A 57,671-nucleotide genomic window follows, 5' to 3' on the forward strand; every position below is an offset into this window, starting at 1 on the left:
CAGTTGCGCTAAGTTGATCAAATGCATAACGAGGCAATAAATATCATCTCTCGCTAATTTACCTAACCCGTGTTTTACTTGTAGAGCACGGATGCAAACCACCTAAATCACAACGGTATGCAACCATAGGTTTGCAGTTAGATAGAAAAGGTACGTGGCATTGCGCTACGTACTTTTTGTTTTTTGGTCCCAAAGTTTACCGAGGTATTCATGTAGAATTACTACAGAAAACAACATGAAAAAGTTGTAAAAAATATCTTCAATGGGAATTGATAGAACACGAAGTCCAATGATTTCTTTTTCGTTGTACCAAACAACAGGTGCGTCAGTAGCAACACCTGTAAGCACCCCATTTACAATTAAAAAAGGAACTTGTGTAATTAAAAAAGCGACAATAAAAAATGGGTGCCACCGTGGTGTAAATCCAAAGTATACTATCCAATTAATTAGTCCCGCACCAATTAGGGCAACCGATGTGTACCAGTTATCATAAAATATTATTCCAAGCACGAGACAAGTAATTGTAAAAAGTAAAGAGAAGAAATAAGAGAATTGCACTGGTCGAAATTTAGGGAAATAGGCTTTTACGCATTCGTAAATAAAAACACAGGCGTAAGGAATGGTAAAAAAGAACATACATTCTTCGATCGGTAAATTAAAGAAATGGATACCACTTAGGTATTCTGGATTAAACCCCCACACTCCAATATCCGTAAAAAAAACATCCCAAGCGATAAAAAGGCTTCCTACCACTAAAATTGCAGGGAAAAGTGTTTTCCAGTGGGTGTAAAAATGAACCTTTTTATCAAAAGAGAGCAAAAAAGGTCCTGCAAGACTCAGTAGATTAATCCAAAGATATAAACTCATCTTTTTTTATTTTTTAGTTTATAGGCTTTACGTGACTCTTTGTAGTATTTTAATGGAACAATGAGCATTCCGAAACATTCTCCATGTTCTTTTCCACGGTGTTTATGGTGAACTTTATGCGCTTTTCGAATGGCCATAAAATAAGGTCCGTCTAGTTTATCCATAAACTTAAATCTTCGATGAATATAAACATCATGAAAAAGGAAGTAAGCTAAACCATAAGCGGCAATTCCAAAGCCAACCCATACAAAAAAGTAGCCTTGATACATGATACCAAGCATGATTAGTAACCATGAAGGAACTGCGTATAGCAAGAAAAAAATATCATTTTTTTCGAATGGTCCAGGTTCAGGTTGGTGATGGTCTTTATGGAATTTCCATAGGAAACCATGCATGATAAACTTATGATTAAACCAAGCGCTAAACTCGGTTACAACAAACGTTAGTATTAAGACCAAAGGACCCCACCAATACATTACAAAACAATATTTAAAATACTAAAAAACACAATTTGAATAAAGTATAAAACAGTAGCGACTTTGTTTTGTTCGCCTAATTTCATCGAAAAGTAAAGTATTTGAATTACAAAAGCAATTAAAGCCCATCCTAAGAAATTAGAAAGCGGGATTTCACCACTCCAAACCCAGTAATCACTTTGAACTGCAACTGGTTCAATAAGTACATCGAGAGCAAGCATTAAAAGTGTTCCCAGGAATGCTTTAAGTAGCCAATGCGTTTTAAGCCGTTCGGCAATAGAGCCTGAAATAATCACAAGCATAATCCAATTAACACCAATAATAATTGGAACACCGTACCAAAGTGGTCCCAAGTTATTTCCGTAAATGTAATTACCAAAGAGAAGACCTGTGTGTACGCCAAGCCATTCCGCAGCCATTCCGATAAAAAAACCAACAATTAAGAAAATGAAAAATGTAGTGCCCTTTTTTTGAGTGCAAATAATAAGACAACAAAAGAAATGAGTAAATTCATGAAAGAAAGTGGTAGAAAACTTTCACGATAGGCTGAGGTTAGTCCGATAATTCCGACTAAATAAAAAATCACTAGCACTGCTATGAGCACTAATGATTCGTATTTTTTCCATTTCTGGGAAATTTTATCTTTATCCATTATTGTTTAAAAGATGAACAACAAAAAGAAACGAATAAAGTTTATTTCCATTCTTTAATTCCTTTGTCTAATTCTAACACATAGTTAAAACCAAGTTCTTTCATTCTGTTCATGGCTACTTTACTTCTAACACCAACGGCACAATAAACAAGGTACTTTCTGTCTTTGGGCATGTTTTTTAAATCAGCATCCATATCACCATCGTTGTACAAAACTAATTTTGCACCTTCAATATGTCTTTCTTCGTATTCTTTAACGGTACGTGTGTCCAAAAGGATGTAATCACCAGTTTCTAAAGCTTCACGGAATTCGTCGTTACCTACGCTTTCAAATCTTTTCTCTCCTTCAAATTTTTCTTGTCCCCATAAAGCAGTTGTTGCAAATAAAAAAGACAAGGTCAATAATGTAATAATTTTCATAATTTTAATTTTAGTTCATTCAAAAATAAGTAAGTTCTATCATTTCACCTATTCATTTCTAATTTTTTATGAAGAAACGAAATACTAATTGTAAGTTTGCAAGGTTGCAAATTGAGTAATATATTTATTGTGAAAATGAATAAAGAAGTGGTTAAACGAGTTGTTTTAATAGCTGGAGGATCAGGGCTTATCGGTCGTGAGGTTCAACAAGAATTGAAAAAAGTTGGACATGAGGTGCGTATATTGACCCGAGAAGAGCAGCCTTCTGCACCTGCCTATCATTGGAATCCAAAAACAAAGACGATAGACAAGGACGCTTTAAAGGGGGTTCAAGTTATTATCAATCTTGCGGGAGCTGGAATTGCAGATAAGCGGTGGACAGAAAAACGTAAGGAGGTTATTTTTAATTCTCGGATTAAGACCACACAGTTTTTACATGAAATAAGTCAAAATACACCAGCATTAGTACAATATATTTCTGCATCAGGCATTACATGCTACGGGTATGAACATCCACAAAAAATATATAAAGAAAGTGATCCTTTTGGAACAGATTTCCTTTCAACGGTGGTCAAAAGATGGGAGGAAGTAGCTGATTTGTTTTCACCGCAACAAAAAGTAGTTAAAATAAGGACAGGTGTTGTTTTAACAGAAGAAGGTGGTGCGCTACCTAAAATTTCTGGAACGATAAAAAATTATGTTGGCGCTCCTTTGGGATCAGGAGAACAAATCATGCCATGGATTTCTTTGCAAGATATTGCGAGAATTTATGTTCATGCAGTAAACCATCAACTATCAGGAGCCTATAATGCTTCCGCCGCTAATATTACTAACAAAGAACTAACTAAAAAAGTAGCTAAAAAATTAAATAAACCGCTTTGGCTTCCTAATGTTCCTAGTTTTGCCATGAAATTGGTGCTTGGCGAAATGTCTTCCGTAGTTTTGGAAGGAACACGTGTTGATAACAGTAAAATATTAGATACAGGTTTCGAATTTAAACATAGAAATATAAACGAAGTCTTGGATTATATTTATGAGCAACAGGGTTAGTTGTTGGACTAATTTTAAGAGTTTTGAAAACCTAACCCCATTATTCATCGCTTTTCTTTCATTTAAAAGCCTAATGATTTGGTTTTTATGTGATTGCTCTATTTATAAGAAGAAGTAAAGCTACCCCAAATTTGGGTATCGACTATTTGTTGCTTGGATTCTTTTGATTTTATATTTCACTTGTAATTTCCTGATATAGAATGTTATTATCTGTGAATTACGAATCTCCTCTAAAATCAAAAGTAATCTCATGAACCGAGCTTGCGAGCTTAGCGAAGTCAATACGGGCTAAGTAGTAAAAAACCTGGAATACATAAATATTCATTCTGTACCTGGGCTTTGATTAATTGAGCGTTTATACAGGATATTTCTAATTTTTATTCTAGTAAAACCAAAGGATATTTAAAGACTTGTTTATAAAAGAAGTGATATGAATAAAAAAAGCCCAAACATTTCTGCTTGAGCTTTTAAATTCACTTATAATCTTTGATAAGAAAGCTTCGAAGACAAGGCTTGCTATGTTTATAAAATTCTCAGAAGTCCCGACAGCATCGGGATGACTGAAATTTTAACTTAGCGTAACGCAGTATTTGTAGTTTTCTTACAAAGAAAAGACTACAAATCAAACTTAATACCCTGTGCCAATGGCAACTCAGTTGTATAGTTGATTGTATTTGTTTGTCTTCTCATGTAAACTTTCCAAGCATCAGAACCAGACTCACGTCCACCTCCTGTTTCTTTTTCACCTCCGAAAGCTCCACCAATCTCAGCACCTGAAGTACCAATGTTTACGTTAGCAATTCCACAGTCAGAACCTTGTCCTGATAAGAATTGTTCTGCTTCACGTAAGTTGGTTGTCATGATTGCAGAAGATAAACCTTGAACCACACCGTTTTGTAATTCAATAGCGTTGGTTACATCTCCAGAATATTTCATAACATATAGGATGGGCGCAAAAGTTTCGTTTTGAACAATATCGTAGTGATTTTCAACTTCGATAATTGCTGGTTTAACATAGCATCCAGATTCATATCCTTCTCCTTCGAGAACACCTCCTTCAACTAATACTTTTCCTCCTTCTTCTTTCGCTTTTTCAATAGCGTTTAAGTAATTATTTACAGAATCTTTATCGATAACTGGTCCAACGTGATTGTTTTCATCCAATGGATTACCAATCTTAATTTGACCGTAAGCATCAACGATAATCTTCATTACTTTATCGTAAATGCTATCGTGAATAATCAAACGACGCGTTGAAGTACAACGTTGACCAGCTGTTCCAACAGCACCAAATACAGCACCTGGAACTACAATTTTCAAGTCAGCATCTGGAGTAATGATCATCGCATTGTTTCCACCTAACTCTAAAAGTGATTTCCCTAAACGTTTTGCAACTGCTTCTGCAACTGAACGTCCCATTGGAATAGAACCAGTCGCTGAAACTAAAGCAATTTTCTTATCGTTTGCCAATGCTTTTCCAATTTCAGCATCTCCAATTACCATTGAAGAAACTCCTTCTGGTACATCGTTAGCAGCAAAGACCTCTTGTGCAATGTTTTGACAAGCAATAGAAGTTAATGGTGTTTTTTCTGATGGCTTCCAGATACACGCGTCACCACAAACCCATGCCAAAGCTGTATTCCAACTCCAAACAGCAACTGGGAAGTTAAATGCAGAAATTACCCCTACAACTCCTAGTGGGTGATATTGCTCATACATTCTGTGTCCTGGACGCTCAGAAGCGATTGTTAATCCGTAAAGTTGACGAGAAAGACCAACTGCGAAATCACAAATGTCAATCATTTCTTGAACTTCTCCTAAACCTTCTTGGTAAGATTTCCCCATTTCGTAAGAAACCAATGCACCTAGTGGCTCTTTATATTCTCTTAAGGCATTTCCAAGCTGACGAACGACCTCACCACGTGCTGGTGCTGTCCATTGTCTCCACTCATGAAAACCTTTTGTTGCCGTTTCTACAACTTTGTTATAATCTTTTACTGATGCTAATTTTACTTGTCCGATTTTTGAACCATCTACAGGTGTAAATGAATCAATAACGTCGCCAGTTGCCATCCAGTTTTTACCGGTTGAAGCTCCTTGGTTGACTTCGTCTTTAACTCCTAATTGACTGAGTACTTTTTTGATATCAATTGCTGACATGAATACTTTGTTTTTTTTGTTTCATGCAAAAGTAAGGAGTTCTTTTGACAATAAAAAGAAATACACAAGCGGCTTTTTAGTTGTTATTTTTTTAAATAGTAGTGAAAAAAACACGGAAAGAAAACAAGAACAAAAGATCAGGATTCTAACTTTCGAATGACACACTTTTCTGAACTCACTCGATTATTTCACCTGACTTTTATACATTTACCTTAATAAAAGGCTATAAAATATGAAAAACGAAAAATCCCATTACATGTATCCGTTATTATTGCTTCTTTTCGGAATCTTATTCAGTGTACTATCTGCTTATTTCTCAATCAATTCAGATGGAGATTGGTTTGCTCGTTCTGGTGCGGTTTTAAGTTTTATTTCTGTGGTTGTTCAGTTTCTGTTGTCAAATAGAAAAAAAGATAAAATAGAACAACTTATTTATTCAAATATTGGATTAAAGAAAAGTTCAAGCAATTAAAAAGCAAAGATTCGAAACATGAAGGGCTGTCGATTGCTTCTGGAATCACTGGGTTAATTGGCATACTTATTTGGGGATATGGAGATTTACTTTATTAAAAACTTTACACATGACTAGGCGACATTAAACAAACTCCCAACATAAGCTGTTAAGCCCATAGCTACGGTTCCCCAAAACACAATTCTAAACACTGCTTTCCAAATACTAGAGCCACCCGCACGAGCTGAGGTCGCTCCAAGTATCATCAGAAAAATTATGGCTGAACCATAAAGTGTAAATTCCATATTAGCTAGAGGGAAAAAAAGCGCTACTAATAACGGAAGTCCGCCACCAACTGTAAATGCAGCTCCAGAAGCAAATGCAGCTTGCATTGGTTTAGGTTGATTGTCCTCATGAATACCCAATTCGTCTCTGACATGTGCGGCTAATGCATCTTTCTCCGTTAACTCTCTTGCTACTATTGCAGCTGTTTCTTTTTTTAATCCACGTTCTTGATAGATTTCTGTTAGATGTTGTAGTTCGTATTCTGGTGATTCTTTTAATTGCTGTCGTTCTCTTTCAATATCAGCTTTTTCTAGATCGGATTGTGAGCTTACAGAAACATATTCACCTGCAGCCATAGAAAGTGCACCGGCTACTAAACCTGCTAACGTTGCCATTACAAGGGTTTCTCGTGTTTGACTAGCTGCTGCCACACCAATCGCTAAGCTTGCAGTGGATAAAATCCCATCATTTGCACCCATTACCGCAGCTCTTAACCAATTGCTCCTGTGAATATAATGCTGATTAACATACTTATCGGTATCCATATCCTGTTGTTCCATAATTAAATCTTTACTGCATTGATACAAAGAAATTGATGTCTTAAAGATCTAATTATCATATCAATTTCTGCTGAATCGCTTGAACATTCAAATATAATCATTTAAAAATGCTTTAGCTTCAAACGATAAAATCCTGTAACGTATGTAACATTACAGGATTTTTTAAAGTTTATTTATCTGGGAATTACAAAAGAATAATCAATAGAATGATGATTAATAACAATCCTCCAACTGAAATATAAACGCCACCTCCAGCGCCAGTTGTTTTTTCAATCTCTTTAACTTCTTGTCGTAAGGCTCTTTTTTCTGGACCATCTAGTTCTGACATATCCATGTTTTTTATTTCTTGTAATCTCGCCTCAATTTCGTCAGTTCTTTCCGTTTTTTGCTTTACCACTCTGTTTTTTAGTCGTTCCATTAAAGGTTGATCTTTTTCTTGAGCATTAACTGAAATAGGCATTAAAAACCCTAAAAAAGCAATTGTAAAAGTAAATAGTAATCTCTTCGTTTTCATAAAAGTTAATTTTAAAAGTTAATAATTGAAAACCCGAAAATTGGGCGTGCATTTAATATATACAGGATTTTTAAAATAAATTTCAATCGCTTCAACTTAAACGTTAAATAATTGTAACGCTTAACGGTAGGATAAGTCCAATTAAAATAAAGATATGAATCGAAAAAAATAATTCATGAATTTAAAAATTGATAGTGTCTAATCGCTGGTTTGTGCCTTGTTGCTGATGAAGTTTGCCTGACTTATTTATCGATTCATCAGTAGGTTTTTGTGTTTTGTATGACCAGATAAAATATACAATATTGATAAAAACAACTAATGCAGAAACAACAAAAAGCGGAGAAGGGGTGAGGTGCTTATGTTGTTCGCTCTTTTCTTTATTAAAACTAGGATGCTTGTTCAGATGTTGAGTTTTGTTACCGTCTTCCAATTTAAAATCTAGCGCAAGTAAGCTATTTTTAATGACTTCAATTTGCTGATTTGATAATTGTAGATTTTCTACAAGTTGAAGTGCAGTAGTTCTAAATTTAATTTTGTCGGTATAATAATGAGCATCCAAAAGATTAAGAATATCTACAAATTCCGCATTAAAAACAGAACTAATTTTGAGCTGAAGATTATATGTTGATGAAAATTCCAAATGCCTAATTTCTTGATTGAGAAATAAACTTACCGATTGATGAAGGTGTTTTCTTTTTTCAATTGGAAGGAAATTAGCAAATTCTAAATGTAATTTAAGATGAACAAGGTGTTTTTTGTTGATTGAACAGTAAATCTGTCGTTTTAAAATAGGCAATAAATAGTCCATCAAATAAAACTGATGCTTTTCCGATATGAGATCTTCTTTTCCGGTATAAGAACCTTCTAATTGATCAATTTGTAAGCCTTGACTCACAAGATATTTAACTAATCGAGTGTTTTGCTCTACTTGTGAATAAAAATTCAGAATGTTTTTATTCTTTTTTAATTGCTGTAAAGGAAAAAGTAATTCATCTTTAAAGTAACTAAATCCAAAAACTTCAATTTTTTCAACTTTTTTAAAACTATGTTCTATTTGTTGAATTAACTGCTCAATATTGTTATCAGCTGTAAAATCGACGTTTTTTTGATAAAAAGCAGCTATTCTATTTGGACTAACAAATCTCATTTGAGTGATTTGTAACTGTGTATGTCTAATAGAAAATCGAGTTCTTCTTCAATTTTATTTCCGATTACGATAACATTTGTTCCTGCTTGTGATAGTTGATCAATTTGTTCAAGACTTCGGACGCCACCACCTACAATTACAACAGAGTTTAAAGCATTTTTTACGTTTGCTATCAATGTGCTATCAACTTCTTTTTTGGCTCCGCTACCTGCATCAAAATAAACGATTTTATTACCTTGAAGTGATCCAGCAATAGCTGTATTTAAAGCAATTGTAGTATTGTCCCTAGGAATAGGACGAGTTTGGCTCACATAAGCAACAGTAGACTGATTTCCACCATCAATCAAGATGTAAGCCGTTGGAATAACCTCAATGTTTAATTGCAAAACTTCTTGAGCGCTTTTCACGTGTTGTCCTATCAAATATTCTGGATTTCTTCCAGATAATAAACTTAAATAGAGTAATGCATCAGCTTCATCTGAGATTTGTTGATGATCTCCTGGAAATATGACTAATGGAATTGAAGTCAGAGTTTTAAGAATAGCAATTGTTTTCCTAAAATCTTTACGGGTTACGGTGCTGCCTCCCACAAAAAAATAGTCGATTTTTGCAAACTCAGATTTCTTTACCAAATTGCTGATTTCTGTTCTCGTATTTGTCTTCTCTGGGTCAATTAGTACTGCGATTTGACCAATTTTGGATTGAAAACGATTATATATATTGTTATTTAACTTCATATACTGGTGATGCATTAATTGAAATTACGAAATTGTCTTTAGTATCAATGGTCATTTCAACCTCTTTTGTTGTATTGGGAAAACAAATCCTTCCTTTCCACCGAAGCTTATCGATAGGTGAAAGTAGTAAGTTTTCTGCAAAAATGATTTTTTTTCGGCCTGCTAATTTATAAAGTGCTTCCTTTCCAGACCAAACTTTGATCATTTCCTCAACTGATTGCGTGTTTGTTAAGCGAGTTTCTTCGGCACTCAAAAACTTATGTTTAACACGCATGACTTTTTCGTGAATTGGCTCCAAATCTAAACCCACTTGAAAATCTTTGCAATAAGCCATACCAACAACGTGATTAGCGTGTGATATTGAAATAAAGCCCTCACCTTTCACATAAGGAGCCCCAATATCTGAATACAAAATAGGCTCATTGCCAAAATGCATGGTTCTCAATACACGAGTTGCTACATATTCTCGTTTTCTAGATGGATGAGAAAATTGTTCTAACCTTAATTGCTCCTTTGGTAAGAGGTTGTGCAAATGTTGTTCTGTAACAAAATCATCATAGTACAATAAAAATACCGATACAGGACCATATTTAATATTTTCAGTGTGAAACATAGGGATAAAAGTAACATTCATTGATGAAACAAGAGGAAAAACCTGAAATAAAGCACCTTTAAATATAGAATATTTATAAAGTTAACACTTGTTCATAACTTGATTTGTTTAAAAATAGCTAACTTTGACGATTCTTTTGTAAGAAGTAGTATAAGTTGTATTTATATTTTATAACTTTGCAAACCTAAAATTTTGAACAGATGAGTTCGAATAAAGATTTTATAATACAGTTTGAAGGTTTGAAAAATGGCAAACACCATTTTCAATATCAGATAACGAACAAGTTCTTTGAAGATTTAACATATTCTATTATTCAAGGAGGAAATGTAAACGTTGATTTCCAATTGAACAAAAAAGATACTATGCTCATAGGCGACATTGAAATGTCTGGATCAATTCAAAAGCCCTGTGACCGTTGTACAGATTTAATGGAAATTCCGATTCAGATTACGCATCAAATTATTTACAAGTTTGGCGCAGATGAGAGTGGGGATGAAAATTTAATTGTTCTACCAATTTCGGCGTTTACTATAGATATTTCTAAACCATTATATGAAATCTTAACGGTGTCTATACCAGGTCGTGCAGTTCACGATGAAGAAAACTGTAATGAAGAAATGCTTGATTTATTAGATAAATATGTTGACTCATCAGAAAATGAAGTGGCTGAAAACGATTCGGATATAGATCCGCGTTGGGCTGCGTTAAAAAAATTGAATTAAAAACTTAAATATAAAGTAAAATGGCACATCCAAAAAGAAGAACGTCGACAACAAGAAGAGACAAAAGACGTACACACAAAAAAGCAGTTGCTGCTAATATCGCAACTTGTCCAACAACTGGGCAGCCTCATTTATTCCACCGTGCTCACTGGCATGAAGGGAAACTTTACTACAAAGGTCAAGTTATTGCTGAGAAAGAAGTAGCAGTATAATTTGCCATCCAGCAAACTAAAGTGTTTTCACACTTATGAAACTTGGATTAGATATTAGTGGTGGCGATTTTGCGCCTAAAGCAAATGTGCTTGGTGCTATATTAGCATTAAACCATTTGCCCGACAATGTGGAAGTAGTTCTCATTGGTCGAGAGGAAGAAATACACCCTATTTTAAAAGAAAACGGAGGGGATTTTTCTCGTTTGTCTGTAGTTAATGCTCCAGATATAATTACGATGAAAGATCATCCAACCCGTGCAATTCCACAAAAACCTAATAGTTCAATATCTGTTGGGTTTGAGTTGTTGGCAAAAAAGGAAATAGATTCATTTGCCAGTACTGGAAACACTGGAGCAATGCTTGTTGGTTCAATCTATAAGGTCAACGCCATTCCTGGTGTTATACGGCCCTGCATAACCTCTGTCCTGCCAATAGTAGAAGGAGGAAATTCTATCATTCTTGATGTAGGTTCAAATGCAGATTGTAAACCAGATGTATTATATCAATTTGCAAGTTTAGGTTCACTCTATGCCAAAAGTGTAATGGACATAAAAGATCCAAAGATCGGATTGCTAAACATTGGCGAGGAAGAAGGTAAGGGAAACCTACTGACACAATCAGCTTATAAGTTAATGAAGGGTTCAGATGATTTTAATTTCATTGGCAACATCGAAGGTAGAGACTTGTTTAATGGAAAAGCTGATGTTGTAGTTTGTGATGGATTTACAGGAAACATTGTTCTAAAACAAGCAGAAGGTATTTACTCAATTGCTAAAGAAATAGGGATTGAAGGAACATATTTTGACCGATTTAACTATGAAAATTATGGAGGAACTCCTATTCTAGGTGTTAATTCTAATGTCATTATTGGTCATGGTATTTCAAATGATGTCGCTGTCAAAAACATGTTGTGTTTGTCTTATGATGTTGTGGAGTCAGAATTAACAAGAAAGATTAAAGAAGCATTCAAATAATGATTAAAATTACAGCAGCAATAACAGGGGTTCAAGGATATGTACCCGAAAAAGTTCTTAGCAATAAGGATTTAGAAAAAATGATTGATACTACAGACGAATGGATTACCACTCGAACGGGAATTAAAGAAAGAAGAATGCTCGGTGATGGGAATCCAACTTCAGATATTGGAGTAGAAGCTGTTAATAAATTATTAGCAAAAAAAGGGATTCAGCCTACGGAAATTGATTTGGTTATCTGTGCTACGGTAACACCAGATTATCCTTTTCCTGCAACTGCAAATGTTATTTGCGACCGAACAGGAATGAAGAATGCTTGGAGCTTTGATGTTAATGCGGCTTGTTCTGGATTCATTTATGCGCTAACTACTGGCTCTCAATTTATTGAAACGGGAAAATACAAAAAAGTAATTGTTATTGGAGCGGATAAAATGTCTTCAATTATCGACTACGAAGATCGTGCAACATGTGTGATTTTTGGTGATGGTGGTGGAGCCGTTCTTTTAGAACCCAATACGGAAGGAAATGGTATTATAGACAGTGTCTTGAAGAGTGATGGAGAGGGACGGAAATACCTCATTCAACCTGCAGGTGGCTCTAAACAACCGCCAACACATGAAACTGTTGATCAACGGTTACATTATGTTCACCAAGAAGGTAAAGCTGTTTTTAAATTTGCTGTAACCAATATGGCTGACGTTTCTGCTGAGATTATGGAGCGCAATAAACTTACTTCAGATTCTGTAGATTGGTTAGTTCCGCATCAAGCAAACTTAAGAATTATTGATGCTACGGCAAATAGAATGGGACTTTCTAAAGATAAGGTAATGATTAACATTGAGAAATATGGTAACACTACCGCAGGAACTTTGCCTTTATGTTTATGGGACTGGGAAGACCAATTAAAAAAGGGTGACAATATTGTTTTATCTGCATTCGGAGGTGGTTTTACATGGGGTTCGGTTTATCTTAAATGGGCATACAATTCAAAAGAAGAAAAATAATACTTACATTTATACTAATAAATATTCACAATGATGAATCAAAAAGAAATCCAAGAGTTAATTAAATTTGTTTCTAAATCTGGAGTTACAGAAGTAGAAATAGAAGAAAAAGACTTTAAAATTACTATAAAGTCTGAGCCAAAAAAGAGTAAAAAGAACGCTGAGGAAAAAACGGTTTACATTCAGCAACCAATGCAATCTATGCCTCAACAACAAATGGCACAGCCAATGCAACAAGCTGCTCCTTCACCTGCTCCAGCAAACACGCCAGAACCTGCTGCTCCAGCAAAAGCAGCTGATGCTGAGGAAAGCAAATACATTACAGTAAAATCACCGATGATTGGTACATTCTACCGTTCGCCTTCTCCAGACAAGCCTGTTTTTGTTGAGGTTGGTGATAGTATCAAAGATGGCGATACTGTTTGTATTATCGAAGCAATGAAGTTGTTCAATGAAATAGAAGCTGAAATAAAAGGAAAGATTGTAAAAGTCCTTGTAGACGATGCAACTCCTGTTGAATACGATCAGCCATTATTTTTAGTTGATCCATCATAATAATTTAAAGTCAAATTAAAACACCCATAAGGCATGTTCAAAAAAATATTGATTGCCAATAGGGGCGAAATAGCTTTACGTGTTATCAGAACATGTAAAGAAATGGGCATAAAAACAGTTGCTGTATATAGTACAGCCGACAAAGAAAGTTTGCATGTTCGGTTCGCCGATGAAGCTGTTTGTATAGGACCAGCAGCTAGTTCATCATCCTATTTACAAATACCAAATATTATCGCAGCTGCAGAAATTACCAATGCAGATGCTATACATCCAGGATATGGTTTCCTCTCTGAAAATGCTAAGTTTTCACGAGTTTGTCAGGAACATAATATCAAATTTATTGGTGCAACTCCAGAGCAAATTGATGGCATGGGAGATAAAGCGAATGCCAAAGCTACCATGATTAAAGCTGGTGTTCCTTGTATCCCAGGATCAAAAGGATTATTAAAAGATGTACCAGATGCGCTAAAAGTAGCAGAGAAAATTAAATATCCTGTTATCCTAAAAGCTACAGCTGGTGGTGGTGGAAAAGGAATGCGTATCGTATGGAAAAAAGAAGAGCTCGAAGACGCTTGGGATTCTGCTAGACAAGAATCCAAGGCTGCATTTTCTAACGACGGTTTGTACATGGAGAAATACATTGAAGAACCACGTCATATTGAAATTCAAATTGCTGGAGACCAATTCGGTAATGCATGTCACCTTTCAGAACGTGATTGCTCGATTCAAAGAAGACATCAAAAGTTAGTTGAAGAAACACCCTCTCCTTTCATGACAAAAAAGTTGCGTAAGGAAATGGGGGAAGCTGCTATAAAGGCTGCAAAAGCTGTGAAATACGAAGGTGTTGGAACGGTAGAATTCCTTGTAGATAAAAATAGAGATTTTTATTTCATGGAAATGAATACGCGAATTCAAGTTGAACACACCATTACTGAAGAGGTAATTAACTTTGATTTAATTAAAGAGCAAATAAAATTAGCTGCAGGAAATAAAATCAGTGGTAAAAACTACGAACCTATTATGCATGCTATTCAATGTAGAATTAATGCAGAGGATCCGTATAATAATTTCCGACCTTCTCCAGGTAAAATCACTGAATATCATGAGCCAGGAGGACACGGTTTAAGAATAGACACTCACGTATATGCAGGTTATACCATTCCGCCTCATTACGACTCTATGATTGCTAAATTAATCACTGTTGCACAAACACGTGAAGAAGCAATTTTAAAAATGAGAAGAGCATTAGATGAGTATATTATTGAAGGTATAGAAAGTACTATCCCTTTCCATAAAAAACTCATGTTGGATGAACAATTCAATGCAGGAAAGTTTACAACTAAGTTCATGGATGATTTTAAATTCTAACTCTTTAGCTTAGTTAATCAATTATAAAAAGCCATCTTCGGATGGCTTTTTTTGATTTTTAATAACTCGTAAAAAGCCGATAAGAGTTACAACTTAACCCTGTTAATAAACATATTGGTAAAAGACAATGCAATTACAGACAATATTTTTATTGATGCTGCAGTAAAATATCACCTTGTTTTTAATAAAGGAGATCAAGTTGGAAATGGATCAAATACCACTCTATTTGGTGCAAATATTGGACTTGTTTATATGTTAGACCTATAATAGTTCAAGACAATTTTTAAAAAGTGAATAAAACATGTTGTTTATTCTTTTAAGGTGTTATTTTTGTGTCGTAAATTAAATTCAAGGTATGAAGACAGGTAAAGCTAACAAGCAAATCGAGAAAGTTATTGCTATTGTAGAAAAAGAAGGAGTTAATGCATCAACTTTAATTTCAGAACTTAAAGAATTAAGGGAGTTTGCACTTAAAGAAGAAGATCCGCTTTTGGCAAAAGTAACGAGACTTACCTATGAATATTTAGAAGAAAATGAAGCATACGATGTGCAGGCTTTATGGGAAGAAGATGAAGAAGGAGGTGAGTTTCCTTTAGAAATCGAAGATCAAGAAAACTTGCTTAACTTGTTGAACCTCATGTTAAAATCAGACCATAAAATTAACAGAGAAGAGATTAAAGATTACCGTACGGCGCTTAAAGAAGAGTTGTATTAAAAATAAAGTCCTTAATATTATAGAATCACCTTACCAAGTAGGGTGATTTTTTGTTTATTAATATTCTAATAATCAATCGTTAACTTTTTTAACCCGGATTATTAACTCCTTTAGTCGTTGAGCTCGCAGGCTCGGTTCATGCATTTAATTTTAAATCTATTCTAGGCACAAGACCTAAAGTAATATATGCATATTTCTCAGGGCTTGTAACGACGAATAGATCAAAATTAAATCAAAATCTTACAAATACACAAATACCCAAAAATGGGTTTCTCAAATTTTACAGGAAATACAGTTAAAATACTGACTTACAGATGTTAATATTCTTAAACTTTAAGATTGGTGAATAATTCGGGTTAATTATCATTTACTTTTTTATTATCCTGCACCGATAAAGATCAATGCATTTTAATTGAGAAAAGACCGTGTAAAATAATTATATTGGTCGGTAAAAGATATTACGACTCTACATTCCGATGATTTCCATCACGGTGTGTTTTTATTCGTAAAAAACATCAACACTACAGCAGATGAAACATCTATTCTTATTTTTGTTATTATCACCGTTGTTGGCAACAGCTTCCATGAATATTGATAGTTTAAAAAACGTCTGGAACGATTCGAATCAAAGTGATACCAACAGATTAAAAGCCATAAAAAAAATATCTTGGGAAGGTTACTTATTCAAAAATCCAGATAGTTCATATTATTTTGCACAACAACAATTTGACTTTGCAGCAGAGATTGGCGACATTAAAGAAATGTCAATTGCATTAAATACACAAGGCGCATCTTTTTATTTAAGAGGAGAACATAAAGAAGCAATTCAACATTATACAAAAAGCCTTAAATTAAGAGAGCAAATGAATGACCAGAAAGGCGTTGCAGGTTCCTTAAATAACATAGGTCTCATATACAGGGAGCAAGGTAATAATGCAAAAGCTATAGAATGTTACACCAGAAGTTTATCAATTCAAGAAAAAATAGGGGACAAGAAAAACACTGCAATATCATTGAATAATATTGGAAGTATTTACTATCAACAAAAAGATTATGATGCGGCAATTGAGTATTTTTCAAATAGTTTAGATATTCAAAGAGAGATTAACGATGAAAAAGGAATCGCTAATTCATTAAGTAATATCGGGTTGATTTATCATGATAAAAATGAGCTCGATAAGGCCCTCGATTATTACATGAAGAGTCTTAAACTAAGGGAGGAGTTAGGAAACGAGAGTGATATTGCGAGTTCAATCACCAATATTGGTCTTATTTACAAAGGACAAAAAGAATATGAAAAGGCCATTAAATTTTTTAAAGAAGGTTTAGCAATTCGTGAAAGATTAGAGGATAAAAAGGGAATTGTCAGCTCATTAAATAACCTAGGAGATTATTATGTTGAACAAGGTGCTTATTTTAAAGCAATTAATTTTGGTACTAAAGGTTTGGCATTGGCAAAAGAAATGCAAACTGCTCGGCAAATACAAACCGCAGCCGAAACATTGTGGAAAAGTTATAAAAACACTGGGCAGCATGAAGAAGCACTTAGAATGCATGAGCTTTTTATTCAAACCCGCGACAGTATAAACTCTGAAAAAAATCAAAATGAAATTGTAAGGCAACACTATAAATACAATTATGAGAAACAATCCGTCGCTGATAGCATAAAAAATATTGAGAAAAACAAGGTTAAAGACGCCCAGTTAGCGGCAGAAATCGCCAAAAACAAGCAACAGAAACAACAAACGTATCTTCTATTTGGTGGATTAGGCATAACGCTGCTCTTTGGTGGTTTTATTTATAATCGATTTAGAATATCAAATAAACAAAAATCAATAATTCAAGCGCAGAAAGAGCAAGTAGACCTTGCTTATCATGAGTTGGCTATAAAAACACAAGAAACAATTGATTCTATTACTTATGCTAAACGTATTCAATCTGCAATTTTACCGCCGGATAAAAAACTTAAAACGCATTTAAACAATAGTTTTGTACTCTATAAGCCAAAAGATATTGTAGCAGGCGATTTTTATTGGTTGGAATTTAAGAATGATATTGTGTTTTTTGCTGTGGCAGATTGTACAGGTCACGGAGTGCCTGGAGCTATGGTTTCAGTAGTGTGTAATAATGCATTAAATCGGTCGGTTCGAGAATATAATATTTCAGAACCAGGAAAAATACTAGACGTCAGCCGTCAAATTGTTCTAGAAGAGTTTTCTAAAAGTAAAGATGAGGTAAATGATGGAATGGATATCGCTCTTTGTGCATTAAAAGGGAATGTCTTGCATTATGCAGGTGCTTACAATCCTTTGTGGATCATTCGAGCAGATACAGGAGAATTAGAGGAAATAAAAGCGGATAAACAGCCGATTAGTAAATTTGCTAAACCTATGCCTTTTACTACCCAAACATTAACTCTTAATGCGGGAGATATGATATATATTTTTACCGATGGATATGTTGATCAATTTGGTGGAGAAAAAGGAAAGAAATTCAAACCAAAAGCATTCCGAGAAACCTTGAAATCTATTCATCATTTGCCAGTGAAAGAACAAAAGGATATTTTAAATGAAGTTTTTGAGTCGTATAGAGGCAACTGTCAACAAGTAGATGACATTTGTTTGATGGGAATAAGATTTTAATAAACTTTCTATTAATAAAAAATGCCCTCGTGTTTACAAGGGCATTTTTTGTGATATAGTATTGTGTGTGTTACTGTTTCGTAATTCGCTTATTGACAACTTTATTATCTGTAGTTATTTGAATCATATAAACACCTGTTTCGAATGGCGATAAATCAAAAGAAAACTCCTTTTGATTAATTATTTTTTGACGATCAATTATCTGTCCTAATCCATTCAAAATTCTAAATTCATTTACACCTGACTTTCCATTCCATACAACATTTACTACTCCATTGGTAGGATTTGGATAAAGTTTCAAATCAAGATTAATGTCTTCCGTTGCCAAACCACTCGGTTTCGGGCTGAAAGTGCCTGTTGCTGAGTTAGAACAGCCATTATTGTCCGTAATAATTACCACGTAACTTCCGCTTTGTGTAATGGTTAGATCTGAACCAGTTCCCACTTGATTACCGTTAAATAACCATTGAGCAGACTGATTTGCCTGTAGCGGAACAGATAAAACATCACCTACTTGCGTTATATTTGGCACAGTTGGAAGCGGATTAACTGTTATTTGAATTGATGCATTAGCAATTCCACAATTATTAGAACCCATTAAACTATATGTTGTGTTTGCATTAGGCGTTGCTGTCACTGTAGCTCCTGAAGTGTTGTTTAAACTTGAGCCTGGTGACCATACATAACTATCTGCTCCAGTTGCGTTTAACAGTGTAGATTCACCAAGACAAATTTCTGATGTTGTTGAAGTAATTTGAAGTACAGGAATGTCTTTCACCTCAATGGTTACAGAAGCATTGTCTTCACATCCGTTATCATTTCCTGTAACAGTATATGTTGTTGTAGATGATGGTGTAACTGAATGTGAATTACCTGTTCCTAAACCATTATCCCAAGTATATGAAGTTGCTCCTGATGCAGACAATGTAACAGAACTTCCTACACAAATTTCAGTTTGAGAAGCACTGAGATTAATATTTAATGGAGGAATAACATCAATTTCAATAGTAGCTGTATTGCTACATCCATTAGAGGTTCCCGTTACTTCATAAATAGTTGTGGTGGACGGTGAAACAGTTTTTGAAGCACCATTTCCTAATCCATTATCCCAACTGTAGGAAGTTGCACCTGATGCAGAAAGATTCGAATTGTCGCCTTGACAAATAGTTTGATCAGTTGCAGCAATTGAAATTGTAGGTTCTGCATTTACGGTTACATGATTGGTATACGTTATTACGTCAGAACCAGATGCGTTGTCTACCTGTAGTGTAACATCATAGCTGCCGCTTGATGCATAGGTAACCACAGGGTTTTGAGATGTTGAAGACGAAGGTGAACCGCCTGGGAATGACCAATTCCAAGATGTAGGATTGTTTGTCGATTGATCTGTATAGTTTACCGTTTCGCCTTCACAAACTTGCTGATTATTTGAAGTTAAATCTGCAATTGGATTGTTATTAATTGCTGTTCCAGTAATATTAATATTATCAATATATAAGTTGTTTCCAATTGGACCTGCATTGTAAGATTCAAACTTAACAAAGATTTCATTTCCTACGTAGGCGTCTAAGTCTATATTGAAACAAGGTGCTCCTACCGAACCGGCAAAACACCAGTCAGTTGATGTAGCAGGCAAGAATTCAGCAGTATTCGTTGATTGCGTGGCAAAAGAACCAGAACCATCTTCTGCAGCACTTAAAACTCGACTCCATGTTACACCACAATCATCTGAAACATATATAATCAATGAATCAGCAGCATTTTGATTGTATCTTCGATATGCATGTTCAAAGGACATGTCAGCATCAGTAACGTTTGTTAAGTCAATTTTTGGAGAAATAAGTGCATCTCTTCTATCGGATTGCTGATAATTAAAGAAATCAATTTTAACTGCTTGATTTCCTGGTGTTGTTCCACCTACATTAACTATTTCCCACGTTAAGCTGTTATCTTGATTTTCAACACTCCACAAACCATTAGCAATAACATCTGTTTCAAAATTTTCAACAAATGGAAGGTTTAGCGCCGTTGTTTGAACATTAATAGCTTTTTGAAATTCATCATTATTTGTGTTTCCATCGGTATTTCCGTTTGGATTAGAAGTGCTTACCGTTAGAACTTGAGCTCCATTTGATGCAGATATTGCAGGTAATGTTACCGATTCATATTGATTGGTAGCCAAATTTCCTGTCCATGCATAAGTTTGGGGGCCTCCAGAAGTTTGATAGACAATAGTCACAGAGGTTAGATTATTGGTTCCAAAGTTTTGTAATCTTACAATAGGTTGAAAACTATTTGAGCAAATAACTCCTTCTGGACTAATGATAGCGGATATTGATGCATCATCCGATATTGAGTTAGAGACACAAAATGGTTCGTTTGCTGAGCTACCAAAATCGGCATTTGCTGGTAGTCGTTCAAATAAAACAAGACCATTTTCATCTAACATTTCATAAGAACCATTCACATTACATGATTGGTATTGGCCACCTAACATTCCATCACCGTAATCATCAAAAATATTAAAAGAATAACATCCATCTACTAAGCAAATTGTTTGAGAATAACTATTTCCATTCACCCCATCATCGTATGGACCTCCGTTTGCAACGACATTATTGCTTCCGTTAGTTATTGTCCATGTAGTTTCTGTCCCCCAACAATCTGTGTTTATGTTTAAGGTTACTTCTTGTCCATTTCCTATAATTGAAAAATACGTAGTTTGCGCATCGTTTGAAGGATTTTCATCCGTGTACCCATTAGGATTAGCTACCGAAACGTTGAATGTATATGACCCAGATGCTAAGGTAACCGAAGGAATGACAACCGTTTCACTTTGACCAGTTGCCAAACTTCCCGACCAATTATAAGTTTGAACCGCACCACCCCAATCATAAGAAATTACAGCCCCCGTTAAAGTAGCCGACCCAACATTTGTTAATTCAATTGTTGGGTTAAAAGAAGGGGAGCAAATAGCTCCAACGGGCGAGGATACAGATTGAATGGAAGCGTCGTATTGTGTGTTGAATGAAGACAAACAATTCAAAGCAGCAAATGCATTTATGCGTCCGTTACCTAGCTGCCCTGTATAAGAAGGGTTTTGCGGATAGATATCATCTGCACTAGTATATAAACAATTAATTAAATCTGTATTTGTAGCAGATGGGGCGTATGATTTCATGAGTCCAAGTAATCCAGCAACTAAAGGGGAGGCCATTGAAGTACCACTTAGTGAGGTATAACCTCCTTGTTCATCAGTACTGAATATATCAGAGCCAGGTGCAGCAATATCAATCCAATTTCCATAATTGGAAAACCATGATTTACTGTCTGTGTCATTAGTTGATGCTACGGTTACTACATTGTTATAAGCTGCTGGATAAAATTGAGTACTTACATCATCATTTCCAGCTGCTGCAACTAAAATAGAGCCAGCGTTCCAAGCATTGTTGATAACATTTTGACCATAATTGGAGCTGCCTGCACTTCCCCACGACATATTAATTACATCTGCGCCGTTGTTAGCTGCATATACAATACCATCATAGCCGCCTGTAAGTCTACCAGAACAATCACCAATTTTAATCGGCATCACACGAATACCAAAACCAATAGAAGCTAATCCTAAACCGTTGTCAGTTTCACATCCTACAGTACCAGAAACATGTGTTCCGTGTTGTCCTACATTTGAACCACATGGTCTCGGGTCATAATCTTGATCTACTGCGTCATAACCTCCAGTGATGATATTTGTTAAATCTGGGTGGTCTACATCAATGGCATTATCGGTAACCGCTACAACAACGTTTGAACTTCCTGTAGAAATATTCCAGGCCTGTTCTGCCTGAATTTTAAATAAACCATATTGGTTTGTACTTGAAAAGTAGGTGTCGTTTGGTGTTAATGTAGTATGATGTAATTCCTTCAATTCAGCATAGGCTATTGTTGGATAAGTTGATAATTTTTTAATAACTGCATCTACATCAGAAATCTGTGATAGTTTAATTTGATAAACACGATTGAGTAGTTCATCTTTTATTTCTGGGTGTAATTGTTTTACTTCTTCAATTGAAAAATCAGATAGAAAATCTGTAAAAATCGGATAGTTTTTATAGTCAACAATTTTATTTTTCGATAATATTCGTTTGGCGTCTAATTTTAATTGGAAAACAACTAGGCCGTCTTGATAGTGTTCATGATGATTTTGGGCATTCAAAAACTGAAGTCCAAAAAATAGTATAAATAAAATTGAATAAAGTTTTGCGCGCATAGCAGAGTAGTATTTGAAATTATTTTAGTATTTAGCTTTACAATAATAGGAATCTATATCCATTTTTGCAAAAAAATGAAGCGTAGAAATTAGATTATAAAAAGGCGCATTTCTTTATCTTTGTTCGAATTCATTACGTAAATTAAAATTTTGCATGGTTGAAAAAATTCAACGCTTGTCTTTTTTGTAACAATATGAATACAAAAATCACCTTTCAACATATTCTTTTAATTAAGAATCTTTATTATAACGTGATGATAAGAATGTTTTCAACTTTTCTATTTTGTATGGCACTCTTGATTTCTCATCTTTTTGGACAAGAAAGCTTAACCCAGTTTGCCTACGATAAACATAAAATTGACAGAGAAGAAATTAAAGATTACCGTACTGCTTTAAAAGAAGAGCTTTATTAGTCTCAAAATATTAAACAAAAAAAGTCTGTCTAAAATATTAGACAGACTTTTTTTATGCTCTATTTTTCGGTTTAAATAAATTGAACTTTTCCATCAGCTACATCATAATATGCACCGATGATCTCAATTTCACCATTCTTCTCCATTTCAGCTAAGATCTCACTATTGTTACGAATTTCAGCCATAGAATTGTGAATGTTTTCGATCACAACTTTTTGAATTGATTCGGTTGTTGTAACGTCCTCTACCTCTTTCTCAACTTTTTGAACAGAAGGTTTCATTTTGCTCAATAAAGTAGTGATGTTTCCTAATTCTACACCTTTACAAGCAGAAGTTACTGCACCACATGAAGTATGCCCCAACACAACAATCAATTTTGAACCGGCAACTTTACAGCCGTATTCCATAGATCCAAGAATGTCTTCATTGACAATATTCCCTGCAACACGTGCTTTAAAAATATCCCCAATTCCTAAATCAAATATTTGTTCAGCTGTTACTCTCGAATCAATACAACCCAACACTACAGTGTGAGGGAACTGACCTGTTGAGGTTTCATTTACTTGTTGAAGAAGGTTTCTTTCAGCAGACTCTCCGTTGACGAATCTTTTATTTCCATCAACTAGTATTTGTTTAACCTCCGAAATTGATAATTTACTTTGTAATTCTTTATTTAATGTTTTCATCATTATGTTCTTTTTAGAAATGAATTTTCACTTAGATTTTCTCTGTTGTTAAACCCAACGTATTTAACGTTAACATTTCGACTTTTAGAATTATGATAAAAGTCTTCTAGAAGTTCATAAATATCATAATCCATATGTTTATTTAACGAGCCATCAATAACTACATTACTATCATCTTTGATTTCATCAAAGGTTTTGTGTAAGTTTCCTTTATTAAAAAATGAAACTACCTCACCAAGTTGAATTGTTTGTACATCTTCTTTTTTCATATACTTAGAATGCATTCCATTCTCATAATTTCTTTTAATGATATAGAAAACAGCAATAGCAAAACCTATGATTATACCCCATAAAAGATTAACACCAACAATAATTACAATGGTTACAATGAACGGTAAAAACTGACTCATACCTTGCTTGTAAAGCTCCTTAAACAGGGAAATATTCGCCAATTTATAACCTACAACAAAAAGTACTGCAGCCAAAACAGCTAAAGGAATTTTATTAAGAATAGATGGTAAAGCTAAAACAAAAACCATCAGGAAAATACCATGAGAAATACCCGCCATTTTTGTTCTACCTCCAGAAGAAATATTTGTTGAACTACGCACAATTACCTGGGTAATCGGCAGTCCTCCGATAAGTGATGAAACAACGTTACCAGAACCTTGAGCAAGTAACTCTCTATTGGTTGGTGTTGTTCTTTTAAATGGATCTAACTTGTCTGTAGCCGCTACACTTAACAATGTTTCAAGACTGGCTACAATGGCTAAAGTTGCACCAATCAAATAAATTCTTGGGTTACTTAAAATAGTCCAATCAGGAAAAGTCAATAAACCGTAATAAGGCAAATTACTATCAGCGGCTTGTATGTCCACCAAATGAGAATTTGCAACTTGTTGCTCACCCATCATAATAAACTCATTTGTTAGCGCAAGATTTGGAGCTGCTACGACAAACAATTCATTTGTTAAAACTGCAACAACCACAGCTAGCAAAGGACCAGGAATTATTTTTAAAATCTTATGCTCTTTAAAAGCCGGTCTTTGAAATAAGATTAAAATAGTTAATGAAATAATTGTAATAATTATGGCTCCAAGAGAAAAATGACTGAATGAATAAAGGATATCAGAGAAGAATCCGCTGTTATCCATTTCGAAGTACTTCCAATTTCCTTCTGGATTTTTATCCATTCCAAATGCATGAGGAATTTGTTTTAATATCAAGGTAATACCAATACCTGCTAGCATACCTTTAATCACAGAAGAAGGAAAATAATAACCAATGATTCCGGCCCTTAATACAGCAAGAATAATTTGAAGAACTCCTGCGATTACACCAGCTACCAAAAATGCCTGAAAACCAACGGCCATATCAAACTCTCCAGCAGCATTGGTACCTAATTCTAATATACTATCTGCAACAATTACTGCTAAACCAGCAGCAGGACCTGATACTCCAAGTGACGAACCACTTATAGCACCAACAACAATACCACCAACAACACCAGCAATAATTCCTGAAAACATAGGTGCTCCTGATGCAAGTGCGATTCCTAAACATAATGGTAAGGCAACTAAGAAGACAACCAACCCTGACGGAATATCATATTTTAAATTTTTAAATAATTCTGAACTTTTCATGTATAATTTTTTTTTGGGCATAGAAAATGCCATATAACAACTTTATAAACAACCTGTTAAGGTTGTGTTAATATTAATTAAAGAAATTGCGGTAAAAAATTATACGCGTTCAGGGGGTGGAGTTGTATTCTCTTGCCAACTTGTTTTCATCTTAAATGAATACAATCTATTCTCTACACTTTTTTGAAAAGTAAGGCATTCTGAATGTACGATAGAAATTGAAGAATGAAGTGTTTCCTCTTCTAAAGGATTAGATGACCTGTTTGTATTCTCTCGTTCTCCAAAATCCACACAGGTATTTACTTCTTCAACATGATAATTAAGAAGAACATCTGCTATAAAAAATACAGACGACTGAAAAAACAATAGCAAACTTGCTAAGCAAATAAAAGCATAGACTTTTCGTTTTTCCATGCAACAAATTTATACATTCTAATATAAATATGTTACGCTGTAACCAAAAAGTTAGTTAAATTAACAAATTGATCATATTGAATCATCAAAGTATCATTATAAAACTCTCGTTTCTAGTACACACCCCACATGGTGCAAGATTGAAACTATTTTAAAATCATTCTAAATAAGAAATTGTGACAAAGCTATGACAATAAAAACAGGCATTATACCGATATTTGTATCGGAAAAAAGAGAGAAAACCGTGGAGGATATTCATATATTTGCATTTACACACCGCCAACTTGATGTTAATCAAATTGGATTGATGCATATTGCAATTGATGACCAAAAAGAAAAACTTTCTGCTTTCAAAGATCATTTCGAGATTCAAGAATTAATGTATGTTTCAACTTGCAACCGAGTTGAATTTATTTTAAAGAAGGAAGGAGAGATAAGTACTTCTGTTTTTCAGTCGTTTTTATCCTTTTTATTTTCAACTTTTAAGCAGAAAGAACTTGATTTATTCTCAAGTCAAGTTGAGCATTATCATGGTTATGAAGCGATTGAGCATTTGATTAAGGTTTCTTCCTCAATAGATTCTATGGTTGTTGGTGAGCGAGAAATTATCACACAAATTCGAAAGTCTTATGATATTTGCAAAGGTTTTAATTTAACCGGAGATTCAATCCGATTGATGATTCGACATACGATTGAAACGGCAAAAAAGATTTATACACAAACGAATATTGCGCAAAATCCTGTTTCAGTAGTTTCTTTGGCTTATCACACATTGAGAACTAAAGATATTCCACTCGATGCTCGAATTTTAATTATTGGGGCAGGTGTTACGAATACGAATATGAGTCGGTTTTTAAAAAAGCACGGCTATACCAATTTTGCTGTTTTTAATCGAACGGAAAGTAAAGCGGAAACACTGGCTAAACTACTTGGAGGATCATCTTATCCTTTGAGCCAATTGCCTTTATATCAAAAGGGTTTTGACATCGTTATCACTTGTACAGGTGCAGATACATCAATTATTGACGCACAGTTATATGAATCTTTGCTACAAGGCGATACAGATCCAAAAGTGGTGATAGATTTAGCTATACCTAGTGATTTAGACCCGAAAGTAGCTACGCATTATCCGATGGATTATATTTCAATAGAGTATTTGCAGAAAATTTCTTCAAAGAATTTAGAGAAAAGAGCAAGAGAAATAATCCACGTTGAAGAAATAGTAAAAGAAGCAGTTGTAGCATACAAGTCTATGGTGCGCGAAAGAAAAGTAGAAATTGCCATGCGTGTTGTTCCTGAAACAGTGAAAGAAATTAAAGCAACAGCTGTACAACACGTTTTTGCGAAGGAAATTGAAAACCTTGATACGGATGCGCAAGAAACAATGGAAAAAATAATTGCTTATTTCGAAAAGAAGTACATGAGTGTTCCCATGAAAATGGCAAAAGAAATATTACTTAAAAAATGAAGAAAATAATTATCGGATCACGTGGAAGTGATTTGGCTTTATGGCAAGCCAATTATGTTAAAGCTGAATTGCAAAAGTTAGGTCAGGAAGTTGAAATAAAAGTAATTTCTACACAAGGTGATCGAATTCAGCATTTAAGTTTTGACAAAATGGAAGGCAAAGGCTTTTTTACCAAGGAAATTGAAGCTGCATTGCTTGATAAAAGTATTGATTTGGCTGTTCATTCGCATAAAGATTTAGAAACAACCTCTCCAACAGGATTACAAATAGCGGCTGTTTCTTACCGTGAAGATCCTTCCGAATTATTATTGATTCGAAATGATTCAGTAGATGATAATGAAGTATTTGGAATAAAGAAAAATCCAATTATTGGAACATCATCTGCAAGAAGAAAATCTCAATTGATTACCTTTAGAGACGATTTTGAAATTAAAGACTTGCGTGGAAATGTTGGAACGCGTATCAATAAATTGCGAGAAGGACAGTATGATGCGATCGTATTGGCTATGGCTGGTGTTAAGCGTTTATCTTTAGATCTTTCCGATATTTCTATAAATACCTTGGATCCAACAATGTTTATTCCAGCGCCAGCACAAGGTGTTCTTGGACTCCAAATTCGTGAAGAAGATACTGCATTAGCGGAAATACTTAGTAAAATGAATGATACTGAGGTTCAACAAAGAATTGAAATTGAACGCGGCGTACTAAGAAATTTAGATGGTGGTTGTCAAATGCCACTTGGTGTATATTGCGATGAAGAACAAACAGTTCATGTTGCATTTGCTAAACGATGGGAAGACGGTGCAGAATACAGTACATACGCTGCTAAGAACAACGCAAATATTGTAGAAGAAATCCTCCAAAACATTACGCAATAGATGCTTTTTGTCTCTAAGAAGGTTACTCATGCTGATTTTTTGGCGTTTATAGCTGCTGTAGAGGTTAAGTTATTAGACATTCCTATGATTTCTTTTGTAGCGGTTCCATTTGAGTGTCCGTCAAAAGATTATCCAATTGTATTTTTTACGAGTCCAAGATCTGCAAAATTCTTCTTGGATCGTTGTCAACTAGATGAACAAGTAGAAATTGCTACCATAGGTAAATCTACCTCGGCATACGTTGAAAAACGTGGATATACTGTCAGTTTCACAGGGGTTAAGAGCGGAGTTCCAGCATTGGTAAGTGAGGAGTTTAAAGTATTTGTTGCTGGACGTGAGGTTTTATTTCCACAATCGAATTACTCCCACCGCTCTATGCAAGAAAGATTAGTAGAACATCAAATTACCGATTTAATTGTTTACAAAACTGCTTTAACACCAAGTAAAATTATTGATCAACCTAAGATATTGGTATTTACTAGTCCAACTAATTTTGAAGCTTTTATTCAGAAGAACACAATTAACAAAGACCAACATATAATTGCATGGGGCAAAACAACTGAAGCGTTTATTGCAAAACACAATTATCATGTAAATCACACCTTACAGTATTCTTCTTTCGAAGAGTTAAAGGTAGTTTTAGAACAAAATTATTACACAGAATCTTAAGAGTGTTCGCCAATAATTAATGTTGAATGATTCTGCTGGACAGATAATTTTGCAGAAACACCAAATGGCAACGCTCTATTGTCATTGGTATGACCAGCTGGAAATCCAAAAGCTAAAGGAATTGATCGGTAGGTAAAATGAGTTTCTATTATTTTTTCAAGACTTTTTCCGTATGGCGGTTCGGTATCTTGCATTCCACTAAAATCTCCAATAATCAACGCTCTTATTTGATCCAAAACACCTGCATGACTCAATTGATGAAAATATCTATCAATTTTATATAAATGTTCTCCTACATCTTCAATAAAAAGAATCTTGTTTTGAAAGTTAGGCATTTGTTTTGTTCCAATCATACTGGTAAGCACAGCTAAATTCCCACCAATTAAATCCCCGTATGCTTCGCCCGTTGTGTTATTATGAGTTGTCTTCCAGTTATATATAATTGGTTTACCTTCCAAAGCGAAGAAAAGACTTTCTAAAGACAGAATAGAATTATTTTTAAAATTTAATGGCATTGTAGCATGTATAGAAGCAACATCGATAGCCGCTAAATACTGATGAAAAACCGTAACATCCGAAAATCCAATAATCCATTTGGGGTGTTCCATGAAGCTCGCCCAATTAATTCGTTCAACTAATTGAATGCATCCATATCCACCTCTTGCGCAAAGAATAGCTTTTACGTTTTCGTGATTGATGGCCCATTGCAAATCTTGGGTGCGTTCATTAATTGTTCCTGAAAAATAATTGTGCTGCCCAAGACAGTTTGGAGCTACTAACACATGAAATCCATTATCTTCTAATGTTTTTTTTGCAAAATCTATGTGTGAAACTTCTATAGCCTTAGCAGGAGCGACAATAGCGATGGTATCACCTTTTTTTAAAAATGATGGTTTCATTCAATATGTTTTTGTCATATCAGCATCAACAACAATAATGAAATCGGCTTGACCTTTAAATTCATCATCTAATTGATCTATGTTTTCTTGTTCAACAGTTGATATTGTTTTTATGTCTACATCCTTGTCTAAATGTCTTAGATACCAATATATACCTTCAAAATCTTTGCTGTGATAATCTCCATTAAAGTGCACAAATTGGTTTTTATTCTTCTGGAACTCCTGATAAATGAAGTAAGCCATAGTTGCATCTTTAATAGCTTGGGCTTTTGGGAAATTCGGATTTGCATGATCACTCATCATACTAAGCATGGCTTTGTAATTTGGCAACTCTGGATCATAAGCGATAGGTAGGGGAGCAACTAATAACTTTTCCGCGTCCGATAATTCAGCTTCCAGGGCTTCAAAGCCATTTCGGTAAACAAAACTTGCATATTTACGTGGAATGTTGGTTGCAATAAATGGAATTTTATTAGTCTTGGCGTAATCTACCAAAGGTTTGTAATCGGTTTGATAGTTTGTCCACAAATGAATTGTTGTGTCTAACTGTTCTTGAGTTAATTCATTGTTTAGGTATGCATTAAGTTCTTTCTGCATGTGTGTTTCTAACATTTCTGCGCCCAAGGAGAGATCAGATTTTTCACCTAAATATTGAATGGTTTTTAACTGTAACCAATGTGCAATTGGATTGTCATGTAGTTCTCCAAAAAGAATAATTTCACTAGATTCTAATTGTTTCATCAAGCGTTTGACATTTATCTTTCTTCCTTTTTTATTGTATATCTGAAAAGGTTCAAGGTTTTGGGCGTATAAAACATTTGACAAAATGAAAAAGAAAATAAATACGAATTTCATGCTTTTAGTTTTTACAAATATCGAATTACTCACTCATATTTCGTTACTTTTAATAAAATATTTTACTATTAAAAAAAGGGGCTGCAATCTGCAGTCCCTTTTTAATGAGTTGTTAATGTTTTATTTATCGTATTTTTTCTTTAATTTCTCTACATCTTTCTGGATGTCTCTCAAGTCTTCATCTAACTCTTTGTGAGCTTCTGTAATTTTTTCCTGTTCTTTTCTAGCATCATCAGCATCAATTTTACCTTTCTTGATTTTTTTATCAAGTTTTTTCTGTGATTTTTCAAGTTTAGCTCTTTTTTTGTCAATCTTCTCTTGATTCTTCACCAATTTTGCTAATTTTTTACTGTATTTTTCCTCAGCTTTAGCTGCTTTTTCTGCTTCCTTGGCTGCCTTTTCTGCTTCTTTACGTGCTTTTTTTGCCTCTTTAGCAGCTTTTTTCTCTGCCTTTGCTTTTTCTTTTTCTTCTTTGGCTATTCTTTTAGCTTCTTTAGCAGCTTCTTTCTCTGCTTCAGCTTTAGCTTTTGCTTCAGCTTGCTGTTCTTTTGCTTTTGCCTTCGCTTCTTTTTCCGCTTTCTTTGCATCTTTTTCCGCTGCTTTCTTTGCCACCGCCGCTGCATTGGCAGCTTCTTCTTGAGCTTTTTGTTTCTCTAATTCCTCGATTTGTTTTTGTCTAATCTTGGCTTGTTCTTCACGTTCTTTTGCAGATGTTTCAGCATTTGAAAGTTGTTTCTCTAAGTTTTCGGCTTCTTTTCTTTTTTCCTCAGCCGCTGCTGCTGCTGCCGCTGCTGCTGCTTCAGCTTCTTTTTTCTTTTCTACCTCTTCTTTTGAAGATTGAACATAATCTTCTGCTTCTTCTTGATACTTTTCAGCATCCTCTTTTGAAGACTCTGCTTGACTTTTTGCTTTCTCTTCTTGTTTTTCTATTTTTTCAAGTTCCTCAGTACTTTTTTCTTCTATTTTCTTAATTCCTGTTGAAACTTCAGTCGTAATTACTCCTGATCCTTTTGATAAAGCAAATTTATAATCACTCCCGTTTTTCAATAATAATCCTGATAAAATTTGGGTTTGATATCCTTCCTTTTTGATTTGTAAATCAACAGCCTCATTGGTGTAGTTACTTACATTTAAAACAGCTTTCCCTTTTGCGCCACTATTGGCTTCAGCCAATGACTGCCCTCCATTTATGATAGAAACGGTTGCTCCTTCTATAGGTTTTCCTAGATAGTTAACGATGACGGTAATACTAACAGATGTCCCGTGATCTGTTACAACATTTATGTTAGTTGTATTGCTAAATGTGTAAGTTGTTGGAGCTGAAAACATTCCGATGCTTAATAGCGCAATAACTAAAGTGTTTTTATTTTTCATAATAAAGTGATTAATGTATAACTTCTATTTTTCAATGTCAATATACGAATTATACACAGAGAAAATTATAAAATTGAGATAAAAATTATCGCAAACTTTTCACGAATGCAAGCTGTAAAAATTTAGCGCACAAATTTAGCGCATATTTATATGTTGAAAAATAAGGTAATTGACTATAAAACAAATTATTAATTATTGAATTTTAGAAATACGCTGAATAATACGGATGAAACCCACGATTAATATTTATCTTTAGCACATGCTTTTTAAAGATGTTATAGGACATATTGATCTCAAAAATAAGTTTATACAAGATGTAAATACCAATCAGGTTTCACATGCACATTTGCTTTTGGGTGATATGGGATATGGGGGACTGCCATTAGCTTTGGCTTTCATTCAATTTTTAATGTGTGAAAATAAAAGTAGTAATGACAGTTGTGGTCAATGTAGTGCCTGCATTAAGGTTCAAAAACTCGAGCATCCAGATGTTCATTTTACATTTCCTACTGTTCAGTCTAATGCCAAAACTTCCGATCCTCAGTTTTCTTTATGGAAAGATTTGGTGCTTAAAAATCCTTATCTTAATTTAAATCAATGGGCCACTCAATCTGACGATAAAGGACGAAAGCCAATAATTTCTGTTCATCAAAGTGAGCAAGTTATCAAAAAACTAACATTAAAATCTTTTGAGGGCGGCTATAAAGTAAGTGTAATTTGGATGGCTGAAGAAATGAATGCGGCTTGTGCCAATAAATTGCTAAAAATCATTGAAGAACCACCTAAGGATACTGTCTTTATATTGCTAGTTGAATCGGAAGAAAATATGTTGCCTACCATTTTAAGTAGAACACAAATTTCCAAAGTAAAACAATTACATGATGATGAATTAACAGCTTTTTTTAAAGAAAAATCTTCAGTTAGCCAGGATTTACTTAAAAGTGTTGTCGCTCGTTCGGAAGGTAGTTTGGGTACAGCAATTCACTTATTAAATTCAAGTGATACTGTAAACTCAAACTTTACACGTTTCGTTGAATTGATGCGAATATGCTATAAGAAAGAAGTTATACCTATGATGAATTGGGCAGAAAAAATGTCGAAACTTGGGCGTGAAGATCAAAAACAGTTTTTGAAATACACATTATATATCGTGCGACAAAGTTTAATGAAAAACTATACGGATGGTCAATTGATGAGGTCTTCTTCTCAAGAAAAGGAATTTTTAGAAAAGTTTGCACGTTTTATTACAGGAAATAACGTGAATGAATTTAATACTTTATTCAACGACGCGTATTATGGTGTTGAAAGAAATGCAAATGCCAAATTGTTATTTACAAATATAACATTTGAAGTAATGCGTTATATACATAGGGCTTAATCTTCACAAAAAGTAAGTAGCCAGTTTATTGCTTTTTCTTTTGATTTAAAATAAGCAACAGGAGCTTTTGTTTTTTTTACAACGAGTGCTGCCTTTAGTGCTAAACGATGAGAGAAACTTTTAATAACCCATGCATTTGCTTTTATATTGGAGTACCATTCTGCAGATTGAATATATTGAATCGTTTCTTTTGTTGGGGTTACATACTCATCCTCACTAGAATAAAGTACACAAACTTTCTTTTGCTTAATAAAGTCGTTTTTAACCTCATTAACCAAAATGATTTGCTCAAGTTGCAATGACACTTTACTTAAATAGTGGAAATGGAATACATCATTGTCATAGATGAATACATCTGCAAAACCAAAGTTAAAACGCTTAACTATCTTCATTACAAGCGAATATATATAAAAAAATATAAACAATGTATTTTTTCATTTTTATTACGAATTTATTTTTTGAAAATGTTATTCTATAAATACGTTGGAAAGATTTCTGTGAAGTAATTAATTTGACCGTTATCTCTTTTTGATAATTTTTTAATTTCTATATTTGCTATGAACTATAAATATAAAGTAGACATGACTGAGGCAAGTACATCTTTTTGGAATAAATTACTAGGCAACGATTTAGAAAACAGCCGATTTGGAATTGTTAGTGTTATTGCAATTTTTGTTGGTTGTTTAGGTGGTGTAGCAGTTGGAACAGGTGCTATTCATCACACTTGGCAATTATTCTTAATTGTTTTTTCTACAATGGCGACACTTTCTTTTTTAATTGCTGTTGCACCAATTAAGCAAATACTTAATTTAGCTTTGGTTGCGGTAATTATTGATGTTATTATTTTAATCATTAATGCCTTTTAAATCAGTTCTTAATTGTTTTAAATATAAAAGACTGATTGAATGAGAGTTGTTTTTCTTCTAATAATTATTTTTACATCAGGTATTTATCCTGTTTTTTCTCAACGAAAGACAAAGTTAAACACTAACGGTCAAGGCGCTCTGTTTGGTCAATTGGGAATTAATAGGAGTTTCTATTCGACTGCTAATGTTGAAATTAATAGCAATAATTATAATTTCACTTTAGAAAACACTTCTATTAAAGACAACATTCAAACAAAAGAAGAAAGTAGTCTTTTTTCTAGCGAAAGCCCGCAGATCAGTATAAAATTAGGTTACTTTATAAAACCAAAATGGGCACTGACCTTAAGCTTTGACCGATACAACACCTTTTTTGAAGATAATCAAAATGTAAGACTAAACGGAACCTTTGCACCTGGATCACATTCGATATATACTGGAAGTGTTGACGAAGAGATATTACTAACACAAGATCAATTCAACATTGCGCAATCTAAAGGAATCAACTATTTTGCTTTTGGATTTCAACGTAATGATATGCTCGTGAAAACCAGAAAAGCTAAGTTTGCTTTACATGCAATTTATGGTGCAAAACTAGGCGCTCTTTTCACAACAGTTGATTTTACTTATGATGATTTTACCACACAAAACCTTTCTTCTCTAAGTGGATTTGGTGCTTCGGCCGAAGTAGGTTTTCGATTTGAGTTTTTCCAACATGTTTACCTCCAAGTGGGATTAAACGGTGGAGTTTTAAATCAAAACAAAATATTGCTCTCTGATGACGAATCCAGAACAGCAAAACAAACAGTAGGCTTTATTTCTCCGCATTTTAGCTTAGGTTTTAATGTGTTTGCAAGTAGTAAGAATAATTGCGGAACTTGTCCGCAGTGGTAATTTAGAAGAATCGAAATTACCACTGGGGAGGAGAAGAGGGAGAGGGAGTTTGAGGCTTCAGATGTCACATGTAAATTATCTTCACTTCTAATTCCTTATTTTCATTCAACTGAAAAGATGCCCTTTCAAAATTAGGACGATTCGTCAATCCTATGCTTTTGAAATTTGAAAACCCTATTCCTTCAATTGGCAGGACCCAACCTTTGTCTATTTTGCCATTTATGTTTTCGTCGTGTAAAATATTGATGGCATAAGTTCCTGACTTCAATCCTTTAAAAGTATGTTCAGCTTTATTGTTTTTAATCGCTGATTTTCCAATCTTAAAGTATTTTTCAAAGTCTTCATCGGGTATGCTTCCTTTTTCATTATATAATGCAAATTGAACAACTCCCGTATTGTTCCTCAATTCTTTTACGACTACTTTTAATTCGTAATAGTTTTCACTCTGACCAATGACAGTGAAGACTAGAAATGAAAACAACAGAATAATTAATGTATTTCTCATCTCTTCTTTTTTTGAAGTTTAAGTTTTATTCCATCCACGATAGCGTAAACTACAGGAACTAAGTACACGGTTAAAACCAATGAAGACAACAATCCGCCAATAATTACCCAAGCCAAGCCGTTTTTCCATTCACTTCCTGAGCCTGTTGCCAGAGCGATTGGAAGCATTCCGATCACCATGGATAAAGTCGTCATTAAAATTGGACGCAATCTTCCTTTTCCAGATTCAATTAAAGCTGTTTTGTAATCTTTTCCAGTGGCTTTTATCTGGTTGGCAAAATCGACGATTAAAATTCCGTTTTTCGTCACGAGTCCCATCAACATAATTAGTCCTAGTAAGGCAAATAAACTCAGGTGACTCAGAGATATGTTCAGTGCCAAGAAAGCGCCGATTAATGCCACTGGAATGGAGAATAGTACCACAAATGGATAGACAAAACTGTCATATAAAGCCACTAGAATTAGGTAAATCAATACGAAAGAAATTAGCAAGACATTCCCCAAGGCTCCGAAGCTATCATTTTGTCTTTTCACATCACTTCCCCAAGTCATTTCGATTCCAGCAGGCAAAGGGTTTTCTTTTACATAGGCGACCACTTCATCAGCTACTGTTCCCGAAGGTTTCCCCAATGCATTTGCTGTAATTGTAACCGCTGGTTGTCTGTCTTTTCGTTCCAATAAAGAAGGTGAACTGTTCTTTTCTACTTTGGCAAATTGCTTTACCTCTATTGGCATTCCTTTCGGATTAATAATCGGTAAATTCGAAACATCTTTTGCATTTTCACGATTAAAACTGGCCAGTTGAACACGCACAGGATATTCATTTCCGTCTTCCGTAATTGAAGCGTCATCATTTCCATTAAAAGAAGTTCTCAAACTCATTCCTACGTAGGCAGTTGTGAGTCCAAAGCGTTGCATGAGGTTTTTGTCTGGAATTATACGGTATTCAGGACTTCCTTCTTCCACAGAAAGTAAAATATTATCGGTTCCTGGAATGTCTTGCAATACGTTTTGCAAATGATTCGCAGATTCCATTACTTGGTCAACATCTACTCCACTTAAGGTAATTTCAATAGGTGCTGTTCTGGGAACTAATCCCATAGCAATAATTGAATATTTTACTCCTGTAAATCGTGATTCTAACTCAGTTCTTAATTGTCGCATATAAGACTCTGTGGAAACATCTCCTTTCTCATCGTTGAGTTGAATGGTCATTTCTGTTCGGTAAGCGGATCCTACACCAAGGCTTCCGATTCCTGTGCTTGGACCTCCCACGTTACTGAATAAACTTTCAACGGCATCTTGTTGCAATATAAAATCTTCTATTTCCGCAGAAACGTTATTGTTGGCATGGATGGAGGTGTTTTTATCAAATTCTAAGCCCAGTAAAAACTTTCCTTGATCTCCTGTGGCAATTAACTCTTTTCCGATAATTCCTTGTTTCATTATTACACCCGTTAATGCAAATAAAGCAAGAACAAATCCTACGAAAATCAATTTATGATTCAAGACCCATTTCAATTGACGGCCGTACATTTCTTGTAATCTATCCAGCTGAACTTCAAACCACAATAAGAATTTATTGAAGAAATTGGTCGCTTGTAAATCCTCTTTCTTTCCAACTCTCGAAGCCAGCCAAGGTGTCAATGTAAACCCGACCAATAAACTCGTTAAAGTGGAGGTGATAATCACAACAGAAAATTGTTTTAACATATCTGCAACGAAAACTTGAAGGAAGAGAATTGGAACGAAAACTACGATATCCACAAGTGTAATTGATAAAGCGGAAAACCCAATTTCCATTCGTCCATCCATTGCTGCTTTGCGTTTTTCTTTTCCACGATCAAGATGAACTTGAATATTTTCTAAAACGACTGTAGCATCATCCACCAAAACTCCAATAATTAGAGACATGGCTAATAAAGTCATGAGATTTAATGTGTATCCTAAAATCCACATCATGGCAAAAGCAGTTACCAAAGACGTTGGAATGGCAATTAAAACAATGAGTGAATTTCTAAAGCTTCGAAGGAATAAAAGCATCACCAAAGACACTAGAATTACTGCCAAGATTAAGTCAAATACAACTGAATTCACCGCTTCAATTGTGTTATCTGTACTGTCATCTGCAATAACGAATTGGACATTTTCTTCGTCATAAGTTGCTGCAATTTTATCGAATCGTTCTCGCACATTTCGCGATACATCCACGGCATTGGCATCTCCTTGTTTTTTCAATAGAATTCCTATTCCTTCTTTTCCGTTGTAGCGACTCACAGAAGTAATTTCAACCGTTTTATCTTCTACTTTGGCAATATCTTTTACATAAATCGGATTTCCAGGCATCGGCATAGCCACTTGAACATTTTCTATTTCTTCAAGTGTGTTAAACTTTCCTTTTAATCGCAGGCTGTTATCAAATTCATTTGTTCTGAGATTTCCAGCAGGAATATCTACACCCGACTGATTAATTGCTTGCACGACTTGTAGAATTGAAATGCTATGTTGTTTCAATAAATGGGGTTGAATATTCACTTGCACTTCTCGCTCTCGTCCACCCAATAAAGTCAACTCTGCCACACCTTGAATTTGTTGAATTTGCGGAATGAAATCATTCTTCATTTTTTGATAAAACTCCGTTTGAGGCAAATCACTCGTTGTACTTATCGACATAATAGGCAAGTCGTTTGGAGAAACTTTACTCATTTCTGGACTCAAAATATCGGCGGGTAAATCTTTTTTAATATTGTCGATATACCGCTGCGCATCCTGCATGGTATTGTCGAGGTTTGTTCCGTATTTTAGGTTCACAATAACCACGGAAGCATTCGGTAAGGATTTCGTAACAAGATAATCCACACCTTCTAGATTAGAAAGCGCATCTTCAATTTTTTCACTCACCGAAGTTTCAACTTCTTCAGGATCTGCGCCTGGATATCCAGTTTTAATCACCACCACGGGCTGATTAAAATCGGGCATTAATTCATAGCTCAGGTTTTTAAAGCCTATCCAACCCAAAAGGATGAAAACACTAAACAAAACAATGATGAGCGATGGGCGTTTTATGGAAATTTCTGTAATATTCATCTTTTTTCAATTAAAAATTATGAATTACGAATTACGAATTAGCGAAGTACATCTTGAATTCGTAATTCGTAATTGAACTATTCGTAATTCACATTTATTCCGTCGAACAAATTCACATAGCCTCTGCTCACGATTTTGTCTCCTGCAGAAAGTCCTCCTTTTACTAGAACTGATGTTCCTTCGCTTAAGCCAATTTGTATAGGTTTTAAAACTGCTTTTCCGTCTTTTACGACATACACTTTGGCATCATCCAATTGACCTTGAACAACAGAAAGTGGTAAAACAATTCCATCTTGTTGAGACTGTTGATCTAAAATTACTTGTCCAAACATACCTGCGCGAATTGGAGTTTCTCTGTTGTTTTCTACCTCAATTTCTACTTGATATCTCGCCGCAGGATTTGCCTTTCCTCCTATGGCCACAACTTTACCAGAAAACTCATTTTGTGGATATTGATTTGCTTTTAGAATCACTGTTTGATTTAGTTCAAATTGATTAATTTCTCCCTCGGCAACAAAAGCTGTAAAACGTAATACATTCATTTGACTGAGTTGAAGTAATGGTACTCCAGGTGCTGCGAATGCCCCAATTTCGACAAATTTTTGTGTTATTGTCCCATCAAAAGGAGCACGAATTGTAGTTTTATTGATTTGCTCTTGAATAGTTCTTTGCTGTATTTTCGCGGATTCCAATTGCAACTGAATTTTATCCAGCTTTGCTTTTTGAATGGCATCTGCTTCCGTCAAAATGAGGTAGCGATTATTGTCCTTTTCTAAATCTTTAATTTGAATTTTCACTGCTTCCAATTGCAATTTCAAAAGAGAATTATCCAATTCAATTAAAATTTGACCTTTTTTCACTTCGCTTCCTAAATCAACGCTTACTTTATTGACTTTCCCTTGAATATCGGCATTCAACTTCACCTCTCGGTTGGCCATAAAGTTTCCATCGATGATTTGGCGAGCATCTAAAGTGGAAACCTCAGCTGTAATGACATCTACTTTAACGCTCTTACTTTCATCATAATGAAAGACAATCGATTCAGAATGTGCTTTGTTCTTGCTTAGCTGAAAAGCAGTTAATCCTATTAAACCAAGGACTATAATGATTGTAATTATATTTTTCATGATATTATTTTTGGGATTATTTACTTAAGTAGATTTCCAGATTCCTTCTTCAATTTTAAATCTGCTTTTAGATATTCAATTATTGTGGCTAAATATTCCATTTGGGCTTTATTCACTTCTGTTTCAGCCATAATTACATCGCTTAATGGAACAATTCCTTCCTTGTGCTGCAAAACGGTTTGACTGTAGATTGATTCAGCTAATTCTAATTGTTTTTCGACAAGTTCCTTGTTTTGATTTGCATTGTTTTTTTCTTTCAATGCATTCTCAATATTGAGGTCTGTTTGATCTTGACTCATTTGAATCTGTAGTTTACTCGCATCAATTTCCAACTGTTTTTTTACAACTTCTCTTTTGGAGACCATTCCATTGAAAAGTGGCATCGTGAGCTGAATACCTGCCAAACCTTTCGGATAAAAATTCAAAAATCTATTCGGTTCTTGATCATATCCATATCCTGTTGTTCCATAAGATGCAAAAGCATTTAAGGAAGGCAAAAACCTTGTTTTCTGAAGTGTGTTGATTTGTGTTTGAAGTAACTCATTTCTAGATTCTGCTAATTGAACAGAAAGTGAAGTTCCCGTTTCGTAGTTTTCTATTTTTTGAAAATTAATTGTCTTATCAATTTCAATTTCTGCTTGTAATGATTTACCCATCAAAAATTTGAGCACATTCATTACGTTTTCATATTTTGTGAAAGCAGATTCTCGTTCTTTTTCGAGTTGCATCAGTTTTAAACGTGCTCTATTGACATCTGTTCCTGTCAATAACTCCTGTGATTGAAGCAATTCAACATTTTTTAATAATTGCTTTGCATTTATAATATTAGAATCAATAAAATCTAAACTTTGAGCCAAGATTTGAGCATTATAATACACGGTTGAAACTTCAAAAAAGACTTCTTCTTTCGATTTCAAATTTTGAATTCTTGTCAGTTCTGTTGCAACTTTAGTTGTTTTGATATTCCCATAGAGTTCTGGGTTATAAATCGGAATAGCTAAAGTTAAATCTGCATTCAAATGATGTGGAACACCAAATTGAGCCTCTTTAAACTGCCCTTCCGGACCACCAAAAACACTCATCGGCATTAATTGATAAGGTAAATCTGTGAAATATTTATAATCTGCATTCAGATTCAACTTAGGAATTCGGTTGCCTTTGACAACGCGTTCCTGTTGCAAACTCGATTTCACATCTAAGTTGCTGATCTGTAATTTTTTATTATACATTTCTGCTGAATCGATACATTGCTGTAAAGTCCAAACTTCTTGTGCTTGAAGAAGACTTAGATTCAACACAAAAAGTATTGAAAATAAAAGTTTGTGAGTGTTAACTAACTTCATGAGTCAAATTTTTTTGGTTTTTTTTAAAGTTTAATCTCCTCCAATCATTTTAGAAGAAATTCCTTTCTTATTCGTGTATTCTGCAATTACAATTCCTATGAAGTGAAGAAAAATAAATATTGGGAACCAATACAATCCCCATTTATGTACCGTTTCGATTGGGTCTTTCATTTCAGGAAAAAAGCCCTGTTTTAAGGAGACTCCGGTAAAAATAGAAACAAAGACAAAAACATAAAACAAGAGATAAACGCTTCCTTGTAATCGTTTTTTTACTTGAAGTTTTGCGTTGAATGGATTGGGAAATTTAATGCCTTTTACAATCATATAGATTATGCGTAATAGAAATGCAGCGACCATAACGTAGGCGAAAATAACATGCCATTCGAACATTGGAGCACGAATAGCTTTGGCTATTTCAGTCATTTCTTCTTTGGGAAGCGTTTGTGTTTTACTGGCCATAATGTCTACCATTTTATGTTTGTTCATCCAATACATGCGTAAAAACCCAGTGCCATAAAGAGCAATCATGGCTACAGCAATAATCCAATGCAGTAAGCGATGAAGTGGGGTGAACTTTCGTTTCTTTTCCATAATTATTCGTTTTATTTCTCAATCATTTTTAAAATACCGTTAAGGACTTTCATACCATCTTTTACTACACTGGATTTATTCCCAGAAAGTTTCCATTTCATTACCGCCATTCTCATTCCACCGGTGATAATCGTGGTCATTGTTCCAGAATTTATAAGCGTGCTGTATTGTCTTTCTTCTTGACCTTTTTTAATATTGTCTTTAACGGTATCTTGCATAAAAGCGATAATTTCGCTCACTTTATTACTTAAAGATTTATCAAAATGAAAAATACTTTCTGCAAAGATGACGCTTACAATAGCTGGTTTTTCCGCAAAAGTAGCCAATTGAGATCTGAATAAAGTTCTGAGCTGATCACCAGCACTATCTGTTTCTTTAAAAGAAATTCGACTGAATCTTTCTTTCATTTCTATTTTAAAATACTCAAGTAAGCCCAAGAGAATTTCATTTTTCCCAGCGAAATGTCGGTAAAGAGCAGGTTCTGACAAATTAATGTCCGCAGCTAAAGTCTTGATGGTCAGGTTTTGAATACCATGCTTATCAATACGCTGCGTTGCCGCCTCCATTATTTCTATTTGCCTTGGTGTAAACTCTGTTTTACTCATTTAATGAAAAATGTTAGTTAGTATTCGCTCACAAAGGTATGGATAAAAATTTAACCTCAGGTATTTTGATAAAAAAAATTCGAAAAATTGTGAAATTATGAAGGGTATTCAATTTAGGCAGCTCGATTCAAGCTTAGGGTATAGTTTTTGGTTTTACTTGAAAAGAGCTACACAAAACATCAGAGATTTATTGCTCAAAACTCCCTTCCGACCTATCCGACCATTACTCCTTTAAGCGCCAAAACAGGGACTGTTACAAAATTTTCTTCTTTTATGCTTTCTGAAAGGAATATAAATTTCTTGTCGTACATTTTATTGCCAATCCAAAAGCTCACCCAATATTCGTTATTTAAAGCCATGACATCCTCCATTATGGGTTCAATTTTCTGCGCAGAATAGGGAATAAGTCCGCCGAGGTCTTTTCTTAAAGTTGTCGTTTCAATTTTCTCACCCGTATTTTCTGAAGTTGCGTAGCCTTTTGAAGTCACGAGAACTTGCTCTAAGATATCTTCGCTATCATTAATCACATATACATTGTAGACCATAACGTCGTTTTCTCCTGCTTCTTGAACAACGGCAACATAAACATCTTTAACTTCAGGACCTTTTAATTCTTCTTTCATAACATTATTCTTGTGCTTGCTTTAAAACTTCATCAAGGATCGAAAAATACTCAAAAAGATCTAATGGATGATATTCTTTATATTTGTTTTTTTCAATGAACTTAAAATCATTTTGCTTATTTTTTGGAATGAAATATTTTTTCTTTCTTTCATGACCTGTTCTAACCATTACAACATTTAGAGTAGGTATTGCAATTATATATTGTCCAAGAATTCCGCGTGCATAAACGGCAGGTGTTATTGGGTGATTAAATCTCCAAAAGTGAAGTCCGTAGTGTGCGTATTTTGGGTTAAAAGGCTGAATCAGTTTGGTTAAGTTGCGGTTAGAAATAACTTCAGTGTCACCCCAACTTCCTTGATTTAATATCAGTTGGCCAATTCTCGCATAATCGCGTGAAGTTGCATAAACACAACAAAATGTTTTTTCCATACCATTTTCTTGGTCTAAGCTCCAAAATAAATTATTCGCTGGATTGATTTTTCTCCATACATGTTTTTCAAAATATTCCGTTGGCGTTTTTCCTGTCGCTTTTTTTAAAATAACACCTAAAAGTTGACTATTTCCACTTGCATAATTGAAATGAATACCGGGTTCTTTAATAAAAGCTTCATTTTCCATTATCTTTCTTAAATCTGTGGTGTAGTAAGCAGCCGCATTATCCGATAAAGGATTACTTCCACTTTCAGTCCAGTCTAATCCGCTCGACATGCCAAGCAAATGACGAATAGTTACCGCTTCATCATTCGGGAGCCTAAACGGTAAATAGTTAATTATAGGCTCGTCAAAGCTTTTAATTTCTCCTCGATCAATAGCTATTCCTATCATTAACCCGATAAAACTCTTTGCCATCGAGAATGAATTACTTTTTGTATGTCTCTTGTGATTTCCATAATAGGATTCATGAATTATTTCGCCATTTTGAATAATTAGAAATGAAGTTGTCTTAGTTGCTTTTAGCCGTTGAATTGAGGAATCACTTAATGAAACTAAAGTATTTTTTTCATTCCACGGATGTTTTTTGCCAGAAGTTGTGCCCTCACGAACATGAAAGGTTAAGGAATCATAAATTCCAGGACCTGTTTTGCCTTGTAAATAAGTAGCTTGAATTCCCTTGTAAAGATAAGTATTTCCTGTTAGAAATATAATTAGGTTGAGCAGAGCGAAAATGGTTAAAACAAGCAATAAAAAACGTTTTGTTTTTTGCCAGAAATTTCGATTATGTTTTGATGTATTTTGCATTAAATAAAGTAGCCATGTGATTTTGGAGTTTGTATTTCACTTCATTCATGTCAACAGCGTATCCTAACTCCTTTTTAAGGGAAGTTACGCTTTTATCTTCAATACCGCAAGGAACGATGTAATTAAAATAATTTAAATCAGTATTAATGTTAAAACCAATACCATGCATAGTTACCCAGCGAGAAGATTTTACACCCATTGCACAGATTTTACGTTCTTTGTCTGTTCCACCATCTAACCAAACACCTGTGTAGCCTTTCACTCTGCCAGACTCAACATTGTATTCAGCTAATGTTCTAATCACTGCCTCTTCTAAAAAGCGCATATACTTATGAATATCCGTGAAAAAGTAAGATTCTAAATCAAAGATGGGATACATGACCAGTTGACCAGGACCATGATAAGTAATGTCACCTCCTCTATTGATTTTATAATAAGTGGCTTGAATCTCTGTTAATCGTTCTTCTGACAATAATAAATGAGATTGATCACCACTCTTTCCTAAGGTATAAACATGAGGGTGCTCACAAAAAAGCAAATAATTCTTTGTGGTATCTGTTGATAAATCTTTTCGTATTTCAATTTTAAGATCAACCGTAGATTTAAATAGAAACTCTTGATAATCCCACGCTTTTTTATAGTCAATAACGCCTAAATCTTTTACAACAATATCAGCTAACATTCCTATTTTTTGTCTAATGTACGTTTTAAATAGTCAATCACTTTTACCTCAACTGGATCAACACCTCTTTTGTCGGCTAAAAATAATGAAGCCCAATCAATGATATGGATAAAATAAAGCGATTCTTCAATTTTAGTTTTTCCTCTACCTTCGATTGATAATATAGAATGACATTTGTTTTGTATGATTTCTTGGCTCAATTTTGTTCTTGTCTTATTTCTATTATTCAAGAATTGAGAAACAAAAAATACAGGTGCAAAATGTTCATTTCCGCCAGCCCAACCCACAAGTTCATTGTGATTCATTTCTGGAATTACATGATGCCAACACAATTGTTTACTATTTTCATTGATTTGTTGACGTGCTCTAATTGCAACAAATTCTAAACTTGAATTGGTGTAAAAAATGGATTGTTTTTCGTAAATATGATTTGCTAATGCTTTGGCTTGATTTTTAACATGAATTAATTCGTCATTCAAAAAATGTCTGGCTTTGGCAATTAGATCCAATGCATTTTTATCAATTACACCAGCTACTGATAGTATATGGATCAATTGAACTGCAGAAAAAGCGAGCATACTACGTGGCGGATTTCCACCAGGTAACTTTATAAATTCATATTCATTTTTTTTACAAAACTGAATAAGTTCTCCACCAGAACTTACCCCAACAATTGTTGCTCCTTTTTCATCAGCTTGTTTCGTAACTGATAAAGTTTCCTCTGTATTTCCTGAATACGAGGAAGCAATAACCAAAGTGCTGTCATCAACAAAAGCTGGGATTTGATAATTTTGAACTAAAACGATAGGTAATTTTGCTTGATCTCCAAATAATTGAGCAACCATTTTACCGCCAATTCCAGAGCCTCCCATTCCACAAATTACGACATTGTTAAAAGTTTTGTTCTTATCAAATGAAAGCTCACTGCGTGAAGCTATTAAAATAGCATCTGCAATTTGTTTTGGGAATTGTGCGACCAGTTTATCCATTAATATCTATTGTTTTGTAATGAAAAGGCTAAATTAATAATAAGCTTCGAAAAATATCCGCTTTAATTGGTTGTAAAATAAACGAAAAAAAGACGATTATAGTCCTATAAACATAGATTAATTTTAATAAAGCCTATTTAGTGTCTAAAAACAAAGGTAAATAAGGTGAAGTTAGCTAACTAAAACCTAATGACTTTAAAGTAAGATGAGCTTTATTGGGTTACCATGTTTAGCTGTTAATAAACATTCGATAGAAAGTTTCTCGATTTCTAAAATCAATGAGAATCTCTTAATTCATTTTAAAGCATTGGTAAAATCCGTATTATTGTAATTATTTATATTCAAACTCACAGGCGTGGCAAAAAACAAACAAGACAACCCCAAAACTAATAATTCCAACAATCGATTAATTTGGATTTATGGAATCATGATTCTACTTCTTTTCTCGGTTTTTTATAATCCTTTTGACAGCACAAAAGAAATCAGTTGGCTTCAATTTGAAAAAGAAATGCTGAGTAAGTCTGCTGTAGATAAAATTGTGGTGATCAATAAAGAAACAGCAGAAATTTACATTAAAGCTGATAAAATAGGATCAGGAGAATTTGAAGAAATCACCAACGATAAAGGACCGCATTATTCAATGGCCATTGGAGCGGTAGAAAGCTTTGAAGCCAAACTAGAAAAAGCACAAGAAAATGTAGAAATGGCGCAAAAAGTCGAAGTTTTATACGAAGATCGCTTTGAAATTGGCACTTTGCTCTCGTGGATTCTACCATTTGCTTTAATCCTGTTGTTTTATCTTTTTATTATGCGCAGAATGAGAGGTTCTGCTGGTGGACTTAATAATCCGATGATGAATTTCGGAAAAACAAAAGCAAAGCCTACTCGAATTGATGAAAAAACGAAAGTTACTTTTAAAGATGTAGCTGGACTAAAAGAAGCAAAAGTGGAAATTATGGAGCTCGTTGATTTCCTCAAAAGACCTGAGGAATACACGCGTTTAGGCGCTAGAATTCCGAAAGGAGTTTTACTTACAGGACCTCCGGGAACAGGAAAAACATTGTTGGCAAAAGCAGTGGCGGGAGAATCTGGAGTTCCATTTTACTCGATGTCTGGTTCAGAATTCGTAGAAATGTTTGTAGGCGTTGGAGCATCAAGAGTGAGAGATTTATTTAAACAAGCCAAAGAAAAAGCGCCAAGTATTGTTTTTATAGATGAAATTGACGCTGTAGGAAGAAGTAGAGATAAAGCCAAATCGTTTCAATCCAACGACGAAAGAGAAAACACTTTAAATCAATTACTTTCAGAATTAGACGGTTTTGAAGCCAACAGTGGAGTAATTGTTTTGGCGGCTACCAACCGACTCGATGTGCTCGATAAAGCATTGCTTCGAGCAGGAAGGTTTGATCGTCATATTTATATGGAACTGCCTACAAGAATAGAACGTGAAGAAATCTTCAATGTGCATTTGAAACGCATTAAAACCGATGATTCCGTAAAAGTAGATTTACTGGCTTCTTTAACACCAGGATTTTCTGGTGCCGACATTGCCAACATCTGTAATGAAGCGGCTTTATTAGCAGCTAGAAATAAAAAGGAAGTCGTAACTAACGAAGATTTCACCCAAGCCAGAGACCGAGTAGTGGGCGGTTTAGAGAGAAGTAGTAAAATTATTTCGCCCAATGAAAAATTAATTGTTGCACACCACGAAGCCGGTCACGCCGTTACAAGCTGGTACTTAAATCACGTAGATTCATTGGTAAAGGTATCCATCATTCCACGCGGAAAATCTTTAGGTGCAGCTTGGTATTTGCCTAAAGAACGCAACATTATTACAAAGTCTCAATTTGAAGACCAAATGTGTTCTATGTTGGGCGGAAGAGCGGCAGAAGAAATTATGTTTAGCGAAATTTCCTCTGGTGCCTTAGACGATTTAGAAAAAGTTACCAAACAAGCCTACAACATGGTTGCGTTTTATGGATTAGACAAAGTAATTGGACCATTGAGTTATTACGATTCATCCGGACAGTACCAAGGCATGATGGGTAAACCCTACAGTGAAGAAATGGGTATGCAGATAGACAAAGAAGTACATGCTTTGGTAATGAAGCAATACAAAAGGGCTAAGGATATACTCAAAGAACACTCTGAAGAGCTTCAAAAACTAGGTCAATTGCTGTTAGACAAAGAAGTGGCTGAAATTGAAGATTTGGAAGAAATTTTGGGTGAACGAAAAGTAAAGAACTTGCTTAAGATGAATGATTAGATTCAGACTACCACGAGATGAAATCTCGCGGTAGCTGAGGGTGGCTGAGCTTGTCGATGCTACCCGTCTTGCGATGACTGCTTGAATTAAAATTAAATCCCATGTTTTTCATACATGGACCCAAAATTGGAGCTGAGAAATAAATCCAAAGGAATTTCCTCTTGTTTGATAAAACCTTTGTTTTTAAGTTTTCCATTGGCTACTAATTCTACCACTGCCGAAATACTGCAAGCGGTTGTCCAACTGATGGCGCGCCAATCTTGACCTTCTAAAGTAAGGTTTTGATAAGATTTAGTAAACTCTTTACGTCTCAATTGACCATTAATTTTGCCTTCAACTGCTGCATAAATCAACACGATATCATCATCGACCAAGGGTAAGGCATTGTTGAGAATGTCTTTGGCTAGTTTTCTGTCGTTTTTCATTTGCAAATCGTACAAGAACAATTTCATTCCGTCTCTATGACCTGGATAGCGAATCGTTTTATAATTTAAAGTATCCACTTTTCCTTCCAAAGTTTCACACATTGTGCCCAATCCTCCAGAAGTTGAAAATGCTTCATATTGTCGGCCATTAATGTTTATAATTTCTTCGTCATCCAATGAACTTACCATTTTACGTTCACCATTATGGATCACTTCTGCGTCGTTCAGATATTCATTAATTACACCTTCAGCACTCCAAGTAAAACTATAACCCAACTGTCCTATAGGATGCAAAGGCAAAGCTCCTACCCTCATTTTTACAGAACGTATTTCATCAAATTGTGAATAAAGTCCAGCGCCAAGAATACCAATAAATCCAGGAGCTAAACCACATTGAGGCGCCATTACAGCATTTGTGTTTTCAGCCATTTTTCTAATGGCATTGAGCGTGGGTACATCTTCTGTTAAATCAAAATAATGCACATTCATATCTGCTGCGATTTCTGCAATTTTTATGTTCAAAAAATAAGGCAAGCAAGAAACAACAGCTTGTTTGTCTTTTAAGAAACTGCGCATGCTTTCTTCATTAGCAACATCGCCTTTAAGGGTTTCAAAATTAAAATCTTCTTTAGCTGGAGATTTGTCCATTCCTACGACTTCATATTTTGAATTTAGCAAAGTAGCCACTAAACTACCCACTTTTCCCAATCCTAAAACACCAATTTTCTTAATCATAATTTCTTAGATTTTGTACATTACTCAAACACTTAATATACAAACAATTTATCTCTTTTTAAAAGTTGAGTGTTGCAATTGAAATAAATTGTTTTCATGCTTGTATTGAATTAAATACTTCACTCAATTTCTTTCTGCTATTCAAAGATGTTTGAAACTCGATTTTTAGTCTTGAGTTTGAATTTTAATCAACCTAAATAAATATAAAACAACACAAAATTCCTTAAATGTCACTGTTCTTTTTTTGCTTTTCACTGCTTAGCAGATTTTGTCTTTATATTCTTTGTATTTTTGAACTTGAAAAAGTATCGTTTTACGACTTAATTCAGCGCTTAATTTATTGGAATAGCAAAACAAAATGCCAAATACAGATAAGAAAATATTACTCATTGAAGACGAAGAAAGTCTGAGCAATGTTGTTGAGCTCAACCTCAAACTTGAAGGCTTTGACGTAAAATGTATTTCCAATGGAAGAAAGGCAATTGACTATGCGCACAAAGTTGCTGAATTTGACTTAGTGATTTTGGATGTAATGCTGCCCGAAGTTAGCGGTTGGGATATTTGTTCCATGTATAAAAGCGTTGCTGATACACCTATTTTATTCGTCTCGGCAAAAGGCGCTTCTTCTGATAGAATTAAAGGGTTAAAACTCGGGGCAGATGACTTTTTGGCCAAACCTTTCGATCTTGAAGAATTGCTGTTACGGGTTCAAGTTCTCATTTTAAGACACCAAAAAGACAAACCAAAAGAGCAAGAATTAGCAATCGGTGGTTTTCAAGTGAATTTGCTCACTTTTGAAGTTAAAAAAGCTGAAACCCTCATCACAGAATTATCGAAAAGAGAAATTGAACTCTTGCAACTTTTTATTGAACACGAAGGCGAAGTTTTATCAAGAGATTTCATTTTGGATCAAATTTGGGGAAAAGATACCTATCCTACTTCTAGGACAATTGACAATTATATTTTATCCTTTAGAAAGTTGTTTGAAGAAGATGCGAAAAACCCTGAATATTTCCATAGTGTGAGAGGAGTTGGGTATAAGTTTACGAACGCTTAAACTACCCAAATTACGGCATGGAATCTTACAATAGCTGGATATAATTTTACTGGGGTTTAGATTCAAACATATTAACCACTCAATTCAACTAACTTCAAAACTGTTTTCCAATTTCTGGTGGTTGCGCCAGTTTTTAGCTTTTTCTCAAAGAAATTATTGGTCAATTTTGATTGATGGTATTTACCTTCACAATAAATATAAACGTCTTTCTTATCTATTTTAAACTGGTCTGGTTCATAATTATAGGACAATATCTCTTCAATATTTTCTTTGGTGGGTTTTTCTTTTAGGAAGGTCAGGTGAAGGTGATTAATATCTTCTTCACTTTTAAAAAACGGATTAATTTCCACACACTGTTTAAGTTCCTCAGCAGCCCTTACAATTACAGGCACATCAAATTCAAAAGTATTTAAAATTGCTTTTTCAAGCACGTTCTCCAGTTCTGAATTAGACGCTTCGGCTTTAAAAATAACATTCCCGCTTTGGATGTAGGTTTTTATTTCTTTCCAGCCTAATTTTTCGCATAAAACCCTCAAGTCAGCCATTAAAATTTTACGTTTTCCGCCTACGTTTATTCCTCTTAAAATGGCTATTTTTTTGTTCATTTATGGTGTTTTATAAAACTCAAAGATAAGCTTAATTCCGCAATCAAATTCCTATTTATTTTACTTTTGATAGCAAGATACTAAATGGTATGCCGAAGATTCCGACATACCACTTATTCATTTCTTAGCGTTTTTTCAAGAAATTGAATTTGATTTAGGTTTTAATTCATTGCTTCTTTAAAATGATAGTCTAAGAGTTTTTTTCCAGCTAAATATAATCCATTGGCATACTTTTCCCCATCAGGATTAAGCCATTTTGTTCGCTCACTATAGTTACTTCCTATAATCATCACTATTGGATTGGCTGATGTAGCCCTGGCTTGTGTTTGCTTTGAATAAGCAACTACTTTCTCTTTAGGAAGCACTTCCTTAATTTCTAAATCTGACTTCATGTATCCGTTGTAAAATGATTCAGGTGAACCTCCAATTTTTAGTTTTCCACGTGTAAAATTTACATAGCTTGAAAGATTAACGGATTGTTGCGTTTTATCAACTATGCTCCTTAGCCCATTATTCGTTTTAGCATCTGAAACTGTATAGGAGTTAGCCAATCTATAATCAACAAGTAGTTTCACTTTTGCATGATTCCCAACATTCCAATCCATTCCTGTTTCGCTAAAAACATAAACTAATGAAACATTAGCTATTAATGCGTCGCCCAGTTCTTTGGAGAGGTTTTGATCTGTTTTTTGAAAACCATCTAATTGATTGCTGAAAGCAGTTCTTTCTTTATAATAGAACGAATAATTGCTTGGAATTACAGATAAAATACCCGTCATATCAGTTTCAAATATAGCTGGACCGGCAGTTTTGCTCCAATTCTTATACACATCCGTTTGTCCTTCTTCTTCTGCCGTTATGATAGTATATCCTTTACCTTTTAGGTCAGCAACAAATTCATTGTACAGTCTATCTGCTTGTTCTTGAATGGCTTCTTTATCTAAAGAAGATAACCCAATAGCAGCTTTTGCCTTTGAAGCGTTTTTAATTGTTCTACCAAACCCACCTGCCTGTTTTTTGTCTATTGCTTCTTTGTAGATTTCAAAGTTGATATTAAAATTAGCGATGTAAACCTTTTTAGCTCCCTCGTTTATTTTTTTTGGCTTATAGGTTTTGTCTTTAGGCTTGAATTCACCTAAGTCTTGCGCATTTTCATTAAAAAACAGTAGCTGCAATCAAAATTAAAGTAATCAATATAGAATTTTTCATAATTGTTTTTTTTGTAAAGGTAAGTCCGTGTTAAAGGTCTTGCAATAAGGCATTTGCCTTATATGACCTATATTAACCCAAAAACATCTTTACAATACGGGAATTAAAGCTTTAAACACGTTTTTCCAATTATCAACAACCTCTAAAAAACTCTTAACAATCAAGTTAGAGACAACTTTAATCATAATGAAATCTGCATTTCGCAATTAATATTTCGTTTTCTTTGTATTGGTAAATTAGTCGATGTTCGCTATCAATTCTTCTTGACCAAAATCCTGCATATTTATGTTTTAATGGTTCAGGTTTGCCAATCCCTTCAAAAGGATGTCGTGCAATATCTTTAAGTAGCTGATTTATTTTTTTGAGCTTCTTTTTATCCGTTTTTTGCCAATACAAATAATCTTGCCATGATTCATCAACGAATATATATTTTATGCTACTCTTCGATTAAGTCTTTTTGAGTTGTCTTTCCGCTCTTTAATTTATCTATTGCAGCATCAAGTCTCCTCTCATTTTTTCGAGAAGATAACTCATGATTAGTGGCCATTAAGGAATTGTATTCTTCCAAAGACATCACTACAATTCCTTCGTCTTTCCCTCGGTTGATAATTAGGGTTTCGAAATTTTTTACAATACGATCTAAATACGTTTTGATATTTTTTCTAAAATCTGAAACAGTAGTTACTTGCATGATTTTGTATTTTATTAAGTACAAATATATGTACAAAACTCGTTTTACGCAAAAGAGTGATTATTGAAGAAAAACTGGTTTACTTCACCAATAACTTACGTGAACCATCTCAACCTTGCAAATACAAAGCATGCATCCCAATTCCAATATCCATTTTATGCGGTTTCCAGTTTGTATTGGATTGGGTTTTAATCTTCTTTCCTGTATTCAAATAACTATATGTATGAATTGAACTGCTTTTATTTGAAATTTCCCAAACGATTTCTTTTGCTTTTACGATTTTTAAATAACTACTCGCCAAAAGAATAAGTGTTGGTTTTCTGATTTTAATCAAACATTTATCCTTAAAAAGAATGATGAGGAGATTGTTTTTCTTATCGTACGCTATTGATGAGATTTGATGTCGTTCATCTAATTTTCTTCCTTGCCAGTCTCCCCATATAGAGATACTTGTATCTTGAGGAAATTTTATTTTATGCTCTTGAAACAATTTCACCAGTGCTATTGGGTCCAATTTCAACACTCCGCTCGCTGAAGAAGGATTTAGATCATCTACATCATAAGAAGCATTTGTTCCGGTCATAACAGCGAGAACTCCTCTTCTTCTCATTAAATTAAACAAAAATCTACTGACGATAAAACCCACTAGCAAAACAACCACAATCCCAATAAAATGTATAGCTGACTTTCCCTCTAAATAGATGATAACGGCAATAGCCACAAAACCAAACATTAAAAATGCTGCTTGCAGAAAAGCGAAGATAAATTTGAATATTTTCATTTACCAAATATAAGCATAGTACAGCATTTCAAAGCACTTACTATCCATTTACCGTAAAGTTTATTGTTTGCAAGATATTCATTTATAGACACAAATCCCGCATTTCGCTATTATAATCTTGAGTGTAGTTTTCTATTGGCTCAATCTGTTTTTCAAGTCCATTCTCTCGTGTAAAATTCTTATGACCTCAATTTTATCTTCTGATAGTGGTTGGTAAAATATAATATGTTTTCCCGATTTAAGTCCGAGTAAGTTTTTGCCTATTGCGTCATATTCTTTTCCAACATCAGGATTTTCTCCAATTCCGTTACACGCCAATTTTATTGTCGCATAATATTTGTCCGCTTGATTTTCCGACCATTTTTCAAAAGTATAATCCCATATGTTGTTCAAATCATCAATGGCTTCCTGTCTCATTATAACTTTAACCATTCTTTCTTTTTGCAGCTTTTAACCTTTTGAGGTTTTCGTCAAAGTCAAAATCTTCAACCAAAGGACTATTTAAACCCTCTTCTATTGCATTCCGTAATGCTATTGCTTTACTTTCCTCATTTTCCAAAAGCCGAAGTCCAGCTCTAATTACTTCGCTTACATTTTTGTATCTTCCAGCAGAAACTTGAGTTTTTACAAACTGGTCAAAATAATTTCCGAGCGATACAGATGTGTTTTTCATGCTTTTTAATTTTATTCAAATATACCAAAAATAGGTAAAATGTTCAAATTTATGGATTTCGATTAAATTATAGCTAGCGGTTTGGCTATACCTAGTAAGAGGTTTTATGTAACTATTTTATTTCCAGGATGAATGGCAAGAACTCTTTTTTGTTTTCGTATTCAACAAGTAATAATTCTTGCAATTTGTCATTGTTTCTCATAATACCTGTAATGTACCAAATTTACTTACTCATTCTTCAATAACAAGGTAAGCATTATCAATTCCCATGGAGCTTTTTAATGATTTGGCTGTAACATACATTTCGTTTGGCTCTGCCTTGACAAAAGCTAATGAATTTCCTGATTTGTATCCCTCAACACAAGTTAGAAGTAAGTGATCAACTTCTCCTGGAACTATGATTAACATATATTCATAGTAATTTTCTTCTTTACTCTTAACATTTAACCCAATTTTATATTGCCTGAACCTTGTCCCACAATAAAATTTTTTGTTGTCAGCAACTTCAATAATTGCTTGTTTCTTCATTTCTTAATCAGGGAGCCAACTTAAAGTCTTATTCCAAACAGATTGGTCGTGTGCAAAGAACAAATTATGCGAGTATATAATAACCATTTTGTAGGTCAACACAAATGCTGTGTCAGGTTGTTGAGTAATAAATATCTTTTGGTCAAATGGAATTCCTAAATTGTATAAATACTTCTTAATTGTTTGTTGGTCTGAAAACTCACTATTAAAAGTCGAGACACTTCTAAAATATTTTTCTGAGATTTCAATTCCAACTTTCATTTCATAATCCCAAAGAAAATTTGCAGCTTCTTTCGTCAAAGGAAAAATTTGGTCTTGGTGTTCTTGACTTGCTAACTGGTCATTTTCATCAGTGAATATCCAATTAGCAATATAGTCTGAGAATGGCACATTATATTCTTCGATATTTCAAGTGAAATTTTCATTCCATGATTTTGTCGCGATTTTGTTTTTTGGTTATATCCAACCTATATTCCCACCCAAATTTAACAATTATTCTCAAAACACCTATCCACCCTTAAAAACCTATAAATCAAATAAAAACACTTCAAACCACATGATTTCATCCACTTTAATCGTAGATTATACGTTTAATTATACCCCTTCATCGCTCATTCCAAGCCTTCGTTTTCCGCACTAGGGATTACTCATAGCTGTAAATCAAAATATGGAACTCGTGAATGCTGCGCAATTGCAGCGGCATCCTTTTTTGAAAAAAAAGATATAGCGGAAAGCCCGACCCTGACGCTCATCGGAGTTTACGAAGATGAATTGTCAGGGGAATGCCCAAATGCTTAACGGACATTTACCGCTCAATCTAAAATTAACCCTATTTTTGTGAGAACAATTTGATGACAGATGAATACAGCAAAGCAACTTCGATACGACAAGGCATATTTACGCATGGCCAAAACGTGGGCGCAACTTTCACATTGTAAACGTAAACAAGTGGGTGCGTTGATTGTTAAAGATGATATGATTATTTCTGACGGATACAACGGAACGCCTTCTGGATTTGATAATTGTTGTGAAGACGATGAAGAAAAAACACATTGGTATGTGCTGCACGCAGAGGCAAACGCGATTTTGAAATGTGCAAAATCGACCAATAATGCAAAAGGGGCAACCTTGTATTTAACGATGTCCCCGTGTAAGGATTGTAGCAAACTTATTTTGCAGGCGGGAATTACACGTGTGGTCTACATTCATCATTATAAAGACGATTCTGGCGTGCATTTTTTGAAGCAAGCAGGAATCAATATGGAACAAATTACAAACATTGAGAATGAATAATTCAAACAAAGCAATCTATCCTTTAATTGGAAGTTTATTAGTCGTAGTTGGAATATTTTTAGGAATTTTTCTAACGAATGGTAAATCGGTGAATAAATCTTCTGTTTCTGGAAAATATGAGCAGAAATTGGCTGATATAATTGAAGTTTTAGACAAAGAATATGTAGACACGATTGATAAAAAAGTATTGTTTGAAAAGACAATTGCTGATTTATTGCATGGCTTAGATCCGCATTCAAATTATATTGCTGCTGAAGATTTGGCGGCGATGAGTGAAGGAATTCAAGGGAAATTTGGTGGAGTTGGAATTCGCTTTACCATTTACGACGATACTTTAAGTGTTGTGAATGTAATTGATAAATCGCCTGCTTTTCGGTCTGGCGTTCAGAAATTTGATCAAATCATTAACGTAGATGGTGAAGATATCGCCAATGTAGGGTTAAGCAATTCACATGTTAGAGAGTTATTGAAAGGTGAAGAAGGTACACCAGTAAATGTTACCATCTTGCGCAAAGGTGAAGAGATTGAGATGGAAATTATTCGTGGTGCGGTACCTATTGAGTCGATTAGCGCTGCGTATATGCTCACCGATGATATTGGATATATTCGTTTGGGACAGTTCAGTATGCAGTCTGCCAATGAGTTTTATGTTGCGGCAATAAATTTGAAAAGTCAGGGAATGAAAAACCTTGTTTTCGATTTGCGTTATAATGGCGGTGGTGTATTGGGAAGTGCTGTTTCGATTTTAGATGCTATTTTGGATGAAGGAACGCCAATTGTTTCTACGAAAGGGAAGAACAGTCCAGAACGCGTGCTTTATTCTGAGAGCAAACCGTTTTTAGGTCATGTTGATGTTGCTGTTTTAATTAACAGTAGTTCGGCTTCTGCCAGTGAGATTGTGGCAGGTGCTATTCAAGATAACGACAGAGGAACTATTATTGGTCGTCGCTCTTTTGGGAAAGGATTGGTGCAACAAGATATTCAATTGAAAGACGGAAGTAATTTGCGTTTAACGGTTTCGCGTTATTACACGCCAACAGGCAGAAGTATTCAAAAACCATACACGGAAGATTACGAGGATTATATGATGGATGAATTAAAGCGCTATGAAAACGGTGAGCTTTATGCTGTTGACAGTAGTTTATTGGTGGATTCTTTAAAATACACTACACCTGGCGGAAAAGTCGTTTATGGTGGCGGTGGAATCATGCCTGATATTTTTGTTCCGTTAGACACGGCGGGGAGTTCAACATATTATAGAAAATTACAATATGCGAATGTATTTAATGAATTTTCGTTTCATTATGTTCGTTTTAATGGTTTGTCTGAATATCAAAGCGTACAAGATTTTGACCGTAACTTTAAGGTTACGCCAAAACTTTTAGCTGATTTCAAGGAGTTCGCAACAAAGAAACACGATATTATTTTCAATGAAAAAGAATATAATCATTCCTTAAATCGCATAAAACTGGCAGTTAAAGCGGAAATTGCGCGTCAGAAATGGTTGGAATTGGGTGCTTATTATGTGTTTAATAAGGATGATGAAGAGATTAGGAAGGCTATTGAGGTGTTGCGGTAAAATAACCACTTAACCCGGATTATTAACTCCTTTAGTCGTTGAGCTCGCAGGCTCGGTTCATGCATTTAATTTTAAATCTATTCTAGGCACAAGACCTAAAGTAATATATGCATATTTCTCAGGGCTTGTAACGACGAATAGATCAAAATTAAATCAAAATCTTACAAATACACAAATACCCAAAAATGGGTTTCTCAAATTTTACAGGAAA

62 protein-coding genes (1 of these 62 cut by a window edge) are annotated in these 57,671 nt (G+C 34.5%); 23 read left to right on the plus strand and 39 right to left on the minus strand.

The window, feature by feature from the left end:
- On the plus strand, positions 1–17 hold the end of the coding sequence (locus tag CW751_RS02530; RefSeq protein ID WP_101333373.1) for a single-stranded DNA-binding protein. It extends 304 nt beyond the left edge of the window; the window shows 17 of its 321 coding nt (coding positions 305–321); the start codon falls outside the window, past its left edge; the stop codon is at positions 15–17.
- Positions 18–165: 148 nt separating this feature from the next.
- On the opposite strand, the gene CW751_RS02535 is transcribed toward CW751_RS02530, so the two are convergent.
- From CW751_RS02535 to CW751_RS02555, 5 genes are read right to left on the minus strand one after another with little or no spacing between them, the layout of a single operon-like run.
- Positions 166–867: a lycopene cyclase domain-containing protein gene (locus CW751_RS02535; protein ID WP_101333374.1), complete on the minus strand. Its 702-nt coding sequence runs from the start codon at positions 865–867 to the stop codon at positions 166–168.
- Positions 864–1,343: a sterol desaturase family protein gene (locus CW751_RS02540; RefSeq protein WP_101333375.1), complete on the minus strand. Its 480-nt coding sequence runs from the start codon at positions 1,341–1,343 to the stop codon at positions 864–866. Before CW751_RS02540 ends, CW751_RS02535 begins: the two co-directional genes overlap by 4 nt.
- Positions 1,343–1,762 (minus strand): carotenoid biosynthesis protein, encoded by a 420-nt coding sequence (locus CW751_RS02545; RefSeq protein WP_394335953.1) that lies wholly within the window; start codon positions 1,760–1,762, stop codon positions 1,343–1,345. The genes CW751_RS02540 and CW751_RS02545 overlap by 1 nt, the downstream gene beginning before the upstream one ends.
- Before the next feature lie 20 nt (positions 1,763–1,782).
- Entirely contained in the window at positions 1,783–1,995 is a 213-nt protein-coding gene (locus CW751_RS15545) for a hypothetical protein (RefSeq protein ID WP_101333377.1), read from the minus strand.
- Between the two features lie 41 nt (positions 1,996–2,036).
- A complete protein-coding gene (locus CW751_RS02555) occupies positions 2,037–2,414 on the minus strand; it encodes a rhodanese-like domain-containing protein (protein ID WP_101333378.1) in 378 nt (125 codons plus the stop codon).
- A 135-nt stretch (positions 2,415–2,549) separates the two neighbouring features.
- Here CW751_RS02555 and CW751_RS02560 point away from each other — a divergent pair, with 135 nt between their 5' ends.
- The gene (locus CW751_RS02560) at positions 2,550–3,464 is read left to right on the plus strand and encodes a TIGR01777 family oxidoreductase (protein ID WP_101333379.1); all 915 of its coding nucleotides are present in this window, start codon (positions 2,550–2,552) and stop codon (positions 3,462–3,464) included.
- A gap of 615 nt (positions 3,465–4,079) precedes the next feature.
- Here the strand turns inward: CW751_RS02560 and amaB are convergent.
- Positions 4,080–5,624, minus strand: a complete 1,545-nt coding sequence (gene amaB / locus CW751_RS02565; protein WP_101333381.1) for an L-piperidine-6-carboxylate dehydrogenase — start codon at positions 5,622–5,624, stop codon at positions 4,080–4,082.
- 232 nt (positions 5,625–5,856) lie between these two features.
- On the opposite strand from amaB, the gene CW751_RS02570 reads away from it, so the two are divergent.
- On the plus strand, positions 5,857–6,096 hold the full coding sequence (locus tag CW751_RS02570) for a hypothetical protein (protein ID WP_101333382.1): 240 nt from the start codon (positions 5,857–5,859) through the stop codon (positions 6,094–6,096).
- 113 nt (positions 6,097–6,209) lie between these two features.
- Here CW751_RS02570 and CW751_RS02575 read toward each other — a convergent pair whose 3' ends face one another.
- From CW751_RS02575 to CW751_RS02595, 5 genes are all read right to left on the minus strand, one after another.
- Positions 6,210–6,920, minus strand: coding sequence for a VIT1/CCC1 transporter family protein (locus CW751_RS02575; protein WP_101333384.1), 711 nt, complete (start codon positions 6,918–6,920; stop codon positions 6,210–6,212).
- A gap of 184 nt (positions 6,921–7,104) precedes the next feature.
- The gene (locus tag CW751_RS02580; RefSeq protein ID WP_101333385.1) at positions 7,105–7,434 is read right to left on the minus strand and encodes a hypothetical protein; all 330 of its coding nucleotides are present in this window, start codon (positions 7,432–7,434) and stop codon (positions 7,105–7,107) included.
- 181 nt (positions 7,435–7,615) lie between these two features.
- Positions 7,616–8,581, minus strand: coding sequence for a hypothetical protein (locus CW751_RS02585; protein WP_101333387.1), 966 nt, complete (start codon positions 8,579–8,581; stop codon positions 7,616–7,618).
- Complete coding sequence (locus tag CW751_RS02590; protein WP_101333389.1) at positions 8,578–9,318, minus strand: geranylgeranylglyceryl/heptaprenylglyceryl phosphate synthase; 741 nt, start codon at positions 9,316–9,318, stop codon at positions 8,578–8,580. The genes CW751_RS02585 and CW751_RS02590 overlap by 4 nt, the downstream gene beginning before the upstream one ends.
- Positions 9,305–9,931, minus strand: a complete 627-nt coding sequence (locus CW751_RS02595) for a 4'-phosphopantetheinyl transferase family protein (RefSeq protein ID WP_165779195.1) — start codon at positions 9,929–9,931, stop codon at positions 9,305–9,307. Before CW751_RS02595 ends, CW751_RS02590 begins: the two co-directional genes overlap by 14 nt.
- 200 nt (positions 9,932–10,131) lie before the next feature.
- On the opposite strand from CW751_RS02595, the gene CW751_RS02600 reads away from it, so the two are divergent.
- The 9 genes from CW751_RS02600 (at position 10,132) to CW751_RS02635 (ending at position 18,123) form a co-directional block, all read left to right on the plus strand.
- Positions 10,132–10,653, plus strand: a complete 522-nt coding sequence (locus tag CW751_RS02600) for a YceD family protein (protein ID WP_101333392.1) — start codon at positions 10,132–10,134, stop codon at positions 10,651–10,653.
- 20 nt (positions 10,654–10,673) lie between these two features.
- Complete coding sequence (rpmF, locus tag CW751_RS02605) at positions 10,674–10,865, plus strand: 50S ribosomal protein L32 (protein ID WP_101333394.1); 192 nt, start codon at positions 10,674–10,676, stop codon at positions 10,863–10,865.
- Between the two features lie 35 nt (positions 10,866–10,900).
- On the plus strand, positions 10,901–11,839 hold the full coding sequence (gene plsX / locus CW751_RS02610) for a phosphate acyltransferase PlsX (RefSeq protein ID WP_101333396.1): 939 nt from the start codon (positions 10,901–10,903) through the stop codon (positions 11,837–11,839).
- Positions 11,839–12,843, plus strand: coding sequence for a beta-ketoacyl-ACP synthase III (locus CW751_RS02615; RefSeq protein WP_101333397.1), 1,005 nt, complete (start codon positions 11,839–11,841; stop codon positions 12,841–12,843). The genes plsX and CW751_RS02615 overlap by 1 nt, the downstream gene beginning before the upstream one ends.
- Before the next feature lie 33 nt (positions 12,844–12,876).
- Entirely contained in the window at positions 12,877–13,398 is a 522-nt protein-coding gene (accB, locus tag CW751_RS02620) for an acetyl-CoA carboxylase biotin carboxyl carrier protein (protein WP_101333526.1), read from the plus strand.
- Between the two features lie 33 nt (positions 13,399–13,431).
- A complete protein-coding gene (gene accC, locus CW751_RS02625; protein ID WP_101333398.1) occupies positions 13,432–14,766 on the plus strand; it encodes an acetyl-CoA carboxylase biotin carboxylase subunit in 1,335 nt (444 codons plus the stop codon).
- Between the two features lie 114 nt (positions 14,767–14,880).
- Entirely contained in the window at positions 14,881–15,033 is a 153-nt protein-coding gene (locus tag CW751_RS15345; protein WP_165779196.1) for a hypothetical protein, read from the plus strand.
- Positions 15,034–15,121: 88 nt separating this feature from the next.
- Positions 15,122–15,481 (plus strand): hypothetical protein, encoded by a 360-nt coding sequence (locus CW751_RS02630; RefSeq protein WP_101333400.1) that lies wholly within the window; start codon positions 15,122–15,124, stop codon positions 15,479–15,481.
- A gap of 530 nt (positions 15,482–16,011) precedes the next feature.
- A complete protein-coding gene (locus tag CW751_RS02635; protein WP_101333402.1) occupies positions 16,012–18,123 on the plus strand; it encodes a tetratricopeptide repeat protein in 2,112 nt (703 codons plus the stop codon).
- A gap of 70 nt (positions 18,124–18,193) precedes the next feature.
- Here the strand turns inward: CW751_RS02635 and CW751_RS02640 are convergent, their stop codons facing one another.
- Positions 18,194–22,393, minus strand: a complete 4,200-nt coding sequence (locus tag CW751_RS02640) for a S8 family serine peptidase (RefSeq protein ID WP_101333403.1) — start codon at positions 22,391–22,393, stop codon at positions 18,194–18,196.
- A 287-nt stretch (positions 22,394–22,680) separates the two neighbouring features.
- On the opposite strand from CW751_RS02640, the gene CW751_RS15795 reads away from it, so the two are divergent.
- A complete protein-coding gene (locus CW751_RS15795) occupies positions 22,681–22,806 on the plus strand; it encodes a hypothetical protein (RefSeq protein ID WP_262484515.1) in 126 nt (41 codons plus the stop codon).
- 71 nt (positions 22,807–22,877) lie between these two features.
- On the opposite strand, the gene CW751_RS02650 is transcribed toward CW751_RS15795, so the two are convergent.
- The 3 genes from CW751_RS02650 to CW751_RS02660 all read right to left on the minus strand — a co-directional run bounded on the left by CW751_RS02650 (position 22,878) and on the right by CW751_RS02660 (position 25,549).
- On the minus strand, positions 22,878–23,495 hold the full coding sequence (locus CW751_RS02650) for a carbonic anhydrase family protein (protein WP_317045779.1): 618 nt from the start codon (positions 23,493–23,495) through the stop codon (positions 22,878–22,880).
- Positions 23,495–25,135 carry a SulP family inorganic anion transporter gene (locus tag CW751_RS02655; protein ID WP_101333528.1) on the minus strand — a complete coding sequence of 547 codons (1,641 nt, stop codon included), beginning with the start codon at positions 25,133–25,135 and terminating at the stop codon, positions 23,495–23,497. The genes CW751_RS02650 and CW751_RS02655 overlap by 1 nt, the downstream gene beginning before the upstream one ends.
- Positions 25,136–25,234: 99 nt before the next feature.
- On the minus strand, positions 25,235–25,549 hold the full coding sequence (locus tag CW751_RS02660; RefSeq protein ID WP_101333406.1) for a hypothetical protein: 315 nt from the start codon (positions 25,547–25,549) through the stop codon (positions 25,235–25,237).
- 187 nt (positions 25,550–25,736) lie between these two features.
- Between CW751_RS02660 and hemA the strand changes: the two genes are divergently transcribed.
- From hemA to CW751_RS02675, 3 genes are read left to right on the plus strand one after another with little or no spacing between them, the layout of a single operon-like run.
- Positions 25,737–27,017, plus strand: coding sequence for a glutamyl-tRNA reductase (hemA, locus tag CW751_RS02665; protein ID WP_101333408.1), 1,281 nt, complete (start codon positions 25,737–25,739; stop codon positions 27,015–27,017).
- Positions 27,014–27,895 carry a hydroxymethylbilane synthase gene (gene hemC, locus CW751_RS02670; RefSeq protein ID WP_101333411.1) on the plus strand — a complete coding sequence of 294 codons (882 nt, stop codon included), beginning with the start codon at positions 27,014–27,016 and terminating at the stop codon, positions 27,893–27,895. Before hemA ends, hemC begins: the two co-directional genes overlap by 4 nt.
- Positions 27,896–28,564 (plus strand): uroporphyrinogen-III synthase, encoded by a 669-nt coding sequence (locus CW751_RS02675; protein WP_101333413.1) that lies wholly within the window; start codon positions 27,896–27,898, stop codon positions 28,562–28,564.
- Here CW751_RS02675 and CW751_RS02680 read toward each other — a convergent pair.
- From CW751_RS02680 to CW751_RS02690, 3 genes are all read right to left on the minus strand, one after another.
- Positions 28,561–29,463: a S66 peptidase family protein gene (locus tag CW751_RS02680; RefSeq protein WP_101333415.1), complete on the minus strand. Its 903-nt coding sequence runs from the start codon at positions 29,461–29,463 to the stop codon at positions 28,561–28,563. The genes CW751_RS02675 and CW751_RS02680 overlap by 4 nt on opposite strands.
- On the minus strand, positions 29,464–30,318 hold the full coding sequence (locus tag CW751_RS02685) for a ChaN family lipoprotein (protein WP_101333417.1): 855 nt from the start codon (positions 30,316–30,318) through the stop codon (positions 29,464–29,466). It lies immediately after the preceding gene.
- Positions 30,319–30,438: 120 nt separating this feature from the next.
- Entirely contained in the window at positions 30,439–31,692 is a 1,254-nt protein-coding gene (locus CW751_RS02690) for a carboxypeptidase-like regulatory domain-containing protein (protein ID WP_101333419.1), read from the minus strand.
- 259 nt (positions 31,693–31,951) lie between these two features.
- Here CW751_RS02690 and CW751_RS02695 point away from each other — a divergent pair, with 259 nt between their 5' ends.
- Positions 31,952–33,070, plus strand: a complete 1,119-nt coding sequence (locus tag CW751_RS02695) for a DNA polymerase III subunit (protein ID WP_101333420.1) — start codon at positions 31,952–31,954, stop codon at positions 33,068–33,070.
- Here the strand turns inward: CW751_RS02695 and CW751_RS02700 are convergent.
- Positions 33,067–33,462: a DUF7793 family protein gene (locus CW751_RS02700; RefSeq protein WP_101333422.1), complete on the minus strand. Its 396-nt coding sequence runs from the start codon at positions 33,460–33,462 to the stop codon at positions 33,067–33,069. The genes CW751_RS02695 and CW751_RS02700 overlap by 4 nt on opposite strands.
- Positions 33,463–33,627: 165 nt before the next feature.
- On the opposite strand from CW751_RS02700, the gene CW751_RS02705 reads away from it, so the two are divergent.
- Both CW751_RS02705 and CW751_RS02710 read left to right on the plus strand, forming a co-directional pair.
- Positions 33,628–33,936, plus strand: a complete 309-nt coding sequence (locus CW751_RS02705) for a hypothetical protein (RefSeq protein WP_133122106.1) — start codon at positions 33,628–33,630, stop codon at positions 33,934–33,936.
- 39 nt (positions 33,937–33,975) lie between these two features.
- On the plus strand, positions 33,976–34,827 hold the full coding sequence (locus tag CW751_RS02710; protein WP_101333426.1) for a hypothetical protein: 852 nt from the start codon (positions 33,976–33,978) through the stop codon (positions 34,825–34,827).
- Positions 34,828–34,891: 64 nt separating this feature from the next.
- Here CW751_RS02710 and CW751_RS02715 read toward each other — a convergent pair whose 3' ends face one another.
- The 10 genes from CW751_RS02715 to CW751_RS02760 all read right to left on the minus strand — a co-directional run bounded on the left by CW751_RS02715 (position 34,892) and on the right by CW751_RS02760 (position 45,618).
- Positions 34,892–35,332, minus strand: coding sequence for a DUF2141 domain-containing protein (locus tag CW751_RS02715; RefSeq protein WP_101333428.1), 441 nt, complete (start codon positions 35,330–35,332; stop codon positions 34,892–34,894).
- On the minus strand, positions 35,329–38,418 hold the full coding sequence (locus CW751_RS02720) for an efflux RND transporter permease subunit (protein WP_101333430.1): 3,090 nt from the start codon (positions 38,416–38,418) through the stop codon (positions 35,329–35,331). Before CW751_RS02720 ends, CW751_RS02715 begins: the two co-directional genes overlap by 4 nt.
- Before the next feature lie 77 nt (positions 38,419–38,495).
- The gene (locus tag CW751_RS02725; protein WP_101333431.1) at positions 38,496–39,545 is read right to left on the minus strand and encodes an efflux RND transporter periplasmic adaptor subunit; all 1,050 of its coding nucleotides are present in this window, start codon (positions 39,543–39,545) and stop codon (positions 38,496–38,498) included.
- A gap of 20 nt (positions 39,546–39,565) precedes the next feature.
- Complete coding sequence (locus tag CW751_RS02730; RefSeq protein WP_101333433.1) at positions 39,566–40,888, minus strand: TolC family protein; 1,323 nt, start codon at positions 40,886–40,888, stop codon at positions 39,566–39,568.
- 30 nt (positions 40,889–40,918) lie between these two features.
- The gene (locus CW751_RS02735) at positions 40,919–41,479 is read right to left on the minus strand and encodes a cytochrome b/b6 domain-containing protein (protein ID WP_101333435.1); all 561 of its coding nucleotides are present in this window, start codon (positions 41,477–41,479) and stop codon (positions 40,919–40,921) included.
- Positions 41,480–41,490: 11 nt separating this feature from the next.
- Complete coding sequence (locus tag CW751_RS02740; RefSeq protein ID WP_101333437.1) at positions 41,491–42,084, minus strand: TetR/AcrR family transcriptional regulator; 594 nt, start codon at positions 42,082–42,084, stop codon at positions 41,491–41,493.
- A 212-nt stretch (positions 42,085–42,296) separates the two neighbouring features.
- A complete protein-coding gene (locus CW751_RS02745) occupies positions 42,297–42,707 on the minus strand; it encodes a hypothetical protein (RefSeq protein WP_101333439.1) in 411 nt (136 codons plus the stop codon).
- 4 nt (positions 42,708–42,711) lie between these two features.
- Positions 42,712–43,947: a serine hydrolase domain-containing protein gene (locus CW751_RS02750; RefSeq protein WP_101333441.1), complete on the minus strand. Its 1,236-nt coding sequence runs from the start codon at positions 43,945–43,947 to the stop codon at positions 42,712–42,714.
- A complete protein-coding gene (gene lipB / locus CW751_RS02755) occupies positions 43,925–44,629 on the minus strand; it encodes a lipoyl(octanoyl) transferase LipB (protein WP_101333442.1) in 705 nt (234 codons plus the stop codon). Before lipB ends, CW751_RS02750 begins: the two co-directional genes overlap by 23 nt.
- A gap of 2 nt (positions 44,630–44,631) precedes the next feature.
- Entirely contained in the window at positions 44,632–45,618 is a 987-nt protein-coding gene (locus CW751_RS02760) for a bifunctional phosphoglucose/phosphomannose isomerase (protein WP_101333444.1), read from the minus strand.
- Positions 45,619–45,973: 355 nt separating this feature from the next.
- Between CW751_RS02760 and ftsH the strand changes: the two genes are divergently transcribed.
- Positions 45,974–47,884: an ATP-dependent zinc metalloprotease FtsH gene (gene ftsH / locus CW751_RS02765; RefSeq protein WP_240612520.1), complete on the plus strand. Its 1,911-nt coding sequence runs from the start codon at positions 45,974–45,976 to the stop codon at positions 47,882–47,884.
- Positions 47,885–47,976: 92 nt separating this feature from the next.
- Here ftsH and CW751_RS02770 read toward each other — a convergent pair whose 3' ends face one another.
- Positions 47,977–49,044, minus strand: coding sequence for a saccharopine dehydrogenase family protein (locus CW751_RS02770; RefSeq protein WP_240612521.1), 1,068 nt, complete (start codon positions 49,042–49,044; stop codon positions 47,977–47,979).
- Between the two features lie 358 nt (positions 49,045–49,402).
- On the opposite strand from CW751_RS02770, the gene CW751_RS02775 reads away from it, so the two are divergent.
- Complete coding sequence (locus tag CW751_RS02775; RefSeq protein ID WP_101333446.1) at positions 49,403–50,101, plus strand: response regulator transcription factor; 699 nt, start codon at positions 49,403–49,405, stop codon at positions 50,099–50,101.
- Positions 50,102–50,172: 71 nt separating this feature from the next.
- On the opposite strand, the gene CW751_RS02780 is transcribed toward CW751_RS02775, so the two are convergent.
- The 9 genes from CW751_RS02780 to CW751_RS02820 all read right to left on the minus strand — a co-directional run bounded on the left by CW751_RS02780 (position 50,173) and on the right by CW751_RS02820 (position 54,978).
- Positions 50,173–50,706, minus strand: coding sequence for a DUF1697 domain-containing protein (locus CW751_RS02780; protein WP_101333448.1), 534 nt, complete (start codon positions 50,704–50,706; stop codon positions 50,173–50,175).
- Positions 50,707–50,867: 161 nt separating this feature from the next.
- Complete coding sequence (locus tag CW751_RS02785; protein WP_101333450.1) at positions 50,868–51,881, minus strand: hypothetical protein; 1,014 nt, start codon at positions 51,879–51,881, stop codon at positions 50,868–50,870.
- Positions 51,882–52,092: 211 nt separating this feature from the next.
- Positions 52,093–52,350 (minus strand): Txe/YoeB family addiction module toxin, encoded by a 258-nt coding sequence (locus tag CW751_RS02790; protein WP_101333452.1) that lies wholly within the window; start codon positions 52,348–52,350, stop codon positions 52,093–52,095.
- 1 nt (position 52,351) lies between these two features.
- Positions 52,352–52,606 carry a type II toxin-antitoxin system Phd/YefM family antitoxin gene (locus tag CW751_RS02795; RefSeq protein ID WP_101333454.1) on the minus strand — a complete coding sequence of 85 codons (255 nt, stop codon included), beginning with the start codon at positions 52,604–52,606 and terminating at the stop codon, positions 52,352–52,354.
- A 109-nt stretch (positions 52,607–52,715) separates the two neighbouring features.
- Positions 52,716–53,387, minus strand: a complete 672-nt coding sequence (locus CW751_RS02800; RefSeq protein WP_101333456.1) for a hypothetical protein — start codon at positions 53,385–53,387, stop codon at positions 52,716–52,718.
- Between the two features lie 132 nt (positions 53,388–53,519).
- Complete coding sequence (locus tag CW751_RS02805) at positions 53,520–53,819, minus strand: type II toxin-antitoxin system RelE/ParE family toxin (protein ID WP_101333458.1); 300 nt, start codon at positions 53,817–53,819, stop codon at positions 53,520–53,522.
- Positions 53,812–54,060, minus strand: a complete 249-nt coding sequence (locus CW751_RS02810; protein ID WP_101333460.1) for a type II toxin-antitoxin system ParD family antitoxin — start codon at positions 54,058–54,060, stop codon at positions 53,812–53,814. Before CW751_RS02810 ends, CW751_RS02805 begins: the two co-directional genes overlap by 8 nt.
- Before the next feature lie 231 nt (positions 54,061–54,291).
- The gene (locus tag CW751_RS02815) at positions 54,292–54,588 is read right to left on the minus strand and encodes a hypothetical protein (protein WP_101333462.1); all 297 of its coding nucleotides are present in this window, start codon (positions 54,586–54,588) and stop codon (positions 54,292–54,294) included.
- Positions 54,589–54,591: 3 nt separating this feature from the next.
- Entirely contained in the window at positions 54,592–54,978 is a 387-nt protein-coding gene (locus CW751_RS02820; protein ID WP_101333463.1) for a hypothetical protein, read from the minus strand.
- Positions 54,979–55,446: 468 nt separating this feature from the next.
- Here CW751_RS02820 and CW751_RS02825 point away from each other — a divergent pair, with 468 nt between their 5' ends.
- Together CW751_RS02825 and CW751_RS02830 are read left to right on the plus strand one after the other, a co-directional pair.
- Positions 55,447–55,881, plus strand: a complete 435-nt coding sequence (locus tag CW751_RS02825; RefSeq protein WP_101333465.1) for a deoxycytidylate deaminase — start codon at positions 55,447–55,449, stop codon at positions 55,879–55,881.
- Positions 55,874–57,460 carry a S41 family peptidase gene (locus CW751_RS02830; protein WP_101333466.1) on the plus strand — a complete coding sequence of 529 codons (1,587 nt, stop codon included), beginning with the start codon at positions 55,874–55,876 and terminating at the stop codon, positions 57,458–57,460. Before CW751_RS02825 ends, CW751_RS02830 begins: the two co-directional genes overlap by 8 nt.
- The last annotated feature ends 211 nt before the right edge of the window (positions 57,461–57,671 follow it).

This window comes from Brumimicrobium salinarum (genome assembly GCF_002844555.1).
In the GTDB taxonomy this organism is placed as follows: Bacteria; Bacteroidota; Bacteroidia; order Flavobacteriales_D; family Crocinitomicaceae; genus Brumimicrobium; species Brumimicrobium salinarum.

What these genes read in the sequence shown, in the direction of transcription:
- CW751_RS02535 (WP_101333374.1), bottom strand. Translation starts at nt 867, where the DNA reads ATGAGTTTATATCTTTGGATTAATCTACTGAGTCTTGCAGGACCTTTT.
- CW751_RS02540 (WP_101333375.1), bottom strand. Translation starts at nt 1,343, where the DNA reads ATGTATTGGTGGGGTCCTTTGGTCTTAATACTAACGTTTGTTGTAACC.
- CW751_RS02545 (WP_394335953.1), bottom strand. Translation starts at nt 1,762, where the DNA reads ATGGCTGCGGAATGGCTTGGCGTACACACAGGTCTTCTCTTTGGTAAT.
- CW751_RS15545 (WP_101333377.1), bottom strand. Translation starts at nt 1,995, where the DNA reads ATGGATAAAGATAAAATTTCCCAGAAATGGAAAAAATACGAATCATTA.
- CW751_RS02555 (WP_101333378.1), bottom strand. Translation starts at nt 2,414, where the DNA reads ATGAAAATTATTACATTATTGACCTTGTCTTTTTTATTTGCAACAACT.
- CW751_RS02560 (WP_101333379.1), top strand. Translation starts at nt 2,550, where the DNA reads ATGAATAAAGAAGTGGTTAAACGAGTTGTTTTAATAGCTGGAGGATCA.
- amaB (WP_101333381.1), bottom strand. Translation starts at nt 5,624, where the DNA reads ATGTCAGCAATTGATATCAAAAAAGTACTCAGTCAATTAGGAGTTAAA.
- CW751_RS02570 (WP_101333382.1), top strand. Translation starts at nt 5,857, where the DNA reads ATGAAAAACGAAAAATCCCATTACATGTATCCGTTATTATTGCTTCTT.
- CW751_RS02575 (WP_101333384.1), bottom strand. Translation starts at nt 6,920, where the DNA reads ATGGAACAACAGGATATGGATACCGATAAGTATGTTAATCAGCATTAT.
- CW751_RS02580 (WP_101333385.1), bottom strand. Translation starts at nt 7,434, where the DNA reads ATGAAAACGAAGAGATTACTATTTACTTTTACAATTGCTTTTTTAGGG.
- CW751_RS02585 (WP_101333387.1), bottom strand. Translation starts at nt 8,581, where the DNA reads ATGAGATTTGTTAGTCCAAATAGAATAGCTGCTTTTTATCAAAAAAAC.
- CW751_RS02590 (WP_101333389.1), bottom strand. Translation starts at nt 9,318, where the DNA reads ATGAAGTTAAATAACAATATATATAATCGTTTTCAATCCAAAATTGGT.
- CW751_RS02595 (WP_165779195.1), bottom strand. Translation starts at nt 9,931, where the DNA reads ATGTTTCACACTGAAAATATTAAATATGGTCCTGTATCGGTATTTTTA.
- CW751_RS02600 (WP_101333392.1), top strand. Translation starts at nt 10,132, where the DNA reads ATGAGTTCGAATAAAGATTTTATAATACAGTTTGAAGGTTTGAAAAAT.
- rpmF (WP_101333394.1), top strand. Translation starts at nt 10,674, where the DNA reads ATGGCACATCCAAAAAGAAGAACGTCGACAACAAGAAGAGACAAAAGA.
- plsX (WP_101333396.1), top strand. Translation starts at nt 10,901, where the DNA reads ATGAAACTTGGATTAGATATTAGTGGTGGCGATTTTGCGCCTAAAGCA.
- CW751_RS02615 (WP_101333397.1), top strand. Translation starts at nt 11,839, where the DNA reads ATGATTAAAATTACAGCAGCAATAACAGGGGTTCAAGGATATGTACCC.
- accB (WP_101333526.1), top strand. Translation starts at nt 12,877, where the DNA reads ATGAATCAAAAAGAAATCCAAGAGTTAATTAAATTTGTTTCTAAATCT.
- accC (WP_101333398.1), top strand. Translation starts at nt 13,432, where the DNA reads ATGTTCAAAAAAATATTGATTGCCAATAGGGGCGAAATAGCTTTACGT.
- CW751_RS02630 (WP_101333400.1), top strand. Translation starts at nt 15,122, where the DNA reads ATGAAGACAGGTAAAGCTAACAAGCAAATCGAGAAAGTTATTGCTATT.
- CW751_RS02635 (WP_101333402.1), top strand. Translation starts at nt 16,012, where the DNA reads ATGAAACATCTATTCTTATTTTTGTTATTATCACCGTTGTTGGCAACA.
- CW751_RS02640 (WP_101333403.1), bottom strand. Translation starts at nt 22,393, where the DNA reads ATGCGCGCAAAACTTTATTCAATTTTATTTATACTATTTTTTGGACTT.
- CW751_RS15795 (WP_262484515.1), top strand. Translation starts at nt 22,681, where the DNA reads ATGGCACTCTTGATTTCTCATCTTTTTGGACAAGAAAGCTTAACCCAG.
- CW751_RS02650 (WP_317045779.1), bottom strand. Translation starts at nt 23,495, where the DNA reads ATGATGAAAACATTAAATAAAGAATTACAAAGTAAATTATCAATTTCG.
- CW751_RS02655 (WP_101333528.1), bottom strand. Translation starts at nt 25,135, where the DNA reads ATGAAAAGTTCAGAATTATTTAAAAATTTAAAATATGATATTCCGTCA.
- CW751_RS02660 (WP_101333406.1), bottom strand. Translation starts at nt 25,549, where the DNA reads ATGGAAAAACGAAAAGTCTATGCTTTTATTTGCTTAGCAAGTTTGCTA.
- hemA (WP_101333408.1), top strand. Translation starts at nt 25,737, where the DNA reads ATGACAATAAAAACAGGCATTATACCGATATTTGTATCGGAAAAAAGA.
- hemC (WP_101333411.1), top strand. Translation starts at nt 27,014, where the DNA reads ATGAAGAAAATAATTATCGGATCACGTGGAAGTGATTTGGCTTTATGG.
- CW751_RS02675 (WP_101333413.1), top strand. Translation starts at nt 27,896, where the DNA reads ATGCTTTTTGTCTCTAAGAAGGTTACTCATGCTGATTTTTTGGCGTTT.
- CW751_RS02680 (WP_101333415.1), bottom strand. Translation starts at nt 29,463, where the DNA reads ATGAAACCATCATTTTTAAAAAAAGGTGATACCATCGCTATTGTCGCT.
- CW751_RS02685 (WP_101333417.1), bottom strand. Translation starts at nt 30,318, where the DNA reads ATGAAATTCGTATTTATTTTCTTTTTCATTTTGTCAAATGTTTTATAC.
- CW751_RS02690 (WP_101333419.1), bottom strand. Translation starts at nt 31,692, where the DNA reads ATGAAAAATAAAAACACTTTAGTTATTGCGCTATTAAGCATCGGAATG.
- CW751_RS02695 (WP_101333420.1), top strand. Translation starts at nt 31,952, where the DNA reads ATGCTTTTTAAAGATGTTATAGGACATATTGATCTCAAAAATAAGTTT.
- CW751_RS02700 (WP_101333422.1), bottom strand. Translation starts at nt 33,462, where the DNA reads ATGAAGATAGTTAAGCGTTTTAACTTTGGTTTTGCAGATGTATTCATC.
- CW751_RS02705 (WP_133122106.1), top strand. Translation starts at nt 33,628, where the DNA reads ATGAACTATAAATATAAAGTAGACATGACTGAGGCAAGTACATCTTTT.
- CW751_RS02710 (WP_101333426.1), top strand. Translation starts at nt 33,976, where the DNA reads ATGAGAGTTGTTTTTCTTCTAATAATTATTTTTACATCAGGTATTTAT.
- CW751_RS02715 (WP_101333428.1), bottom strand. Translation starts at nt 35,332, where the DNA reads ATGAGAAATACATTAATTATTCTGTTGTTTTCATTTCTAGTCTTCACT.
- CW751_RS02720 (WP_101333430.1), bottom strand. Translation starts at nt 38,418, where the DNA reads ATGAATATTACAGAAATTTCCATAAAACGCCCATCGCTCATCATTGTT.
- CW751_RS02725 (WP_101333431.1), bottom strand. Translation starts at nt 39,545, where the DNA reads ATGAAAAATATAATTACAATCATTATAGTCCTTGGTTTAATAGGATTA.
- CW751_RS02730 (WP_101333433.1), bottom strand. Translation starts at nt 40,888, where the DNA reads ATGAAGTTAGTTAACACTCACAAACTTTTATTTTCAATACTTTTTGTG.
- CW751_RS02735 (WP_101333435.1), bottom strand. Translation starts at nt 41,479, where the DNA reads ATGGAAAAGAAACGAAAGTTCACCCCACTTCATCGCTTACTGCATTGG.
- CW751_RS02740 (WP_101333437.1), bottom strand. Translation starts at nt 42,084, where the DNA reads ATGAGTAAAACAGAGTTTACACCAAGGCAAATAGAAATAATGGAGGCG.
- CW751_RS02745 (WP_101333439.1), bottom strand. Translation starts at nt 42,707, where the DNA reads ATGAAAGAAGAATTAAAAGGTCCTGAAGTTAAAGATGTTTATGTTGCC.
- CW751_RS02750 (WP_101333441.1), bottom strand. Translation starts at nt 43,947, where the DNA reads ATGCAAAATACATCAAAACATAATCGAAATTTCTGGCAAAAAACAAAA.
- lipB (WP_101333442.1), bottom strand. Translation starts at nt 44,629, where the DNA reads ATGTTAGCTGATATTGTTGTAAAAGATTTAGGCGTTATTGACTATAAA.
- CW751_RS02760 (WP_101333444.1), bottom strand. Translation starts at nt 45,618, where the DNA reads ATGGATAAACTGGTCGCACAATTCCCAAAACAAATTGCAGATGCTATT.
- CW751_RS02770 (WP_240612521.1), bottom strand. Translation starts at nt 49,044, where the DNA reads ATGATTAAGAAAATTGGTGTTTTAGGATTGGGAAAAGTGGGTAGTTTA.
- CW751_RS02775 (WP_101333446.1), top strand. Translation starts at nt 49,403, where the DNA reads ATGCCAAATACAGATAAGAAAATATTACTCATTGAAGACGAAGAAAGT.
- CW751_RS02780 (WP_101333448.1), bottom strand. Translation starts at nt 50,706, where the DNA reads ATGAACAAAAAAATAGCCATTTTAAGAGGAATAAACGTAGGCGGAAAA.
- CW751_RS02795 (WP_101333454.1), bottom strand. Translation starts at nt 52,606, where the DNA reads ATGCAAGTAACTACTGTTTCAGATTTTAGAAAAAATATCAAAACGTAT.
- CW751_RS02800 (WP_101333456.1), bottom strand. Translation starts at nt 53,387, where the DNA reads ATGAAAATATTCAAATTTATCTTCGCTTTTCTGCAAGCAGCATTTTTA.
- CW751_RS02805 (WP_101333458.1), bottom strand. Translation starts at nt 53,819, where the DNA reads ATGGTTAAAGTTATAATGAGACAGGAAGCCATTGATGATTTGAACAAC.
- CW751_RS02810 (WP_101333460.1), bottom strand. Translation starts at nt 54,060, where the DNA reads ATGAAAAACACATCTGTATCGCTCGGAAATTATTTTGACCAGTTTGTA.
- CW751_RS02815 (WP_101333462.1), bottom strand. Translation starts at nt 54,588, where the DNA reads ATGAAGAAACAAGCAATTATTGAAGTTGCTGACAACAAAAAATTTTAT.
- CW751_RS02825 (WP_101333465.1), top strand. Translation starts at nt 55,447, where the DNA reads ATGAATACAGCAAAGCAACTTCGATACGACAAGGCATATTTACGCATG.
- CW751_RS02830 (WP_101333466.1), top strand. Translation starts at nt 55,874, where the DNA reads ATGAATAATTCAAACAAAGCAATCTATCCTTTAATTGGAAGTTTATTA.